This is a genomic window from Streptomyces ruber, from assembly GCF_014648075.1.
GTDB lineage: Bacteria > Actinomycetota > Actinomycetes > Streptomycetales > Streptomycetaceae > Streptomyces > Streptomyces ruber.
Window position 1 is genome coordinate 1 of record NZ_BMQK01000028.1, and the last position, 53,040, is coordinate 53,040.

46 protein-coding genes are annotated in these 53,040 nt (G+C 73.0%); 17 read left to right on the top strand and 29 right to left on the bottom strand.

Features of this window, described 5'->3' with window-relative positions:
• Positions 1-536: 536 nt before the first annotated feature.
• The gene (trpS, locus tag IEZ04_RS32820) at positions 537-1,535 is read left to right on the top strand and encodes a tryptophan--tRNA ligase (protein ID WP_189220646.1); all 999 of its coding nucleotides are present in this window, start codon (positions 537-539) and stop codon (positions 1,533-1,535) included.
• A 100-nt stretch (positions 1,536-1,635) separates the two neighbouring features.
• On the opposite strand, the gene proC is transcribed toward trpS, so the two are convergent.
• From proC to IEZ04_RS32835, 3 genes are all read right to left on the bottom strand, one after another.
• Positions 1,636-2,448 (bottom strand): pyrroline-5-carboxylate reductase, encoded by an 813-nt coding sequence (gene proC / locus IEZ04_RS32825; RefSeq protein WP_189220647.1) that lies wholly within the window; start codon positions 2,446-2,448, stop codon positions 1,636-1,638.
• Between the two features lie 115 nt (positions 2,449-2,563).
• Positions 2,564-3,112 (bottom strand): EamA/RhaT family transporter, encoded by a 549-nt coding sequence (locus IEZ04_RS32830; protein ID WP_189220648.1) that lies wholly within the window; start codon positions 3,110-3,112, stop codon positions 2,564-2,566.
• 48 nt (positions 3,113-3,160) lie between these two features.
• Positions 3,161-3,460, bottom strand: a complete 300-nt coding sequence (locus IEZ04_RS32835) for an SH3 domain-containing protein (protein WP_189220649.1) — start codon at positions 3,458-3,460, stop codon at positions 3,161-3,163.
• 176 nt (positions 3,461-3,636) lie between these two features.
• On the opposite strand from IEZ04_RS32835, the gene IEZ04_RS32840 reads away from it, so the two are divergent.
• Positions 3,637-5,934, top strand: coding sequence for a serine/threonine-protein kinase (locus tag IEZ04_RS32840; protein ID WP_189220650.1), 2,298 nt, complete (start codon positions 3,637-3,639; stop codon positions 5,932-5,934).
• Positions 5,935-6,011: 77 nt separating this feature from the next.
• On the opposite strand, the gene ilvD is transcribed toward IEZ04_RS32840, so the two are convergent.
• The 4 genes from ilvD to IEZ04_RS32860 all read right to left on the bottom strand — a co-directional run bounded on the left by ilvD (position 6,012) and on the right by IEZ04_RS32860 (position 11,050).
• Positions 6,012-7,865: a dihydroxy-acid dehydratase gene (ilvD, locus tag IEZ04_RS32845; protein WP_189220651.1), complete on the bottom strand. Its 1,854-nt coding sequence runs from the start codon at positions 7,863-7,865 to the stop codon at positions 6,012-6,014.
• Between the two features lie 381 nt (positions 7,866-8,246).
• Positions 8,247-8,408 carry a hypothetical protein gene (locus IEZ04_RS32850; RefSeq protein ID WP_189220652.1) on the bottom strand — a complete coding sequence of 54 codons (162 nt, stop codon included), beginning with the start codon at positions 8,406-8,408 and terminating at the stop codon, positions 8,247-8,249.
• A gap of 165 nt (positions 8,409-8,573) precedes the next feature.
• On the bottom strand, positions 8,574-9,431 hold the full coding sequence (locus tag IEZ04_RS32855; protein ID WP_189220653.1) for a sugar phosphate isomerase/epimerase family protein: 858 nt from the start codon (positions 9,429-9,431) through the stop codon (positions 8,574-8,576).
• 653 nt (positions 9,432-10,084) lie between these two features.
• Positions 10,085-11,050, bottom strand: coding sequence for a Ppx/GppA family phosphatase (locus IEZ04_RS32860; RefSeq protein ID WP_189220654.1), 966 nt, complete (start codon positions 11,048-11,050; stop codon positions 10,085-10,087).
• Between the two features lie 71 nt (positions 11,051-11,121).
• On the opposite strand from IEZ04_RS32860, the gene IEZ04_RS32865 reads away from it, so the two are divergent.
• Positions 11,122-12,015: a DUF3109 family protein gene (locus IEZ04_RS32865; protein ID WP_189220655.1), complete on the top strand. Its 894-nt coding sequence runs from the start codon at positions 11,122-11,124 to the stop codon at positions 12,013-12,015.
• A gap of 130 nt (positions 12,016-12,145) precedes the next feature.
• Here the strand turns inward: IEZ04_RS32865 and IEZ04_RS32870 are convergent, their stop codons facing one another.
• Positions 12,146-13,831, bottom strand: a complete 1,686-nt coding sequence (locus IEZ04_RS32870) for a BACON domain-containing protein (protein ID WP_229821443.1) — start codon at positions 13,829-13,831, stop codon at positions 12,146-12,148.
• Positions 13,832-14,078: 247 nt separating this feature from the next.
• On the opposite strand from IEZ04_RS32870, the gene radA reads away from it, so the two are divergent.
• Together radA and disA are read left to right on the top strand one after the other, a co-directional pair.
• Positions 14,079-15,488 carry a DNA repair protein RadA gene (radA, locus tag IEZ04_RS32875; RefSeq protein WP_189220657.1) on the top strand — a complete coding sequence of 470 codons (1,410 nt, stop codon included), beginning with the start codon at positions 14,079-14,081 and terminating at the stop codon, positions 15,486-15,488.
• A gap of 82 nt (positions 15,489-15,570) precedes the next feature.
• Positions 15,571-16,695, top strand: a complete 1,125-nt coding sequence (gene disA, locus IEZ04_RS32880) for a DNA integrity scanning diadenylate cyclase DisA (protein ID WP_189220658.1) — start codon at positions 15,571-15,573, stop codon at positions 16,693-16,695.
• A 77-nt stretch (positions 16,696-16,772) separates the two neighbouring features.
• Here the strand turns inward: disA and IEZ04_RS32885 are convergent, their stop codons facing one another.
• Positions 16,773-17,633 (bottom strand): hypothetical protein, encoded by an 861-nt coding sequence (locus tag IEZ04_RS32885; RefSeq protein WP_189220659.1) that lies wholly within the window; start codon positions 17,631-17,633, stop codon positions 16,773-16,775.
• Positions 17,634-17,828: 195 nt separating this feature from the next.
• Here IEZ04_RS32885 and IEZ04_RS32890 point away from each other — a divergent pair, with 195 nt between their 5' ends.
• The 5 genes from IEZ04_RS32890 (at position 17,829) to cseC (ending at position 22,632) form a co-directional block, all read left to right on the top strand.
• On the top strand, positions 17,829-18,821 hold the full coding sequence (locus IEZ04_RS32890) for an HhH-GPD family protein (RefSeq protein WP_229821439.1): 993 nt from the start codon (positions 17,829-17,831) through the stop codon (positions 18,819-18,821).
• Positions 18,822-19,051: 230 nt separating this feature from the next.
• Positions 19,052-19,684 (top strand): SigE family RNA polymerase sigma factor, encoded by a 633-nt coding sequence (locus IEZ04_RS32895; protein ID WP_229821440.1) that lies wholly within the window; start codon positions 19,052-19,054, stop codon positions 19,682-19,684.
• On the top strand, positions 19,672-20,319 hold the full coding sequence (locus tag IEZ04_RS32900; RefSeq protein ID WP_189220660.1) for a hypothetical protein: 648 nt from the start codon (positions 19,672-19,674) through the stop codon (positions 20,317-20,319). Before IEZ04_RS32895 ends, IEZ04_RS32900 begins: the two co-directional genes overlap by 13 nt.
• Before the next feature lie 110 nt (positions 20,320-20,429).
• Positions 20,430-21,146, top strand: coding sequence for a two-component system response regulator CseB (gene cseB / locus IEZ04_RS32905; protein WP_189220661.1), 717 nt, complete (start codon positions 20,430-20,432; stop codon positions 21,144-21,146).
• Positions 21,147-21,153: 7 nt separating this feature from the next.
• The gene (cseC, locus tag IEZ04_RS32910) at positions 21,154-22,632 is read left to right on the top strand and encodes a two-component system sensor histidine kinase CseC (RefSeq protein ID WP_189220662.1); all 1,479 of its coding nucleotides are present in this window, start codon (positions 21,154-21,156) and stop codon (positions 22,630-22,632) included.
• 81 nt (positions 22,633-22,713) lie between these two features.
• Here the strand turns inward: cseC and IEZ04_RS32915 are convergent, their stop codons facing one another.
• Positions 22,714-23,313 carry a M23 family metallopeptidase gene (locus IEZ04_RS32915; RefSeq protein ID WP_189220688.1) on the bottom strand — a complete coding sequence of 200 codons (600 nt, stop codon included), beginning with the start codon at positions 23,311-23,313 and terminating at the stop codon, positions 22,714-22,716.
• A 505-nt stretch (positions 23,314-23,818) separates the two neighbouring features.
• Between IEZ04_RS32915 and IEZ04_RS32920 the strand changes: the two genes are divergently transcribed.
• Positions 23,819-26,872 carry an NACHT domain-containing protein gene (locus IEZ04_RS32920; protein WP_189220663.1) on the top strand — a complete coding sequence of 1,018 codons (3,054 nt, stop codon included), beginning with the start codon at positions 23,819-23,821 and terminating at the stop codon, positions 26,870-26,872.
• 166 nt (positions 26,873-27,038) lie between these two features.
• Here IEZ04_RS32920 and IEZ04_RS32925 read toward each other — a convergent pair whose 3' ends face one another.
• Positions 27,039-29,561 (bottom strand): ATP-dependent Clp protease ATP-binding subunit, encoded by a 2,523-nt coding sequence (locus tag IEZ04_RS32925; protein WP_189220664.1) that lies wholly within the window; start codon positions 29,559-29,561, stop codon positions 27,039-27,041.
• A gap of 430 nt (positions 29,562-29,991) precedes the next feature.
• Between IEZ04_RS32925 and IEZ04_RS32930 the strand changes: the two genes are divergently transcribed.
• Positions 29,992-30,621 carry an SCO3374 family protein gene (locus tag IEZ04_RS32930; RefSeq protein WP_189220665.1) on the top strand — a complete coding sequence of 210 codons (630 nt, stop codon included), beginning with the start codon at positions 29,992-29,994 and terminating at the stop codon, positions 30,619-30,621.
• Here the strand turns inward: IEZ04_RS32930 and IEZ04_RS32935 are convergent.
• The 10 genes from IEZ04_RS32935 to IEZ04_RS32980 form a co-directional block, all read right to left on the bottom strand.
• Positions 30,600-30,935 carry a histone-like nucleoid-structuring protein Lsr2 gene (locus IEZ04_RS32935; RefSeq protein ID WP_189220666.1) on the bottom strand — a complete coding sequence of 112 codons (336 nt, stop codon included), beginning with the start codon at positions 30,933-30,935 and terminating at the stop codon, positions 30,600-30,602. The two genes, IEZ04_RS32930 and IEZ04_RS32935, sit on opposite strands and share 22 nt — an antisense overlap.
• A 258-nt stretch (positions 30,936-31,193) precedes the next feature.
• A complete protein-coding gene (locus IEZ04_RS32940; protein ID WP_189220667.1) occupies positions 31,194-31,727 on the bottom strand; it encodes an amino-acid N-acetyltransferase in 534 nt (177 codons plus the stop codon).
• 10 nt (positions 31,728-31,737) lie between these two features.
• Positions 31,738-32,199 (bottom strand): BlaI/MecI/CopY family transcriptional regulator, encoded by a 462-nt coding sequence (locus IEZ04_RS32945; RefSeq protein ID WP_189220668.1) that lies wholly within the window; start codon positions 32,197-32,199, stop codon positions 31,738-31,740.
• A gap of 115 nt (positions 32,200-32,314) precedes the next feature.
• Positions 32,315-32,497: a hypothetical protein gene (locus IEZ04_RS32950; protein WP_189220669.1), complete on the bottom strand. Its 183-nt coding sequence runs from the start codon at positions 32,495-32,497 to the stop codon at positions 32,315-32,317.
• Positions 32,498-32,608: 111 nt separating this feature from the next.
• Positions 32,609-33,328, bottom strand: a complete 720-nt coding sequence (locus tag IEZ04_RS32955) for a hypothetical protein (RefSeq protein ID WP_229821441.1) — start codon at positions 33,326-33,328, stop codon at positions 32,609-32,611.
• A 162-nt stretch (positions 33,329-33,490) separates the two neighbouring features.
• Positions 33,491-34,288: a type III pantothenate kinase gene (locus tag IEZ04_RS32960; RefSeq protein ID WP_189220670.1), complete on the bottom strand. Its 798-nt coding sequence runs from the start codon at positions 34,286-34,288 to the stop codon at positions 33,491-33,493.
• A gap of 17 nt (positions 34,289-34,305) precedes the next feature.
• A complete protein-coding gene (gene nadC / locus IEZ04_RS32965) occupies positions 34,306-35,295 on the bottom strand; it encodes a carboxylating nicotinate-nucleotide diphosphorylase (protein ID WP_189220671.1) in 990 nt (329 codons plus the stop codon).
• The gene (locus IEZ04_RS32970; RefSeq protein WP_189220672.1) at positions 35,292-37,076 is read right to left on the bottom strand and encodes an L-aspartate oxidase; all 1,785 of its coding nucleotides are present in this window, start codon (positions 37,074-37,076) and stop codon (positions 35,292-35,294) included. Before IEZ04_RS32970 ends, nadC begins: the two co-directional genes overlap by 4 nt.
• Positions 37,073-38,095 carry a pantoate--beta-alanine ligase gene (panC, locus tag IEZ04_RS32975; RefSeq protein ID WP_189220673.1) on the bottom strand — a complete coding sequence of 341 codons (1,023 nt, stop codon included), beginning with the start codon at positions 38,093-38,095 and terminating at the stop codon, positions 37,073-37,075. The genes IEZ04_RS32970 and panC overlap by 4 nt, the downstream gene beginning before the upstream one ends.
• Entirely contained in the window at positions 38,092-39,033 is a 942-nt protein-coding gene (locus IEZ04_RS32980; protein WP_189220674.1) for a Rossmann-like and DUF2520 domain-containing protein, read from the bottom strand. The genes panC and IEZ04_RS32980 overlap by 4 nt, the downstream gene beginning before the upstream one ends.
• A gap of 218 nt (positions 39,034-39,251) precedes the next feature.
• Here IEZ04_RS32980 and IEZ04_RS32985 point away from each other — a divergent pair, with 218 nt between their 5' ends.
• Positions 39,252-40,457: a threonine aldolase family protein gene (locus IEZ04_RS32985; RefSeq protein ID WP_229821445.1), complete on the top strand. Its 1,206-nt coding sequence runs from the start codon at positions 39,252-39,254 to the stop codon at positions 40,455-40,457.
• Between the two features lie 13 nt (positions 40,458-40,470).
• Here the strand turns inward: IEZ04_RS32985 and IEZ04_RS32990 are convergent, their stop codons facing one another.
• The 3 genes from IEZ04_RS32990 to IEZ04_RS33000 all read right to left on the bottom strand — a co-directional run bounded on the left by IEZ04_RS32990 (position 40,471) and on the right by IEZ04_RS33000 (position 43,038).
• Entirely contained in the window at positions 40,471-40,974 is a 504-nt protein-coding gene (locus IEZ04_RS32990) for an ATP-binding protein (RefSeq protein WP_373296396.1), read from the bottom strand.
• 100 nt (positions 40,975-41,074) lie between these two features.
• Positions 41,075-41,749 (bottom strand): response regulator transcription factor, encoded by a 675-nt coding sequence (locus IEZ04_RS32995; protein ID WP_189220676.1) that lies wholly within the window; start codon positions 41,747-41,749, stop codon positions 41,075-41,077.
• Between the two features lie 86 nt (positions 41,750-41,835).
• Positions 41,836-43,038 carry a sensor histidine kinase gene (locus tag IEZ04_RS33000; protein WP_189220677.1) on the bottom strand — a complete coding sequence of 401 codons (1,203 nt, stop codon included), beginning with the start codon at positions 43,036-43,038 and terminating at the stop codon, positions 41,836-41,838.
• Positions 43,039-43,156: 118 nt separating this feature from the next.
• Between IEZ04_RS33000 and IEZ04_RS33005 the strand changes: the two genes are divergently transcribed.
• Positions 43,157-44,167, top strand: coding sequence for an SAM-dependent methyltransferase (locus IEZ04_RS33005; RefSeq protein WP_189220678.1), 1,011 nt, complete (start codon positions 43,157-43,159; stop codon positions 44,165-44,167).
• Positions 44,168-44,253: 86 nt separating this feature from the next.
• Here IEZ04_RS33005 and IEZ04_RS33010 read toward each other — a convergent pair whose 3' ends face one another.
• The gene (locus IEZ04_RS33010; protein WP_189220679.1) at positions 44,254-45,405 is read right to left on the bottom strand and encodes an NADH-quinone oxidoreductase subunit D; all 1,152 of its coding nucleotides are present in this window, start codon (positions 45,403-45,405) and stop codon (positions 44,254-44,256) included.
• A gap of 31 nt (positions 45,406-45,436) precedes the next feature.
• Here IEZ04_RS33010 and IEZ04_RS33015 point away from each other — a divergent pair, with 31 nt between their 5' ends.
• Both IEZ04_RS33015 and IEZ04_RS33020 read left to right on the top strand, forming a co-directional pair.
• Positions 45,437-46,024, top strand: a complete 588-nt coding sequence (locus IEZ04_RS33015; protein WP_189220680.1) for a PH domain-containing protein — start codon at positions 45,437-45,439, stop codon at positions 46,022-46,024.
• On the top strand, positions 46,009-47,379 hold the full coding sequence (locus IEZ04_RS33020) for a PH domain-containing protein (protein WP_506004867.1): 1,371 nt from the start codon (positions 46,009-46,011) through the stop codon (positions 47,377-47,379). The genes IEZ04_RS33015 and IEZ04_RS33020 overlap by 16 nt, the downstream gene beginning before the upstream one ends.
• Positions 47,380-47,449: 70 nt before the next feature.
• Here the strand turns inward: IEZ04_RS33020 and IEZ04_RS33025 are convergent, their stop codons facing one another.
• From IEZ04_RS33025 to IEZ04_RS33040, 4 genes are all read right to left on the bottom strand, one after another.
• The gene (locus IEZ04_RS33025) at positions 47,450-48,874 is read right to left on the bottom strand and encodes a hypothetical protein (RefSeq protein ID WP_189220682.1); all 1,425 of its coding nucleotides are present in this window, start codon (positions 48,872-48,874) and stop codon (positions 47,450-47,452) included.
• Between the two features lie 179 nt (positions 48,875-49,053).
• Positions 49,054-50,061, bottom strand: coding sequence for an ABC transporter substrate-binding protein (locus IEZ04_RS33030; RefSeq protein WP_189220683.1), 1,008 nt, complete (start codon positions 50,059-50,061; stop codon positions 49,054-49,056).
• Between the two features lie 66 nt (positions 50,062-50,127).
• Positions 50,128-50,856 (bottom strand): ABC transporter permease, encoded by a 729-nt coding sequence (locus tag IEZ04_RS33035; protein WP_189220684.1) that lies wholly within the window; start codon positions 50,854-50,856, stop codon positions 50,128-50,130.
• Positions 50,853-51,578, bottom strand: a complete 726-nt coding sequence (locus IEZ04_RS33040) for an ABC transporter permease (protein WP_229821442.1) — start codon at positions 51,576-51,578, stop codon at positions 50,853-50,855. Before IEZ04_RS33040 ends, IEZ04_RS33035 begins: the two co-directional genes overlap by 4 nt.
• Positions 51,579-51,750: 172 nt before the next feature.
• On the opposite strand from IEZ04_RS33040, the gene IEZ04_RS33045 reads away from it, so the two are divergent.
• The gene (locus IEZ04_RS33045; protein WP_189220686.1) at positions 51,751-52,899 is read left to right on the top strand and encodes an ABC transporter ATP-binding protein; all 1,149 of its coding nucleotides are present in this window, start codon (positions 51,751-51,753) and stop codon (positions 52,897-52,899) included.
• Positions 52,900-53,040 lie beyond the last annotated feature (141 nt).

Genomic DNA, 53,040 nt, shown 5'->3' on the forward strand with positions numbered 1-53,040 from the left:
CCGCGTTTCCCTTTCCGGCGCTTCCGACTCTATCAGATCCTTTCGGGCCTGATTCCCAGTCAGCGGGAGCTGCCTTCCCGGCCGTTGGGCCGTTCCGGCTCGTGAGACTTTAGCGGATTCCCGGCTCCCGAGCTAATCGGGGTCCGCGTCCTTTCGAACGTGGATTCCTCATTTCGCAAATGCCCACGCCAATGGCACGACAGCAGATCGACTGCGCGTCGAGTGTGGGTGGTACCTGCGGAATGGCTGTCCGGGGACCGATCGGAATCGGTGCTCACGTCGGACAACTCGGAGAACAGTACGCATCGGGTCGGGTCGTGTCAACCCGCTGCTGCGGTGCATCCCGGAGGCGTAGTGTGGGCCTCATGATGACGCGTATGTGCACCCAGCTGTGGTGGGCCGCCTGACGGCGGCCACTGTCACGTACGCACTCGACGGCCGCCGACTGGCGGCCGTTCTCGTATCTCCCTCCCGGAGGAGCCGGCCGGCTGGCACGGCGGCCCCGTACCGGAACACCGGAGAGGTGGAGAGACGGGATGACGCGGGTCTTCAGTGGGATCAAGCCGACCGGGCATCTGACGCTGGGGAACTATCTGGGAGCCATGCGGCGCTGGGCGGCGGTGGACCAGCACCGGGCGGACGGGCTGTTCTGCATCGTCGATCTGCACGCGCTGACCGTGGACCACGACCCGGCGCGGGTGCGCCGGCTCAGCAGGCAGGCGGCGACGCTGCTGCTGGCCTCCGGGCTGGACCCGGAGCTGTGCACCCTGTTCGTGCAGAGTCATGTGGACGAGCACACGCGGCTGTCGTACGTGCTGGAGTGCGTGGCCACGGACGGGGAGATGCGGCGCATGATCCAGTACAAGGAGAAGGCCGCGCGTGAGCAGGGGCGTGGGGGAAGTGTGCGGCTGTCGCTGCTGACGTACCCCGTGCTCATGGCGGCGGACATCCTCGCGTACGGGACCGACGAGGTGCCGGTGGGGGACGACCAGGCGCAGCACGTGGAGCTGACGCGGGACCTGGCCGTGCGGTTCAACCAGCGGTACGGGCAGACGTTCGTGGTGCCCCGCGCGACGCACCCCGGGGTGGCCGCCCGGGTCATGAACCTGCAGGAGCCCACCTCGAAGATGGGGAAGAGCGACGACGCCGGGCCGGGGATCGTCTATCTGCTCGACGAGCCCGACGTGGTGCGCAAGAAGGTTTTGCGGGCCGTGACCGACAGCGGGCGGGAGGTCGTGTACGACCGGGAGGAGCGGCCGGGCGTCGCAAATCTGCTGGAGATACTCGCGGCCTGCGAGGGCGGGGACCCCGGGGAGCTCAGCGGTGCGTACGCGTCGTACGGGGCTCTGAAGAAGGCCGTCGCCGAGGCCGTGGTCGAGGTTCTCCGGCCCGTGCGGGAGAGGCACAGGGAGCTGTGCTCCGATCCCGCGTACGTGGAGGGGGTGCTGCGGAAGGGTGCCGAGCGGGCCCGGGAGATGGCGCGGCCGCGGGTGGACGCCGCCTTCCGGGCGATCGGGCTGCTGCCGCCCGTGTGAACGGCGGGAGCGGGTGAGCGGAGCGGGTGGGGCGAGCGGGACGTCACCGGGGGACCGGACCGGGCCGGGTGCCGGGCCCCCGGTGACAGCCCGGCGGCGTTCAGCTGTTGTTGCCGGAGGCGAGCTCGCGGCTGCGGTCGCGGGCCGCCTCCAGGGCGGCGATGAGCGCGGCCCGTACGCCGTGGTTCTCCAGCTCGCGGATGGCGCTGATGGTGGTGCCCGCGGGGGACGTGACGTTCTCGCGGAGCTTGACGGGGTGCTCGCCGCTGTCACGGAGCATGGTGGCCGCGCCGATGGCGGACTGGACGATGAGGTCGTGGGCCTTGTCGCGGGGCAGGCCGAGGAGTATGCCCGCGTCGGTCATCGCCTCGACCAGGTAGAAGAAGTACGCCGGGCCCGAGCCGGACAGGGCGGTGCACGCGTCCTGCTGGGTCTCGGGGACGCGCAGCGTCTTTCCGACGGCGCCGAAGATCTCCTCGGCATGGGCCAGGTGCTCGGAAGTGGCGTGGGTACCGGCGGAGATGACGGACATGGCCTCGTCGACGAGAGCGGGGGTGTTCGTCATGACCCGTACGACGGGGGTGCCCGGGGCGAGGCGCTCCTCGAAGAAGGAGGTGGGGATGCCCGCGGCGCCGCTGACGATCAGTCGGTCGGCGGGGGTGTGCGGGGCCAGTTCGTCGAGGAGGGCGGCCATGTCCTGGGGCTTGACCGTGAGGATGAGGGTGTCGGCCGTCTTGGCCGCCTCGTCGTTGCCGACCGGGGTGACCCCGTAGCGGGTGCGGAGTTCCTCGGCCCGTTCGGGGCGGCGGGCCGTGACCAGGAGGCTGCCGGGCGCCCAGCCGGCTCGGATCATGCCGCTGAGCAGGGCCTCGCCGATCTTCCCGGTGCCGAGGACTGCGACTTTCTGGGTCATGGTGCGGGTGCCCTCCGAGGTTGCGTCGTCCTACGGGCATCCTCGCACCCGGAGCGCCGCCGGGGACGGGATGTCCGGTGGGCGGGACGTGGGGCGGGCCGGGGAGACGCCCGCGCTACGGACGGCGGCGGCGCGAGGGGTTGCCCGTGCGGCGGGCCGTACGGCGTTCGTACTGGGCGCGGGCCTTCTCGTACTCCTCGCGGTGCAGTCCCTCGCCCGGGGCCTCGGTGAGGGAGCGGAAGAAGTAGGCCAGGAGGGAGCCGAGGAAGCCGATGGCGAGCAGTCCGCGCAGCGAGGCGTGGCGGTCGGGGTCGGGCCGCTTGAGGTAGCCGCCCCAGGTGTGGCCGAAGGCCAGCGCGGTGCACACCGCGAACATCACCACGACGAGGACGGGGACGAAGCCGCCCATGGCCGCGAGCCGCAGGCCCTCGTAGGCGAAGCCGAGGACCAGGCAGGTGACGACGACCAGGGCCAGCGAACCGGCGGAGACGGCCGCGCGGCGGCCCCGGTAGCCGTCGTCGTGGTGCACCCACGTCGTCCCGAAGAAGCGGATGGGTTCGGGACGGGGACCCGCGGGTGCGGCCGGAGGGCCGGTACCGGTGCCGGTGCCGGTGTCCGTACCGGTGCCGGTGTCCGTACCGGTGCGGTGTCGCTCGTCGCTCACCCGGCGATTATCGCTCCGGACCGGCCGGCCCCCACGGTCGCCCCCGCGTCATGCGCAGTTGGGGGCCACGTAACCGTCGCTGCCCGTGTAGACGTACGCGTCCGAGACGTATTGCCCGCTCGCGATCGAGTCCCAGATGTTCGACGTGCCGTACGGACCGCTGACCGTCGTGCCCGTGCGCTGACAGCGGATCGACACCTGTGCGCCCGCGGGCAGCGTGCCCACGATGCCGTACTGCGTGCCCGGGCCGCTGCGGACGTTCAGGCGAACGCCCGGTGCGACCGGATATGTGCGGTCTGCCACCGAAATGTTCTGCGCAGCCGAGAGCTGGATCTCCTGCGTGGCCATGTAGGCCCTCCCCCGTGAACCTCGTTACCCCGTTACCCCGTCGCCACGTCGCCTTGTTGAGCGGTTCACGCCAAGGGCGCGTGGTGCGCCGAGGCTAGCAAGCCGCCGGGGTCTCGCACGAGGCATCGACTAGGCTCTGCGTTTCGCGCACGCGACCGGACACGCGGGGGTGAGGGATGCCGCCACAGCGCAGCGCCGGTACCGATCCGGAAGCGGAACCTCCGCGGTATGCCGGGCAGTACCTGCTGGAGGGGAAGCTCGGCTCCGGTGGCATGGGAGTCGTGCATCTCGCGCGGTCGGATTCCGGACTGCGACTGGCGATCAAGGTCGTGCACGCGGCCCATGCCCAGGACCCGGAGTTCAGGGGACGGTTCCGGCAGGAGGTGACGGCCGCGCGACGGGTCAGCGGCGCGTTCACCGCACCGGTGGTCGACGCCGACCCCGAGGCCTACCGCCCCTGGATGGCCACCCTCTTCATCCCCGGCCCGACCCTCGCCGAGCATGTGAAACGGAACGGCGCGCTGCCTGCCGCGAGGCTGCGGCAGCTGATGGCGGGGCTCGCGGAGGCGTTGCGCGACATCCACCGGGCCGGTGTGGTGCACCGCGATCTCAAGCCCAGCAACGTGCTGCTGGCCGAGGACGGTCCCAAGGTCATCGACTTCGGGATCTCCCGGCCCGCCGACAGCGAACTGCGCACCGAGACCGGGAAGCTGATCGGCACGCCCCCGTTCATGGCTCCGGAGCAGTTCCGCAGCCCGCGGGAGGTGGGTCCGGCCGCCGACGTCTTCGCCCTCGGGTCGGTCATCGTGCACGCGGCGACCGGCAGCGGGCCCTTCGACTCCGACAGCCCGTACCTGGTGGCGTATCAGGTCGTGCACGACGCGCCGGACCTGACGGGTGTGCCGCAGGAGCTGTCCGGGATCGTCGCGCGCTGCCTGGCGAAGGAGCCCGGCGACCGGCCCACCCCGGACGAGCTGATGACGGAGCTGCGATCGGCACGGGCCTCGTACGACACCCAGGCGTTCGTACCCGAGCGGCGGGGGGCCGGCGGGGCGGGGCGGAGGACGGCTGCCGCCGGGGGTGAGGGTTTCTCCGTCACCGGCGACCGGGCCGTCACCGGCGACCGGGCCGTCACCGGCGACCGGTCCATCACCGGCGACCGGTCCATCACCGGTGGAGAGCCCGTAGCCGGTGACGTCGGTGAGGCGTCCCGTACCGGTGAGAGGGCCGCCGTCGGCGAACACCCCCGCCTCCCCGCGGCGGTCCGCGCCCGCCGCCGGCGGCTGTGGTGGGTTCCCGCCGTCGCGCTCGCCGTGCTCGCCGTCGGGGTCTTCGCGCTCCGTCCGGGCACCGAGAGCCCCGTGGCTTCGGCGCCCGGGCCGACGACGGAGCCGTCGGGGAGCGCCTTCCGGCCCTGGGACGTCACCGTGGGCGCGCGAGGCGCCGCCGAGGCGACCGGTGTGCCGCGGTGTGCGTACACGCCCCGCGCGCTCTACTGCGCCCGTTCCGGTGTCCTGGCCACGGCCGTCGACCCGGACGGCGGGAAGGTGCTGTGGTCGCGCGGCGCGCCCCCGGGGGACGAGGCGCCGGCCGGGGCGCCCGTGCTGTCGGGCGGGCTCGTGCACGTCGTCGGCGACGCGGGGGACGGGCGCCGGCTCACCGCGCTCGACCCGGCGACCGGCCGGACCCGCTGGAGCCGCGACCTCCCGGCGCCCGCCCTTCCCGTCAGCCAGGCCGGCGGGGTTCTCCTGATCACCGGCACCGACTCGATGGTCACCGCGCTGGACGCGGCCACCGGCGAGGAGAAGTGGCGGCGCGCGGTCCCGATCCCGGAACAGCCCTCGCCGAGCTTCCAGTCGTACGGCGACGGACTCGCGTACGCGGTCAGCGCGGCCGGAGCGGGGACGCGGGTCACCGTGGTGGACCCGAAGACGGGGGACGTCCGCCGGCAGCGGCGGCTGGACGGGGCGCTGGGCCTGGTGGACGTCCGCGACGGCACCCTGTGGTTCACCTCGTCGGACCTGTACTCGTACACGGACGCCGTCGTGCGGTACGACGTCGCGAGCGACACCGTACGGCGGGTCGCCCTGCGCTTCGGTCTGCCCGGGGCGCAGGTCGCCGTCCGTGACGACATGGTCTACCTGCTCGCCGACGGGGGTGCGCTGGTCGCCGTCGACACCCGAGAGGGAGCGCGGGAGCGGGAGGTGTGGCGGTTGGAGACGTCCGTCAGTTTCGCCTCGGCTCCCGTCGTGGCCGGACACCGGCTGTACTTCACGGCCGCCGACGGGCGGCTCCTCGCCGTCGACACCGCCCGGGGCAGGCTGCTCGGTCAGACCGGGCCGCGTCTCGCCGAGGACGCGGGGAAGCTGGTCGCCTCGCTGCCGACGCCGGTCGTGGCCGAGGGAAGGGTGTACGCCGGGGCTCCGGACGGGTCGCTGTTCGCGGTGGACGCGTCGGACCCGGCGGGCTGGTAGGGGGACGGCAGGGGACGAACCGGCCGGGGCCGGCACCCGGTACTCCCGGGTGCCGGCCCCGGCCGGTTCGTCCCGCGTCAGCCCAGCTTCGTCACGTCCCGCACCGCGCCCTTGTCGGCGCTGGTCGCCATCGCGGCGTAGGCGCGCAGCGCGGCGGAGACCTTGCGGTCACGGTTCTTCGGGGCGTACACGCCGTTCAGGGCCTGCTCGCGGCGGGCCAGCTCGGCGTCGTCCACCAACAGCTCGATCGAACGGTTCGGGATGTCGATGCGGATCCGGTCGCCGTCCTCGACCAGGGCGATCGTGCCGCCGGAGGCCGCCTCCGGGGAGGCGTGGCCGATGGACAGGCCCGAGGTGCCGCCGGAGAAGCGGCCGTCCGTGACCAGCGCGCAGGTCTTGCCCAGGCCACGGCCCTTGAGGAAGGACGTCGGGTACAGCATCTCCTGCATACCGGGGCCGCCCTTGGGACCCTCGTAGCGGATGACGACGACGTCGCCGTCGGTGACCTGCTTGTTCAGGATCTTCTCGACGGCCTCCTCCTGTGACTCGCAGACCACCGCCGGGCCCTCGAAGGTCCAGATCGACTCGTCGACTCCGGCCGTCTTCACCACGCAGCCGTCCACGGCCAGGTTGCCCTTGAGGACCGCGAGGCCGCCGTCTTCGGAGTACGCGTGCTCGGCGGAGCGGATGCAGCCGTTCTCGGCGTCCGTGTCGAGGGCCTCCCAGCGCTCGGACTGGGAGAACGCCTCGGCGGAGCGGACGCAGCCGGGGGCCGCGTGCCAGAGCTCGACCGCCTCGGGGGACGGCGAGCCGCCACGCACGTCCCAGGTCTTCAGCCAGTCCGCGAGGGAGGCGCTGTGGACGGACGTCACGTCCTCGTTGAGCAGGCCGGCCCGGTGCAGCTCGCCGAGGAGGGCGGGGATGCCGCCGGCGCGGTGCACGTCCTCCATGTAGTACGTGCGCGTCTTGGCGACGTTGGGGGCGACCTTGGCCAGGCAGGGCACGCGCCGCGAGACCGCGTCGATCTCCGCGAGGCCGAAGGGGACGCCCGCCTCCTGGGCGGCGGCCAGCAGGTGCAGGATCGTGTTGGTGGAGCCGCCCATCGCGATGTCCAGCGCCATCGCGTTCTCGAAGGCCGGGACGGAGGCGACGGAGCGGGGCAGGACCGTCTCGTCGTCCTCCTCGTAGTAGCGGCGGGTGATGTCCATGACCGTGCGCGCGGCGTTCTCGTAGAGGGCCTTGCGGGCGGTGTGCGTGGCGAGCACCGACCCGTTGCCGGGGAGGGAGAGGCCGATCGCCTCGGTCAGGCAGTTCATCGAGTTGGCGGTGAACATGCCGGAACAGCTGCCGCAGGTCGGGCAGGCGTTCTCCTCGATACGGAGGATGTCCTCGTCCGAGATCTTGTCGTTCACGGCGTCGGAGATCGCGTCGACCAGGTCGAGGGTGCGGACCGTGCCGTCGACGAGGGTGGCGCGGCCGGACTCCATCGGGCCGCCGGAGACGAAGACCGTGGGGATGTTCAGGCGGAGCGCCGCCATCAGCATGCCCGGGGTGATCTTGTCGCAGTTGGAGATGCAGATCAGGGCGTCCGCGCAGTGGGCCTCGACCATGTACTCGACGCTGTCGGCGATCAGGTCGCGGGAGGGCAGCGAGTAGAGCATGCCGCCGTGGCCCATCGCGATGCCGTCGTCGACCGCGATGGTGTTGAACTCGCGCGGGATGCCCCCGGCCTCCCTGATCGCCTCGCTGACGATCCGGCCGACCGGCTGGAGGTGGGTGTGGCCCGGCACGAACTCCGTGAAGGAGTTGGCGACCGCGATGATCGGCTTGCGGCCGATGTCCGCGCCCGGTACACCGGAGGCGCGCATAAGGGCGCGGGCGCCCGCCATGTTGCGGCCGTGGGTGACTGTGCGGGACCTCAGCTCGGGCATCGTCGCTCGCTCCTTCGGGGCGGATACCGGCTTCCGGTGGTCGGTGGGAGCCGGTGGATCGGACGGTATCGAGCGTACGCCCGTCATCCAGTGGGCGGACAGATGGTCCGGAATGCGGGATGCAGGTCTCGGCCGACGCGTTCGGTACGGGCGGGGCACGGGCTGGGTACGGACGGGTACGCACGGGTACGCACGGGTACGGACGGGTGCAGGCGGGTGGTGCAGGCGGGTACGGATCGCCCGGGAAAGCCGGGGCCGGCGGCTCCAGGATGCGGCCCGAGACGGTGGCCGAGGTCTCGTTGTGCGGGGCGGCGCGGACGACGGTGAGCAGCGGCGTACGAGGCACCACCGGGTCCTCCCGGACGCCGGGGACGAAGCGGGTCAGGCGGGTGCCGACCCCGTCGAGGGGCTCTCCTCGACCGCCTTCGGAGCGTCCATGACCGGGGCGGATGCGGCCGCTGTGGCGGCCTCGACGGCCTGCTCCTTCGTATCGGAGCAGTGGTGCACGAGCGCCGGGGCGGCGCCGACGGTGTCGGCGATCACGCGGACGGACGGACGTCCGGTCGTGGCCGCGCCGGGAGGACGCCTCGCGGGCGGCGTCAGGATGCGGTCGCGGGCGGCGTCAGGATGCGGTCGCGGGCGGTCGGCAGGTCGGCCGACCCTGCGCGGGGCGGCCGTCTCCTGCGGGGCGGGGGCCGGCCGCCGGGGTCACGGCCGGGGCACCTTCGAGGCTGAGGAGATTGAGGAGACGGAGGAGGCAGAGGAGGCGGCGAGGTGCAGCCGGGTGAAGGCCAGGGCCTCGGCGAGGTCGGCCTCGCGCTCGGCGCTGGACATGGCGCGGCGGGTGTTGACCTCGATGACCACGTGACCGTCGAAGCCGCTGAGCGCGAGGCGCTCCAGCACCTCGGCGCAGGGCTGGGTGCCACGGCCCGGGACCAGGTGCTCGTCCTTGTTGGAGCCGTTGCCGTCGGCGAGGTGGACGTGGCCGAGGCGGTCACCCATGCGGTCGACCATCTGCAGGGCATCCGTGCGGGCCGTCGCGGTGTGGCTGAGATCGACCGTGAAGTGGCGGTAGTCGTCCTTGGTGACGTCCCAGTCGGGGGCGTAGGCGAGCATCTCGCGATCGCGGTAGCGCCAGGGGTACATGTTCTCGACGGCGAACCGCACATCCGTCTCGTCCGCCATCCGCCAGATGCCGGAGACGAAGTCGCGCGCGTACTGGCGCTGCCACCGGAAGGGAGGATGGACCACGACGGCGTCGGCGCCCAGCTTCTCGGCGGCGGCCCTGGCCCGCTGGAGCTTGGTCCAGGGGTCCGTGGACCACACGCGCTGGGTGATCAGCAGACAGGGGGCGTGGACGGCCAGCACGGGGATCTGGTGGTAGTCGGAGAGTCTGCGCAGCGCCTCGATGTCCTGGCTGACCGGGTCGGTCCACACCATGACCTCGACCCCGTCGTACCCGAGGCGCGCGGCGATTTCGAAGGCCGTCGCCGTCGACTCCGGATAGACGGAAGCCGTCGACAGGGCGACCTTCGCATCCGGGATGCGCACCGCTGGTTCTGCCACGAAGGACAGGGTACGGGGCCGCGCTGCGCACCGGGAGCCGGTTCCTGTGGCACCGCTGCGGGGTACGGCAACCGGCCATCGGCTGACCCGCGCATACGGGCCCGACGGGTGGCGGAACCACCCCTTCCGGGGTGGCGGATGTCACGCCGGAAGGGGTGGTATCGGGCGGCGAGGGGCGGGGCGGGGACAGTGCGGTCTGTACGGGGCGGCGCACCGTCGGGCCGGGACAGCGCGCGGCCGGATGGGACGGCGCACGGTCGCACGAAGACGGCTCGCGACTGATACGAGACGACGACGGCCGGGGCCTGGACAGTGCGCGCCGGTACTCGGCGACGCACGATCGGCGACAGAGACGTAGAGGGCACGCGGCCGGAGACGGCATACCGTCGGTGCGGCGCGGGGCCGGGGCGACGCGGGGCCTGGGCTGCGCGGGTCCGATGCGACGCGGGGCCGGTGCGGCATGCGGCCGGGGCGGTGAGCGGCCGGTGCGGCATGCGACCGGGGCGGTGAGCAGCCGGGGCCGCGCGGACCAGTACGGCACGCGGCCGGCACCACGGCACGCGGCCGGCACCGCCCGGGACCGGTGCGGCATGCGGCCCTGGCCGCCCACGAGGCCGGTGCGGCATGCGACCGGGGTCGCGTGCCGCGTGTCGTCACGTCATCGGTACGTGCTTCGGGCCCGGGGCCCGGGTCGTCGGCATGTGGTCCAGGCTGCGGAGGATGACGCCCTCGCGCAGGGCCCAGGGGCAGATCTCCAGGGCCTCCACGCCGAGCAGTTCCATGGCGGCCTCGGCGACCAGCGCGCCCGCGAGGAGCTGGCCCGCGCGGGCCACGGAGACGCCGGGCAGCTCGGCGCGCTCGGCGACGGTCATCCCGGCGAGTCTGGGCACCCAGCTCTCCAGCGACTGGAGCTTGAGCTCGCGCTGGACGTACAGGCCGTCGGCGGAGCGCGCGGCGCCCGTGAGACGGGCCAGTTGCTTGAACGTCTTCGAGGTGGCGACCACGTGGTCGGGGGTGCCGAACCGGCTGAACTCCCCCACGGACCGGGCGATCCCGGTGCGCACGTGCCGGCGGAGCGCCTTCACGTCGGCCGGGTCCGGCGGGTCCCCCGGCAGCCAGGCCGCCGTCAGCCGGCCCGCGCCGAGCGGCAGCGACACCGCGGTGTCCGGCTCCTCGTCCATCCCGTACGCGATCTCCAGGGAGCCGCCGCCGATGTCGAGCACGAGCAGCTTGCCGGCCGACCAGCCGAACCAGCGGCGCACGGCCAGGAAGGTGAGCCGTGCCTCCTCCTCGCCGCTGAGGACCTGGAGCTCGACGCCGGTCTCGGTGCGCACGCGCGCGAGGACCTCGTCGGCGTTGCCCGCCTCCCGCACGGCGGAGGTGGCGAACGGCAGCAGGTCCTCGACGCCCTTGTCCTCGGCGGCCACCAGCGCCTCGCGGACGACGCCGACGAGCCGCTCGACGCCCTGGTCGGTTATGGACCCCTCCTCGTCGAGGAGCTGGGCCAGTTTCAGCTCGACCTTGTAGGAGTACGCGGGCAACGGACGGGCGCCCGGGTGCGCGTCCACCACCAGCAGGTGCACCGTGTTCGAACCCACGTCGAGGACACCGAGTCTCATGTACAAAACGCTACTGCCTGACGGCGGGCCGCCGGTCACCGCAGCGACGCCGGGCGTCCTACCCTGGACGGGTGCCAAAGACGAAAAAGGCGAAGGACGGAAAGACGGCCAAGAAGGCGAAGGTGGCCAAGGACGCCAAATACGTCGTGCGTTCTTCGCAGGCGGCGCAGGCGGAGGTGCCGGAGCCCGCGGTGCCGGCGCTGCGCCCTCAGGAGCCCGACGAGAAGGGGCTCGACTTCGCGCGCGCGTGGGTGGAGTTCCCTGATCCGGCGGACGAGGAGCAGGTCTTCCGCTGCGATCTGACATGGCTGACCTCCCGCTGGAACTGCGTCTTCGGCAGCGGCTGCCAGGGCATCAAGGCGGGCCGTGCGGAGGACGGCTGCTGCACCTTGGGTGCCCACTTCTCGGACGAGGACGACGAGAAGCGCGTCGCCGGACATGTGGCGCGGCTCACGCCGGACATCTGGCAGTACCACGATGTGGGCACCCGGTCCGGCTGGGTCTCGGAGGACGAGGACGGCGAGCGCCAGACCCGCCCGTACAAGGGTTCGTGCATCTTCCAGAACCGGCCCGGGTTCGCCGGGGGCGTGGGCTGCTCGCTGCACATCCTGGCGCTCAAGGAGGGCCGTGAGCCCCTGGAGACCAAGCCGGACGTGTGCTGGCAGCTGCCGGTCCGGCGGACGTACGAGTGGATCGACCGTCCCGACGACACGCGGGTGCTGCAGGTCTCCATCGGCGAGTACGACCGGCGCGGCTGGGGTCCGGGCGGCCACGACCTGCACTGGTGGTGCACGTCGGCGACCTCGGCGCACGGCGCGGGCGAGCCGGTGTACGTCTCGTACCGGCCCGAGCTGATCGAGCTGATGGGCAAGGCCGGGTACGACCGGCTGGTCGAGCTGTGCGAGGAGCGCCTGAGGTCGCAGCTCCCGCTGCTGGCACCGCATCCGGCGGACCCGGTGCGCTGAGGGTCGGGTCCTCGGCCCGAAGCCCGGAGGGCCCGGAGCCCGGGGACCAGGGCCCGGAGCCGCACGTCGGCTGTCGCGGTTGTCGCGGCCGTCGGACGGGCCGGACGGGCCGGACGGGCCGGAGCGGGTCCTAATCGCCGGCGGGCGCACTCGGGGTTCCGTCGTCGCCGGGGCTCGGGGCCGGCCCGGCGGGGTCCGTGGGGGTTGGAGGCCCGGGCGTCGGGGTGGAGGAGGCCGGGGCGCTCGGCGTGGGCTCCGGGCCCGAGGTGGGCGTGGGTGGCGGAGCGCTCGGTGCCGTCGGGCCGGGCGGGGCGGGCCGTGGGGAGCTCGGCCGGGAGTCGGGGCCGTACCCCTCGACCGGGACGACGGCGCCGGCCGGTGCGATCGACACCCGGGCGCTCCAGTGCCCCGCGGGCTCGCGCAGACGGTCGACGTGCACGTCGACCGTGTCCGACGCGCCGGGCGCGAGGGTTCCCCGGGAGCGGCCGAAGTAGAGCCATCCGGCGTCGGTGTGCGCGGACCAGGCGACCGGCGCGCTCCCGGTCGCGGTCAGAGTGATGACCATGGTGTCGCCGTCACCGATCGCCCGCACGGTGAGCGCACCGGCGCCGGGGTCCGCGTCGCCGTGGACCTCCATGCCGATGCCGGAGGCTCCCTCGCCGGGGCGGCCGGGCCCGGAGCCGGCGTCGCCGGCGTTCCGGTAGTCCCCCGTGCCGTCGTCGGGCCCGTCGGGCCGGTCGGGCTCGTGTGCCTCGCGTGCGGTGGCGGCCGCGGGGCCCTCGGTCGCCTCGCCGCCGGCCGGCTGCCCACTCCGGAAGGCGGCCCAGACGGCGAGGACGGGCGCGGCGACGACCGTGGCCACGACGGTCGTCGTGACGGCACGCGCGCGCAGCCGGTCACGACGGGCCGCGCGGCCCTTGAGGTCCAGGGGGAAGCCGCGCCGGTCGAAGCGCGGAGAGCCGCCCCGCGCGCGCGTGAGGTGCGTCATCGCCGTGCGCAGGTCCGCGCGCGGGGCCTCGACGAGGGGCAGCGCGGCGGGCGTGACGCTGGTACCGGGCCACCGTCCGGGGGCGGCGCGTTCGGCGGTGCGGCGGCAGCGGGGGCAGTCGTCCACGTGCCGGACCAGTTCGCGGCGGAGGGTGGTGCCGAGGACGAGCCGGTGGTCGTGGGAGAGCCGGGCGACACCGGGGCAGGTGCCGGCCTCCACGACGGCGAGGGCCGCACGGGTGCGCTCCACCTCGCAGGCGGCGGAGGCGAGCAGCTCGCGCGCGGAGGCGGGGGCCGAACCGAGGACGGCGGCGATCTCGTGGGCGGTGAGCCGGTGGCGTACGGCCAGTTCGAGCGCCTCGCGCTGTGCGGGCGTCGTACCGGCGGCCTCGGGCCAGGCGAGCCGGGCGATGTCGTGCTGCCGCCGCGCCCGCTCCCGCGGCGGGACGGGTGGCCCGGAGTCCGGTTCGCGCCGCTCGTCGGTGCCGGGGCGGCCGGAGGCGTGCGCGCCCTGGCGTTTCTCCCGCGCGCCGGCCAGCTCGCGCAGGCACGCCCAGCGGGCGAGCGCGTACAGCCAGGCGCGGTGGTCGTCCGGAGTGGCCGGGCCGCGGCGGCGCTCGGCGACACGGAGCGCGTCGGCCAGCGCCGCGGTCGCCGCGTCGTGGTCGCACAGCACGGACAGGCAGTAGGTGAACAGGCCGTCCAGCTGGGCCTCGTGGCGGCCGGGCGGGGCTTGCGCCGGTGAGCGCGCGGCCGCCCGGTCGCCCTTCTCCTCATGCGCTCGTTGTGCGCCGGTGGTGCGGGTCGGGGTCTCCGGACTGGTCGTCATCACCCATGCGACCGTAGGCGGCGGGCGACAGGCCCTTCCTCACCGTTGCCGACATTTAATTCCTACGGGTGAAACGACCCCTCATAAGGGGACGGGAAGCAGGGATTCCGCAGTCGATCCGATGGAACGATGTCCGGTTCGTTCAAGACCGGAGCGGAACAGACGGGGATCGGTCGCGCAGCCTGGCCGGCGGGCGGCGTCGAGGGCCGGGGCCGCGCTGTCAGTGGGGGCGGCTACGGTTTCGTGCATGGCTGCCCGTACGAAGACCTCCAAGGACCGGCCGTCCTACCGCTGCACCGAGTGCGGCTGGCAGACGGCCAAGTGGCTCGGCCGCTGCCCCGAGTGCCAGGCGTGGGGGACGGTCGAGGAGTACGGCGCGCCCGCCGTCCGTACGACGGCGCCCGGCCGCGTCACCTCGTCCGCGCTGCCGATCGGCCAGGTCGACGGGCGCCAGGCCACCGCGCGCTCCACCGGCGTGCCCGAGCTGGACCGGGTCCTCGGCGGCGGCCTCGTGCCCGGGGCGGTCGTGCTCCTCGCGGGCGAGCCCGGCGTCGGCAAGTCCACGCTGCTCCTCGACGTGGCGGCCAAGGCGGCCAGCTCCGAGCACCGCACGCTGTACGTGACCGGCGAGGAGTCGGCGAGCCAGGTGCGCCTGCGCGCCGACCGCATCAACGCCATCGACGACCACCTGTACCTGGCGGCGGAGACCGATCTGGCCGCCGTCCTCGGCCACTTGGACGCGGTGAAGCCCTCCCTGCTGATCCTCGACTCGGTGCAGACCGTCGCCTCCCCCGAGATCGACGGCGCCCCGGGCGGCATGGCCCAGGTCCGCGAGGTGGCCGGCGCCCTGATCCGCGCCTCCAAGGAGCGCGGGATGGCCACCCTGCTCGTGGGCCACGTCACCAAGGACGGCGCGATCGCCGGACCGCGCCTGCTCGAACACCTCGTGGACGTCGTGCTGCACTTCGAGGGCGACCGTCACGCGCGCCTCCGGCTCGTGCGCGGTGTCAAGAACCGGTACGGGGCGACGGACGAGGTCGGCTGCTTCGAGCTGCACGACGAGGGCATCACGGGGCTGGCCGACCCGAGCGGCCTGTTCCTGACCCGCCGCGACGAGCCGGTGCCGGGCACCTGCCTGACGGTCACCCTGGAGGGCCGCCGCCCGCTGGTGGCCGAGGTGCAGGCGCTCACCGTCGACTCCCAGATCCCCTCCCCGCGCCGGACCACCTCGGGCCTGGAGACCTCCCGCGTCTCGATGATGCTGGCGGTGCTGGAGCAGCGCGGGCGGATCAGCGCGCTCGGCAAGCGGGACATCTACTCGGCGACCGTCGGCGGCGTACGGCTGTCGGAGCCGGCCGCGGACCTCGCGGTCGCCCTCGCGCTGGCGTCGGCCGCGAGCGACACCCCCCTGCCCAAGAACCTCGTCGCGATCGGCGAGGTGGGTCTCGCCGGTGAGGTCCGCCGGGTCACGGGCGTGCAGCGGCGGCTCGCGGAGGCCCACCGGCTCGGCTTCACGCACGCCCTCGTCCCGGGCGATCCGGGGAAGGTCCCGGCCGGGATGAAGGTCCTGGAAGTGGCCGACATGGGCGAGGCGCTGAGGGTCCTGCCGCGCTCCCGTCGCCGAGAGGCCCCACGGGAGCAGGAGGACCGCCGGTAGACTTTGCCCAGGTCTCGCCCGTCCGTACGAACCGAGTGTGCGAAAGCGGGAGCGCCCCAGAACCTGCGACCGGAGGAGTGCAGTGGCAGCCAACGACCGGGCAGCAGCTCCCGGAAAGTCCGGTGGGAGTGCCGGTGCCGATGGCCTGATGCGCGCCTCACTGAGCGCGGTGGCGCCGGGCACGGCCCTGCGCGACGGCCTCGAGCGCGTGCTCCGCGGCAACACCGGCGGACTCATCGTGCTCGGCTCCGACAAGACCGTCGAGGCCCTGTGCACGGGCGGATTCGTGCTCGACGTGGAGTTCACCGCGACCCGGCTGCGCGAGCTGTGCAAGCTCGACGGCGGCATCGTCGTCTCCTCCGACCTGTCCAAGATCCTCCGGGCCGGCGTGCAGCTGGTGCCCGACCCGACGATCCCCACCGAGGAGACCGGCACCCGGCACCGCACGGCGGACCGCGTCAGCAAACAGGTGCGCTTCCCGGTGGTCTCCGTCTCCCAGTCGATGCGCCTGATCGCGCTGTACGTCGGCGGCCAGCGGCGCGTCCTGGAGGACTCGGCGGCGATCCTGTCCCGCGCCAACCAGGCGCTCGCGACGCTGGAGCGGTACAAGCTCCGCCTGGACGAGGTGGCCGGCACGCTCTCCGCGCTGGAGATCGAGGACCTGGTGACCGTCCGCGACGTCTCGGCGGTGGCGCAGCGCCTGGAGATGGTGCGCCGCATCGCCACCGAGATCGCCGAGTACGTGGTCGAGCTGGGCACGGACGGCCGGCTGCTGGCCCTGCAGCTCGACGAGTTGATCGCCGGGGTGGAGCCGGAGCGCGAGCTGGTCGTCCGGGACTACGTGCCGGAGCCGACGGCCAAGCGGTCCCGCACGGTCGACGAGGCGCTCGCGGAGCTGGACAAGCTCAGCCACGCCGAGCTGCTCGAACTGTCCACCGTGGCGCGGGCGCTGGGGTACACCGGTTCGCCCGAGGCGCTCGACTCCGCGGTGTCGCCGCGCGGTTTCCGGCTGCTGGCGAAGGTGCCGCGGCTGCCGGGCGCGATCATCGACCGGCTGGTGGAGCACTTCGGCGGCCTGCAGAAGCTGCTCGCGGCGAGCGTCGACGACCTGCAGACCGTGGACGGCGTGGGCGAGGCCCGGGCCCGCAGCGTGCGCGAGGGGCTGTCGCGGCTGGCGGAGTCGTCGATCCTGGAGCGGTACGTCTAGCCTCCGGCGGTTCGGGAGCTTCGGCGTCAGCCCCGCGCCCCTTGCAGGGCGCTGCCCCCCGAGTGCAGCCCTGCCGTTCAGTCCTTCTCCAGGACGAACGACGTCTGGGCCTTGGCCAGGTTCGGGGCCTCGGCCTCCACCAGGTAGGTGCCCGCTCCCGCCGAACCCGCGGAGGGAGTCGCGCAGTTGGGCTCGCTGGGCTTGCGGTCCCAGGTGACGGTGTGGGTGATGCGGCTGTCGGCCGGTACGCGGAAGAGACGGCTGCCGGCGTTCTCGGGGCAGTCCGCCGAGGACCACAGGGTGTCGTCGCCGTCGGCCTGGGCGATCGTCAGCACGGTCTTCTTCGGACCGAGGTCGACCTTGCAGTCGTTGCCGGAGGTGTTCGTCACGGCCAGCTCGAAGGTGGGCCTGTCGCCGGGCTCGTACGCGTTCTTGAGGCTGCGGACGCCCAACTTGACGGCGCCACCGGTGCAGTCGGGCAGTTTCGACCCGGCCGGGAGCCGCTGTCCGGTACCGGTACCGCCCCCCTCGCCGTCCGCGATCGCGCCGCCGCCCGAGGAACCGCTGCCGCCGGACCCGGAGCCGGACCCGGAACCCGAACCGGCGGAGTCCCCGGAACCGCCGTCGCCGGAGCCCGCGGCGGAGCCGTCGTCGCCCGAGCCGCTCCCCGCGCCGGAGGTTTCACCGTCGCCCGACTCGTCGCGCCCGCCGGGCGCCTGGCTGATCGCGGGGCCCGAACCGGACGGTCCCGCGGTGATCGAGGGGAGGGGATTCTTGCCGTTGGACCCGTTCGCGTCGCCGCCGCCGTTCCCGCCCCCGCGGGTGAGCACCCAGGTGGCCAGGAGCGCCAACAGGGCGACGATGGACAGCATGACGGCCCTCCGTCGCCAGTAGATGGAGGAGGGAAGCGGCCCGACCGGATTGCGCAGAGATCCCACGGCGCAAACTGTACGAGAGAACGGCGCGTTCACCCGTCTCACCCGCCGCCCTGGTCCCGAACTTTCTCCGGATCATCATCCCGGCGGCACTCCGTACGGTCCCGGCGAACACCCGGCCGTGCCCGGGGCCGGTCCGACCCGCCACCTGCCGGTAACCGCGCGTGCCCACCCCCGCATGGCAGGATCGAGAGTGCCATGACTGCAACCCCGCACATCCCGCAGCCCCCGAGCACCGCCGTCCCCGTCACACCGGCCGCCTCGGCCACGCCGGTCACGCCGTCCGCTCCCGGCCCCGCCGCCGCTCCGGACCCCACCGGGGGCGCCCTGCACGAACCCGTCATCACCTGGTTCGACGAGCATGCCCGCGATCTGCCGTGGCGGCGGCCCGAGGCGGGCCCGTGGGGGGTGATGGTCAGCGAGTTCATGTTGCAGCAGACCCCGGTCAACCGCGTCCTGCCCGTGTACGAACAGTGGGTGGCCCGCTGGCCCCGCCCCGCCGACCTGGCCAAGGAGCCCCCGGGTGAGGCGGTGCGCGCCTGGGGCCGGCTCGGTTACCCGCGCCGCGCGCTGCGCCTGCACGGTGCCGCGGTCGCCATAACGGAACGGCACGGCGGCGACGTACCGACCGACCACGCGCAGCTCCTCGCGCTGCCCGGCATCGGCGAGTACACGGCCGCGGCGGTCGCCTCCTTCGCGTACGGGCAGCGGCACGCCGTCCTCGACACCAACGTGCGCCGGGTCCTCGCCCGCGCCGTCACCGGCGTGCAGTATCCGCCGAACGCCACCACCGCCGCCGAGCGCAGGCTCGCCCGTGCCCTGCTGCCCGACGACGAGCGCACCGCCTCGCGGTGGGCCGCCGCCTCCATGGAGCTCGGCGCGCTGGTCTGCACGGCGAAGAACGAGACGTGCCACCGCTGTCCGATCGCCGCGCAGTGCGCCTGGCGCCTCGCGGGGAAGCCCGCCCACGACGGGCCGGCCCGCCGCGGGCAGACGTACGCGGGCACGGACCGCCAGGTCCGCGGCAAGCTCCTCGCCGTTCTGCGCGAGGCCGTCGCCCCGGTGCCGCAGGCGGTGCTCGACCGGGTCTGGGACGAGCCGGTGCAGCGCGCCCGCGCCCTGGACGGCCTGGTCTCCGACGGACTGGTCGAGCCCCTCCCGGGCGGCCTGTACCGACTGCCGCTGACCTGATCGGTCCGTACGTCACGACAGGCGGCCACGGGCCGGGCGGCAGCCGGGGCGACTCCGGCCCGGCAGATCACCCCATAACCACCCCGACCGGCAGCCTCCCTTATCCCGTCCTTACTTCCGTTACACAACCGACGGACAGCCGAGGGCTGCCCGCAGGCTGCCGCGCACAGCGCCGTGACAACGCGTCCGTAGCTTCGGTGCCGTACCGACGGGGAACGGAGGCGGTTGGAATGACGCAGGGCGAGGTGCTCGGATTCGAGGAGTACGTCCGTACCCGGCAGGACGCCCTGCTGCGCAGTGCGCGCCGGCTGGTCCCCAACCCGGTCGACGCCCAGGACCTGCTGCAGACCGCGCTGGCCCGGACGTACGGCCGCTGGGAGGCCATCTCGGACAAGCGGCTCGCGGACGCCTACCTGCGCCGCGTCATGATCAACACCCGGACCGAGTGGTGGCGCGCCCGGAAGCTGGAGGAGGTGCCGACCGAGCAGCTGCCGGACGCGGCCGTCGACGACGCGACCGAGCAGCACGCCGACCGCGCCCTGCTGCTGGACGTCCTGAAAGTGCTCGCTCCCAAGCAGCGCAGTGTGGTGGTGCTGCGACACTGGGAGCAGATGTCCACACAGGAGACGGCCGCCGCCCTCGGCATGTCGGCCGGAACGGTCAAGAGCACGCTGCACCGGGCACTGGCCCGGCTCCGCGAGGAGCTGGAGCGCCGGGAGCGCGAGGACCACGGAGACCTCGGGAGCCACGAGGACCTCGCAGACCTCGGAGACCTCGGAGACGTCAGGGGCCTCGGGGATCACGAGGAACACCGCGTCCGCGTGCTGGAACCGGGTGAGGAGCGGGAGCGTTGCGCGGCCTGAGTAACCGGCCCGGACGAGCCTGCAAGGCGGTGATCACGGCGGTGGCCGGGAGCGCCGCCCTCGGGCTTTTCGTCGCCGCCTGCGCCACCGGCGGCACCGGCACCCGCGACGAGGGACCGGCGGGCAGCGCGCGGCGGGCGGGCGGCGGCGCCACCCCCTCGGCGTCGCCCACCGGTGGCCGGCCCAGCGTGGCCGAGGTGGTCGCGCTGGTGAAGGCGGACGCGAAGGTCAGCAAGGCGGTCAAACGGGACCTCGAACCGTGCGTCGCCGACGAGTACCCGGTCGACGTGTCGTACGGGAACCTGACCGGGGGGACCGGCAACGACATCGTGGTCAACGTCATGACGTGCGGTGACGCCGTCGGCATGGGCACGTACGTGTACCGCGAGCGCGGCGGCGAGTACCGGAACGTCTTCCGGGCCGAGGAGCCCCCGGTGTACGCGGAGATCGACCGCGGCGACCTGGTCGTCACCCAGCAGCTGTACGAGAAGGACGACCCGGTGTCGTACCCCTCCAGCGAAGAAGTGATCACCTACCGCTGGACGGCGGAGCGTTTCGCCGAGCAGTCGCGCACGCACAACGACTACAGCAACGCGGTGGGCACCGCGGACAGTCCGGCCCCCGCCGCGGACTGACAGGGCCGGCGCGCGCACCCAGCAACAGCAAGCACCAGCACCAGCACCAGCACCAGCACCAGCACCAGCACCAGCACCAGCACCAGGATCGAGAGAGCACGAGAACACGGATGGCAGAGCAGAGGACCCACGTCCTGTTCGTCGAGGACGACGACGTCATCCGCGAGGCCACCCAGCTCGCGCTGGAACGGAACGGCTTCGTGGTCACCGCCGTGCCCGACGGGCTGTCGGGCCTCACGTCCTTCCGCGCGCACCGCCCCGACATCGCGCTCCTCGACGTGATGGTGCCGGGCCTGGACGGGGTGAGCCTCTGCCGCCGCATCCGCGACGAGTCGACCGTGCCCGTGATCATGCTGTCGGCCCGCGCCGACTCCATCGACGTCGTCCTCGGCCTGGAGGCCGGGGCGGACGACTACGTGACCAAGCCGTTCGACGGTGCCGTGCTGGTGGCGCGCATCCGTGCGGTGCTGCGGCGGTTCGGGCACGCGAGCGGCGGTGCCGGCCGTGCGGCGGGCCCGGCGCCCGGCGCCTCGGGCGGGCTGCTGGTGTTCGGCGACGGCGACCTGGAGATCGACACGGAGGGCATGGAGGTACGGCGGTCCGGGCGGCCGGTGGCGCTGACGCCGACCGAGATGCGGCTGCTGCTGGAGTTCTCCTCGGCGCCGGGCACGGTGCTGTCCCGCGACAAGCTGCTGGAGCGCGTGTGGGACTACGGCTGGGGCGGGGACACCCGGGTCGTGGACGTCCATGTCCAGCGGCTGCGTACGAAGATCGGCCAGGACCGGATCGAGACGGTCCGCGGCTTCGGTTACAAGCTGAGGGCCTGAGCGCGGGATGAGCCGGGACACGAGGGACGGAGCCGGTCTGCGCGACAGTCCGCGTACTGGGCTGCGCGCCAGTCTGCGGACCAGGCTGCACACCGGGTTGCGCACCAGGCTGCACACCGGGTTGCACACCGGGTTGCGCACCAGGCTGCACACCGGGTTGCGCTGGAAGCTCAGCGCGGCGATCGCCCTGGTCGGCGCGCTGGTGGCGCTGGCGCTGAGCCTGGTGGTGCACAACGCGGCGCGCGTCTCGATGCTCGACAACTCGCGCGACCTGGCCGACGAGCGCATCCAGGTCGCCCAGCGCATGTACGAGTCGGGCCGGCAGCAGTCGCCGGGGGCGTTCGGCGTCGAGGTCGACGACCCGTCCCTCCCGGAGGACCTGGTGGAGAAGGTCCGGCAGGGCCGGCGCGCCACCTACGTCGCCGAGGGCGCCCACGGTGTGCCGGACATCTGGGCCGCGGTGCCGCTCAAGGACGGGCGGGTGCTGTCCCTGCACACGCGGTTCACGGACCGCAGCGCGGACATCATGAAGGACCTGGACCAGGCGCTGGTCATCGGCTCGATCACCGTCGTCCTCGGCGGCTGCGCGCTCGGCGTCCTGATCGGCGGCCGGATGTCGCGGCGGCTGCGCAAGGCCGCGACGGCCGCGAACCGGGTCGCCAAGGGTGAGACGGACGTACGGGTCGGGGACGCGATCGGCGGCGTCGTGCACGACGAGACCGACGACCTCGCGCGGGCCGTGGACGCCATGGCGGACGCGCTGCAGCAGCGCATCGAGGCCGAGCGCAGGGTGACGGCGGACATCGCGCACGAGCTGCGCACCCCCGTGACCGGACTGCTGACGGCGGCGGAACTGCTGCCGCCCGGCCGACCCACGGAGCTGGTCCGCGACCGCGCCCAGGCGATGCGCACGCTGGTCGAGGACGTCCTGGAGGTGGCCCGGCTCGACGGCGCCTCCGAGCGGGCCGAACTGCAGGACATCCTGCTCGGTGAGTTCGTGGCCCGGCGCGTGGCCGCGAAGGACGCGGACATCACGGTGCGGGTGATCCACGAGTCGGAGGTGACGACGGACCCGCGGCGGCTGGAGCGGATCCTGTTCAATCTGCTGGCCAATGCCGCGCGGCACGGCAGGCCGCCGATCGAGGTCACGGTCGAGGGCCGGGTGGTCCGGGTGCGCGACCACGGCCCCGGCTTCCCCGAGGCCCTCCTCGCCGACGGCCCGAGCCGTTTCCGTACCGGCTCCGCCGACCGCGCGGGCCAGGGGCACGGGCTGGGCCTGACCATCGCGGCCGGTCAGGCGCGTGTGCTCGGCGCCCGGCTGACCTTCCGCAACGTACGCCCCGCCGGTGTCCCGCAGGACGCGCCCGCGACGGACGGGCCCGCGGAGGGCGCGGTGGCGGTCCTGTGGCTGCCGGAGCACGCGCCGACGAGCACGGGGAGCATTCCGGTGGTGCGCCTGCCCGGGAGCACGGGTACGGGCGCCTGACGCGCCCCCACCCGCATCAGCCGGGATCCGCCGGCGTCCGGCTTCCTCTGGATTCGTGCGGCTTCGTGCGGCTTCGTGCGCTCAGAGCGTGATGCCCACACCCCGCAGGAAGGCGACCGGGTCGACGGCCGAGCCGTAGTTGGCGGTCGTACGGATCTCGAAGTGCAGGTGCGGACCGCTGGAGTTGCCGGTGTTGCCGGAGAGGGCGATGCGCTGACCGGTGCCGACGACCTGGCCCGCCTTCACGTCGATGCGCGACAGGTGGGCGTACTGGGAGTACGTGCCGTTGCTGTGCTTGATCACGACGGCGTTGCCGTACGCGGGGCCGTCACCGGCGCCGTTGCCGCCGGCCTTGACGACGGTGCCGCCGTGCGCGGCGAGGACCGGCGTGCCGCTCGGGACGGCGAAGTCCTGGCCGCTGTGGGTGGAGGTCCACATGCTGCCCGCCTGGGCGTAGCCCGCGGAGAGCGTGTAGTCCTCGACCGGGGTGACCCAGGAGACCGCCTTCTCGGTGGCGGCGGCCGGGACGGCCTTGGCTGCGGCGGCCGGGACAGCGGTGCCGGCCACGGCCACCCCGCCGCCGACGCCCACGACCGAGGCGCCCACACCCACGGCCACGGCGGCCGTGCGCAGACGGAGCAGGGACGTACGGGGCAGGCGGGAGCGGACACGCTTCGACAACGACATCAAGGGACCTCACGGGAGTGGGGAGCGGACGCACCGACGTCCGGAGGCGGCGCCTCCGACGGACACGGCGTCCGGGGACTGGATCGCCCGGCGGCGCGGGGACGGCCGCCGAACGGACTCGTCCTTGGTACCCCGGGCCCACATCCCTGACAAGAACTGTGATGTACGAAGGAAGGCCGTAATCACGTCGAAATCCGGCACTCTTCCGGCGCGCGATCCGGCCACCTCCGGGCCCCGCACACGCCCCGCGCACGGCCCCGGAATACGGGCGGACAGCACACCGCCCGCCCCTTCCACCCGACTCCCCCCACCACTATTCCGCCTAGTGGTGCGGGAATCCCCTGTGCGGCATGTCACCGGGGCCGGGCTTCCGGGACCTCGCCTCCGCCCCGGAAAGTGACGTGCGCCACTCCGGCCGCGGAGGACGCCCCTCCCCGCCGGACGCCGGCGAAACGTACGCTGAGCCCGCGAAGTCGGCCATGCTTTCGGGGGGAGCGACATGGAACCAGCGGCCGCAGGTGTCAGGCTGGCGTCGAGCGTGATGGGCCCGCTGCTGAAGAAGCTGTTCGTGGCGGACGGCCCGGGGGCGGGACTGGTCGACAAGCCGGTGCGACTGAGGAACCTGGTGTCCTTCCACGGCGAACGGCGCGCCGTCGGCGAACGGGAGGTGCGCCGGCTGACCCGGCGCCTGGTCGAGGAGGCGGTGTCCTCCCCCGGTGAGCGTCCGTTCCCGGCCGAGGAACGGACGGCCGTCGCCGAGGCCCTGGCCCACCGCCTGCTCGCCCTGGGCGACCTGGAGATGGACGACGTCCAGGCCGTACGGCTGGGCCACAAGGACCTGGCCGGCCGGCTGCGCGCGGCGGACTCCCCGACCGGCCTCTCCTCGGACGCCGTCCTCTTCCTCGACTCGGCGACCGAAGGGGCCTGCCTGCAGATCCTGGAGTTCTTCACACGGCGGTCGACTTTCGTACCCCGCACTCTGGTCGAGCAGACCCGCGTCCAGGCCGAGCTGACGGCCAAGACCGACGAGTTGATCACCCGCACGCCACGCCGTGACGCCCACGACACGGCGTTCGAGCGGCGCTACCTCTCGTATGTCGCCGAGCACCACAACCACATCACCATCTACGGCATCGACCTGCGCGACTCCCCGGACCGCTGGCCCCTCGAGGTCGCCTACCTGAGCCTGGAGGCGACGACCACCGACGAGCCCGACGGTGAGCGGGACGCCGACCGCCGCACGCCCGTCACGCTCCAGCTGTCCGCCGAAGAGGCCATGCGCGGCCACGACCGGGTGCTGCTGCGCGGTGACGCGGGCTCCGGAAAGACCACGCTGGTCCAGTGGCTCGCGGTCACGACCGCGCGGGCCGGCGACCGCATCCCGTACGTCCTCCCCCTGCGCACCTTGATCCGCGCGGGCGCACTGCCCGCGCCGGCCGGCTTCCTGACCGCGGTCGGCTGCCCTCTCACACCGCCGGAGGGCTGGGCGGAACGCGTCCTGGCGGCGGGCCGGGGACTGGTCCTGGTGGACGGCCTGGACGAGATCCCGTCGGCCGACCGCCACCGCACCCGCGACTGGCTCCGCGCGTTGATCCAGGCGTTCCCGAGCAACAACTTCCTCCTGAGCTCCCGCCCGACGGCGGTACGCGCCGACTGGATGGCCCAGGAATCCTTCCGGGAGCTGTCCCTGGCCCCCATGCGCCGCCCGGACGTGGCGACCTTCGTCCGCCGCTGGCACACGGCCGCCCGCGCCCCGGAGTTCGAGGGGCCGCTCCTGGACTCCCTGCGCACCAAACGCGACCTGGCCCGCCTCGCCACCAACCCCCTGATGTGCGGACTGATCTGTGCCCTGCACCGGGAACGGCGCGGCTATCTCCCCACGGGCCGCAAGGAGTTGTACGACGCCGCCCTCGCGATGCTGCTCGCCCGCCGGGACCGGGAACGGGGCCTGGGGCCGGTGGACGAGGTGGAGCTGAGCGAGGAGGCGCAGCTGGAGCTGTTGCAGCGCCTCGCCTACGCCCTGGTGCTGAGCGGCCGCACGGTGATGGACGTGGAGACGGCCGAGGGCATCGTGGAGCGCTGTCTGCCGTCGCTCACACTGCCGGGCGGCCGGTGCGACGCGGCGACCGTGCTGCGCACCCTGCTTCTGCGCAGCGGCCTGGTCCGCCGGCCGGCCGACGGTGTCCTGGACTTCGTCCACCGCACGTTCCAGGACTATCTGGCCGCGCGGTACGCGGTGGAGGAGGGGCATCTGGACGTCCTCGCGAGCCACGCGGGTGACACCCAGTGGGAGGACGTGATCCGCATGGCGATGGCCCACGCCAGACCACGCGAACGGGCCTGGCTCCTGCGGCAGCTGCTGGCCGGGGAGAAGCCGCGGCTGACCCTGCTGGCGCTGGCCTGTCTGGAACACGCGACGGCACTGGACCCGGAGGTGCGGGCGGAGGTGCAGGCACGGGCCGGGGCGCTGATCCCACCCCGTACGAAGGAGGACGCGAAGCTGCTGGCAGAGGCCGGTCCCCTGGTACTGGAGCTGCTGCCGGGGCCGGAGGGACTGAGCGACGAGGCGGCCCTGGGGGTCACGGTGACGGCATCGGTGCTGGGGGCGGAGGAGCCGGCGGGGGCGCTGGGGATGCTGCGGCGGTTCCGGGAACATCGGGACCTGGACGTGCGGCGGCAACTGGTCGGCACCTGGAGCCGGTTCGACAGTGCGGAGTACGCGGCGGAGGTCCTGGACCACCTCGACCGCACGGACCTCCACCTCAGCATCACGTCGGCCGGGGAACTGGCGGCACTGGCCGGCATGCGTCCCTGGTCCGAACTCTCCGTCGCGGGCCCGCACCGGCCGGAGGACATCCTTGCCGCGGTGCCCGCACCCGAGGCGGTGACATCGCTCAACCTGTCGGACAACCCTCGTCTCTCGGGTCTGGACGTGCTGTCGTCCTTCGGCTCGCTCCGCGAGCTGTGGGTCAACGACTGCCCGTCGGCCACCGGCTGGGAGCGCCTGGCCGAACTGCCGCTCACGCTGCTCGCCTGCGGCGGCGTCGCCGACCTGACGGGAGTGCGGTACCTGCGGTCCCTGACCAGGATCTCCCTGATCCAGCGGCTGCCGGGCGCCGATCTGCGGGAGACCCTGCCGCCGGAGGCGCCCCTGGAGTTCCTCTTCCTGGGTGCGCGCAGCACGGACAGCACGGGGCTGCGCGGGCTCCAGCACTGGACCACGCTGCGGACGCTCAGCCTGGGACCACTGACCACGGAACTTACGGTCGGCGACTGGCGGGCGGTCACCGAACTGCCGGAGCTGAGCCACCTGTACCTGAACGCGAGGATCATCCGGGACTTCCCGCAGTGCATCGAGCTGATGCCCGAGCTACCAGGTGTGGAGGAGCTGCACATCCCGTCGATGCACGGCGCCGAGGACCTCGCCCCGTTGGTCCCCCGCCTTCCGGGACTGCGCTCGCTGGTCCTGGTCAACCGGCCGGGGCACACCTTCCCGGTCTCCCGCTTCACCGGACTCTTCCCCGGAGTGGAGACGATCCTGCAACCGCGATGACGGCCGAGCGAACCCGCGATGTCGGCCGCGAGGACCCGCGATGACGGCCGCGAGGACCGCGATGACGGCCGCGAGGACCGCGATGACGGCCGGGGGGACCGCGATGACGGCCGAAGGGGCCGGTGCTCCGAGAAGCACCGGCCCCTTCGAGGCATCACCCCGAGGCTTACGCGTCCTTGCTCAGGTTCGGACCGCCACCCGCAGCGCTCTCGATCGGCGGAGCGTCGGGCAGCGCCGACTTCTCCTCGCCGCGGAAGGTGAAGGTCTTGGCCTCGCCCTCGCCCTCGGTGTCCACGACCACGATGTGGCCCGGACGCAGCTCGCCGAAGAGGATCTTCTCCGAGAGGGTGTCCTCGACCTCGCGCTGGATGGTGCGGCGCAGCGGCCGGGCGCCCAGCACCGGGTCGTAGCCCTTCTTGGAGAGCAGCTCCTTGGCGGACTGGGAGAGCTCGATGCCCATGTCCCGGTCCTTCAGGCGCTCGTCCACCTTGCTGATCATCAGGTCGACGATCCGGAGGATGTCGTCCTGGGTCAGCTGCGGGAAGACGACCACGTCGTCGACGCGGTTGAGGAACTCGGGCCGGAAGTGCTGCTTGAGCTCGTCCGAGACCTTGTTCTTCATGCGCTCGTAGTTGGTCTTCTTGTCGCCCGAGGCCGCGAAGCCCAGGTTGAAGCCCTTGGAGATGTCCCGGGTGCCGAGGTTGGTCGTCATGATGATGACCGTGTTCTTGAAGTCCACGACCCGGCCCTGGGAGTCGGTCAGTCGACCGTCCTCCAGGATCTGCAGCAGCGAGTTGAAGATGTCCGGGTGGGCCTTCTCGACCTCGTCGAAGAGGACGACCGAGAACGGCTTGCGGCGCACCTTCTCCGTGAGCTGGCCGCCCTCCTCGTAGCCCACGTAGCCGGGGGGCGATCCGAAGAGGCGGGAGACCGTGTGCTTCTCGCTGAACTCCGACATGTCGAGGGAGATCAGCGCGTCCTCGTCACCGAAGAGGAACTCGGCGAGGGCCTTGGACAGCTCGGTCTTACCGACACCGGACGGGCCGGCGAAGATGAACGAGCCACCGGGACGCTTCGGGTCCTTCAGACCGGCGCGGGTACGGCGGATCGCCTTCGACAGCGCCTTGACGGCGTCGGTCTGGCCGATGACCCGCTTGTGCAGCTCCTCCTCCATGCGGAGCAGGCGGCTGGACTCCTCCTCGGTCAGCTTGAAGACCGGGATGCCGGTCGCCGTGGCGAGGACCTCGGCGATCAGCTCGCCGTCGACCTCGGCGACGACGTCCATGTCGCCGGCCTTCCACTCCTTCTCCCGCTTGGCCTTGGCGGCCAGGAGCTGCTTCTCCTTGTCGCGGAGGGAGGCGGCCTTCTCGAAGTCCTGCGAGTCGATCGCGGACTCCTTGTCCCGGCGGACACCGGCGATCTTCTCGTCGAACTCGCGGAGGTCCGGCGGCGCGGTCATCCGGCGGATGCGCATCCGGGAGCCGGCCTCGTCGATCAGGTCGATCGCCTTGTCGGGAAGGAAGCGGTCCGAGATGTAGCGGTCGGCGAGCGTCGCCGCCTGCACGAGGGCCTCGTCCGTGATGGAGACACGGTGGTGGGCCTCGTACCGGTCGCGCAGACCCTTGAGGATCTCGATGGTGTGCGGGAGCGAGGGCTCGGCGACCTGGATGGGCTGGAAGCGGCGCTCCAGGGCCGCGTCCTTCTCCAGGTGCTTGCGGTACTCGTCCAGCGTGGTGGCACCGATGGTCTGGAGCTCACCGCGGGCCAGCATCGGCTTGAGGATGCTCGCCGCGTCGATGGCGCCCTCGGCGGCACCCGCACCGACCAGCGTGTGCAGCTCGTCGATGAACAGGATGATGTCGCCGCGGGTGCGGATCTCCTTGAGGACCTTCTTCAGGCGCTCCTCGAAGTCACCGCGGTAGCGGGAGCCGGCGACCAGGGCACCGAGGTCGAGGGTGTAAAGGTGCTTGTCCTTGAGGGTCTCGGGCACCTCGCCCTTGACGATGGCCTGGGCGAGGCCCTCGACGACGGCGGTCTTGCCGACGCCGGGCTCACCGATCAGCACCGGGTTGTTCTTGGTACGGCGGGACAGCACCTGCATGACCCGCTCGATCTCCTTCTCGCGCCCGATGACCGGGTCGAGCTTGGACTCGCGGGCCGCCTGCGTGAGGTTCCGGCCGAACTGGTCGAGGACCAGGGACGTGGAGGGCGTGCCCTCGGCAGGACCGCCGGCGGTGGCGGTCTCCTTGCCCTGGTAGCCGGAGAGCAGCTGGATGACCTGCTGCCGCACCCGGTTGAGATCGGCGCCCAGCTTGACCAGGACCTGGGCGGCGACGCCCTCGCCCTCGCGGATCAGGCCGAGCAGGATGTGCTCCGTGCCGATGTAGTTGTGACCCAGCTGAAGGGCCTCGCGGAGCGACAGCTCCAGGACCTTCTTGGCACGGGGGGTGAAGGGGATGTGGCCCGAGGGCGCCTGCTGGCCCTGGCCGATGATCTCCTCCACCTGCTGGCGGACAGCCTCAAGCGAGATCCCGAGGCTCTCCAGGGCCTTAGCGGCGACACCCTCACCCTCGTGGATCAGGCCCAGGAGGATGTGCTCGGTGCCGATGTAGTTGTGGTTGAGCATCCGGGCTTCTTCCTGAGCCAGGACGACAACCCGCCGCGCGCGGTCGGTGAACCTCTCGAACATCGTTAATCGCTCCTCAGAGCGGTCAGGCAGTGAGGGGACGCTCCCCTCGCTGTCCTTCCGCAGCTTAGTCCCGCAAGCGGGGACCGCTCATTCCAACTGCCGACACCGTCCTTGGCCTCCTGACCCCGAACGCCGACATCTGCTCCAACCCGATGGTGCGAGACGATGTTCCCGCAGGCCAGGCACTTACCCTCGCCACCAGTACGCCGATGGCGAACGTAGGACGGCCTCACCTGCGTGTCGCCCCCTCCCACTAGGGATGTCTTACCCGTACGTACTGACACTCCATGCAGCGCGCCCCGGTTCCCTCAGCTACGGGCGAACAACCTTGCGCCGGTACCCTCCGCCGGACGCCCCCCTTTTCGCCACGCAGCGCGCACGCGGCCGTACGGGACGTAACCAGGGGGTGCGGGTCGCGGTTGTGCCGTGCATGGCACCCGTCGCGCCCCTCCCCCGCCGTGCGTCCGGCCCCGGCGGCGGGCTGCGGCGGTGGTACGAGGACGAGCTCGGCTGGGCCACGGTGCCCGGATCGCCGGTGCGGCTGGTGACCGGAGTGCGCTTCGACGTGCTCGACGTGCCCGCGGAGGCCGGCGTGGCGGCGCTGCGGCTCCCGGCCGCGCGCTCTCCGGTGGCCCTGCACGGAGGGCGGATGCGGTTCCTGGTCGCCGCGGGCAGCGCGGACGAGCTGCCCGGCCTGCTGGAGTGGCTGGAGTGGGGAGGTCTCGAACTGGACCTCGCCGCCGTCGGCACGGGCGGCCGCATGGAGGCTCCGCCGCCGTGGCGGGGCGGAGGCGGACGGGAGGCCGCACCGCCCGGCCACGCCGGTGTTCCGGGGCCGTTCCGGCCGTCGCCCGCGGGCCGGGCCGGTCCGCGGGAGGCCGCCGTGTGGCTGCGGCCCCCCGAGCCGGGGGGCGAGGTGGAGGTGTCGCTGCCGGCCCTGTCGGCGCCGACGGGCGGCAGGGGCGCTCCCGACCTCGTACGACTGGTGGACACGGTGGCGGGCGAGTGCCACCGGGTCCGGCTGCTGCGGGCGTGCGCTCAGCCGTTGGCCTTCTCGTAGGCCTCGCGGATGGACGCGGGCACGCGGCCGCGGTCGTTGACCTCGTAGCCGTTCTCCTTCGCCCAGGCGCGGATCTGCGCCGTGTCCTGGTTGCCGCCGGAGGCCGCGCGCGCCTTTCCGCGCCCGCCCGAAGCACGGCCACCGGTACGGCGACCGCCCTTCACATAGGGGTCGAGAAGGCCGCGGAGCTTGTCCGCGTTGGCGGTCGTGAGGTCGATCTCGTACGTCTTGCCGTCCAGCGCGAACGTCACGGTCTCGTCCGCCTCGCCACCGTCGAGGTCGTCGACAAGAAGGACCTGAACCTTCTGTGCCACCGGATTTCCTTTCATCGATAACGTGAGGGCCGAGGGTCTGCGGCCGGAGCCGCTGTTTCACGTCCCCTGTTATATGCAGTACAGCAGTACGTCGGAAAGCAAACCGCTTTTGCTGGAAAAACACAAACCCCCGGGAGAGACCGCACACCGAGGAAGACCGGAAACGTGCGCGTTTCGGACATAGGGAACCTGGGCAGCGCGGACTCACCTGAATACTCCGCACCGATCCGCCCCGATGGCGGCGGCGATCCCCGGCGATCACAGATGCAGAAGCATCCGGCTGTTGCCCAAGGTGTTCGGTTTCACTCGTTCGAGACCGAGGAACTCGGCCACGCCCTCGTCATAGGAACGCAGCAGCTCCGCGTAGACATCGGTGTCGACCGGTGTCTCGCCGATCTCCACGAAGCCGTGCTTGGCGAAGAAGTCCACTTCGAAGGTCAGACAGAAAACGCGGCGAACACCCAGCCAACGGGCGGTGTGCAGCAACTTCTCCAGCAACTGGTGGCCCACCCCCAGGCCCCTGGCCTCGGGATCCACCGCGAGGGTACGGACTTCCGCGAGGTCTTCCCACATCACGTGCAGGGCTCCGCAGCCCACCACCTGCGCGTTGTCGTCGCGTTCGGCGACCCAGAACTCCTGGATGTCCTCGTAAAGCGTCACGGTCGCTTTGTCGAGCAGGATGCGTCGGCGGACGTAGCCGTCAAGCAGACGCCGCACGTCCGCGACATCGCTGGTCCTGGCCCGCCTGACCGTGACGGCTTTTGCGGTGACTTCGGGACTCGTCGCTGGCATGAACCGGACGCTATCGCCCGGCTCCGTCCTGCGGGGAGGCGGGGTTCTCATCGCGGGCGCCGGCGGGCGCCGATGATTCGTCAGGTGATTCGACGGCGGTTTCAGCAGCGGTTTCGGCGGCACCGGGGCCCTGCACGATACGGACGGCATCACTCAGCGCCTGTCGCTGTTCCTCGCTCATCATGCCGAAGAAGGCGACGAGCGCGGCCGCGGGGTTGTCACTCTGCGACCAGGCGTCGTTCATGAGAGCGGCCGCGTAGGCGGGGCGGGTGGAGACCGCCTCATATCGATAGGCCCGGCCTTCCGCCTCGCGGCGCACCCAGCCCTTCTGATGGAGATTGTCCAGAACGGTCATCACGGTGGTGTATGCGATGGACCGTTCCCGGCGAAGGTCTTCCAGGACTTCTCGAACGGTCACCGGGCGGTTCCACTTCCACACCCGCGTCATGACCGCGTCTTCGAGTTCTCCCAATGGGCGAGGCACAACTCAACACCTTAGCGGGAGAGAAGGAGCAAGCGGAACAAAAAGGGCGTACGACTCGAAAAGCAGATGAGTCGTACGCCTGTGAGGGTGCAGGGCTTATCGGTCAGCCCTTGGCTTCGCCGCCGGGAGTCCGCGAGCCGTTCTCCGCGCGCGCGAGAGCGGCGTCGACGATCGCGTCCTCCTTGGCCTTGTTGGCACCCCCCTGGGTCTTCACGATGACCCTGATGAGGCCCACGAAGAACACGGCCATCACGGCCGGCGGCAGGAGCGCGGAGACGTAGTCCATGGATCCAGGGTAGCCACGGGTGCCCGGCGGGCCCGTGCCGGGTGGCGCCGGGCGCGGCGGCCCGGACCGCCGCGCCCGCTTCCGCTCCCGCTCCCGCGTCCGGTGCGCATCTCAGCCCACGACCAGCTGCCGAGGCGGATCCGCCGGTGGGACCGGCTTGCGTCGGGGCGGGAACACCTCGCCCGGGGTCGGGACGGGGCGGCGCTCCGGGCCCGGGGCCGCGGGCTTGGGCGGGACGCCCGGCCCCCTGGCCGGGCGCGCGGGTCCGGCGGGTCCGGCGGGCTCGGCCGACTGCTCCGGGGGACGCGCGCCGGGTGCGCCGGAGGCGGCACGCGCGTGCGTACGGGCGGACAGGCCGCCCGAGAGGGCCGTGAGCCGCGTTCGGGTCATCGGGACGGTCGGGGCGGTCGGGACGATCGGTGCGGGAGCGGTTCCGGTGGCGCGATCGGCGTGGGCGTGCTGCCGTGCGGGCGCGCAGCGCTCCAGGAGAGCGGCCGCGGCGGAGGCCCCCCGCAGGGCGCGCAGGGCCGCGAGATCGTCCGGGGCGGGGCGGTGGCCGGCGTCCAGTGCCTCCTCCAGGAGGGCCAGGTAGCCCGTGGCGGCGCCGGGGAGGGCGGCACGGTACCGGGCGAGGTCGGCCAGCAGGAAGGCCCTCAGCCGGGCGCTCTCGCGGGCCGTCTCCTCGACGGACTCGGCGAGCCGCAGGCAGGCGTGGACGTCCTCGGGCGAGGCGGAGCGGGCGTTGAGGGCGAGGGCGAGGGCACGGCGGAGCACACGCAGCTCCTCCGCACCGAACGCCATGGCGCCGCGGGATCCGTAGGGCGTGGGCATGCGGGCGACAGTACGCGCTAATCGGACAAAAGCGGCGCGAAGCCCGCACGGCACGCGGCCACGCCACCCGGGCGGACGCCGGAGGTGCGACGCCGGGACCACCGGGGACACCGAGGGTGCTCCGTCCGCCGGGTGCCGTGCGCGGCAGGGGTCAGGCAGGGGTCACATGCGGGAGACGTTGCGCTCGTAGACCAGGCGGAGGCCGATCAGCGTGAGCCACGGTTCGTGTTCGTCGATGGCCGACGCCTCGCCCAGGACCATGGGGGCCAGGCCGCCCGTGGCGATGACCGTGACGTCGTCGGGGTCGTCCGCGAGCTCCCGGGCCATGCGGCCGACCACACCGTCCACCTGGCCCGCGAAGCCGTACACGATGCCGGCCTGCATGGCCTCCACGGTGTTCTTGCCGATCACCGCGCGCGGGCGGGCCAGCTCGATCTTGCGGAGCTGCGCGCCGCGCACGCCGAGGGCCTCGACCGAGATCTCGATGCCCGGCGCGATCACCCCGCCCGTGTACTCCCCGCGCGCGGACACCGCGTCGAATGTCGTCGCCGTACCGAAGTCCACGACGATCGCCGGGCCGCCGTACAGCTCGACGGCCGCGACCGCGTTGATGATCCGGTCGGCGCCGACCTCCTTGGGGTTGTCCATGAGGATGGGCACGCCCGTCTTGATGCCGGGCTCGACCAGGACCGCGGGAACGTCGCCGTAGTAGCGGCGCGTCACCTCGCGCAGCTCGTGCAGGACGGACGGCACCGTCGAGCAGATCGCGATGCCGTCGATGCCGTCGCCGAGCTCCTCCCCGAGGAGCGGGTGCATCCCCATCAGGCCCTGGAGCAGGACCGCCAGCTCGTCGGCCGTGCGGCGCGCGTCCGTGGAGATGCGCCAGTGTTCGACGATGTCCTCGCCGTCGAAGAGGCCCAGCACGGTGTGGGTGTTGCCCACGTCGATCGTCAGCAGCATGGCCCGTACCCCGCTCCCTACTCCGCCGCTCGCAGGTCCAGGCCGATGTCCAGGATCGGCGAGGAGTGGGTCAGGGCGCCCACGGCCAGGAAGTCCACGCCCGTGTCCGCGTACGCCCGGGCGTTGTCCAGGGTGAGGCGGCCGGAGGCCTCCAGCAGGGCCCGGCCGTCGACCAGGGCCACCGCCTCCGCGCACTCGGCCGGCGTGAAGTTGTCCAGCAGGATCAGGTCGGCGCCCGCGTCGAGGACCTCGCGGAGCTGGTGCAGGGTGTCGACCTCCACCTCGATCGGCACGTCCGGGAACTGCTCCCGCACGGCCTCGAAGGCCTGGGCGACGCCGCCCGCGGCGACCACGTGGTTGTCCTTGACGAGGGCCGCGTCCGACAGGGACATGCGGTGGTTGACCCCGCCGCCGCAGCGGACGGCGTACTTCTCCAGGGAACGCAGCCCCGGGGTCGTCTTCCGGGTGTCGCGGACCTTCGTCTTCGTGTCCTGGAGCACGTCCGCCCACGCGCGCGTGGCCGTCGCGATGCCGGAGAGGCGGCACAGCAGGTTCAGCGCGCTGCGCTCGGCGGTGAGGAGGTCGCGGGTGCGGGTCGTGACGCTCAGCAGCGCCTGGCCGGCCTCGACCCGGTCGCCGTCCTCCACCAGGCGCTCGACCTCGAACTCGTCCGCGCAGACGACGGAGATGACCGCCTCGGCGATTCTGAGGCCCGCCACGACCCCCGCCTCGCGCGCGGTGAGGTCGCCGGTGGCGCGGGCGTCCTCAGGGACGGTGGCGACCGTGGTGACGTCGACGCCGTTGGCCAGGTCCTCCTGGACGGCCACGTTGGCGATGTCCTCGATCTCCACCGGGTCGAGCCCGGCGTCGGCGAGGAGCTGGGCGAGCGCGGGGTCGAGACCGCACTCCATGTACGCCTCCAGGGCGTCCGCGTCCGGATCTGCGCCGCAGGCACAGCCGTCGCCGCAGCCGCCGCTCTGGGCCAGGGGAAGGTCGGGGGTGGTCACGTGAAGTCACTGCTCCTGGAGGGGGTGCTGGGGCCGGTGCGTGGGGTGCCCGCCGCCCGGGCGGAGCCCGGAACGCGAGGGAGGGTCGCTGGGAAGTCTGGGGTGTCCGTGGTGCGGACGGCCAGTGCACGGTCGGTATTCAGCCGTACGACGACATGCCGCCGCCAGGCCGCGTCGTCGCGCTCGGCGTGGTCCTCGCGCCAGTGGCAGCCCCGGGTCTCCTCGCGCAGCCGTGCGGCGGCGACCAGGACACGGGCCACGAGCAGGAGGTTGGTGGCCTCCCAGCTGTCGACGCCGGGCTCGGCCGTCTTGCCGTGCTGGTGCAGGGCGTCGCGCGCCTCGGCGTCCAGCCGGTCGAGGGCGGCCGCCGCGGCGTCCAGGGAGGCGGCCGAGCGCAGGACGCCCGCGCCGCCCGTCATGATCCGCTGGATCGCGAGGCGCGTCTCCGGCGCGAGCAGCGGGTGCTCGGGCTCCTGGGGGCTCGGGACGGGCCGCGGCACACGCGCGTGGTACTCGCCGCCGGCCCGGTCCGCCGCGGCGGCGATGTCGGCGGCGATGCGCTCGGCGTAGACGAGCCCCTCCAGGAGGGAGTTCGAGGCGAGCCGGTTGGCGCCGTGGACACCGGTGCAGGCGACCTCCCCGCACGCGTACAGGCCCGGTACGGTCGTCCGGCCGTGCTCGTCCGTGCGCACGCCGCCGGAGGCGTAGTGGGCCGCCGGCGCCACCGGGACCGGCTCGGTGACCGGATCGATGCCGTGGGCGCGGCAGGCGGCGAGGATCGTCGGGAAGCGGCGCTCCCACATCTCGGCGCCGAAGTGCCGGGCGTCCAGGTACATGTGCTCGGCGCCCTGTTCCCGCATACGGCGCATGATGCCCTTGGCGACGATGTCGCGGGGGGCCAGCTCGCCCAGTTCGTGCTGGCCGGTCATGAAGCGCACGCCGTCCGCGTCGACCAGATGGGCGCCCTCGCCGCGGACGGCCTCGGAGACGAGCGGCTGCTGGCCCTCCGCGTCCGGGCCGAGGAAGAGCACCGTCGGGTGGAACTGCACGAACTCCAGGTCGCTGACCTCGGCGCCCGCGCGCAGTGCGAGGGCCACGCCGTCGCCGGTGGAGACGGCGGGGTTGGTGGTGGCCGAGAAGACCTGGCCCATGCCGCCGGTGGCGAGGACCACCGAGGGCGCGTGGACGGCACCGACGCCGTCGTGCTGGCCCTCGCCCATGACGTGCAGGGTGACGCCCGCGGCGCGGCCCTCGGCGTCGGTGAGGAGGTCCAGGACGAGGGCGTTCTCGACGGTGCGGACCCTCCGCGCGCGGACGGCGTCGACGAGCGCCCGGGATATCTCGGCGCCGGTCGCGTCGCCGCCCGCGTGGGCGATGCGGCGGCGGTGGTGGCCGCCCTCCCGGGTGAGCTGGAGTTCCCCCGCGGCGGACTCGTCGAAGCGCGCGCCCGTGTCGATCAGGCGGCGTACCGCGTCGGGGCCCTCGGTGACCAGGAGGCGCACGGCCTCCTCGTCGCACAGGCCCGCGCCCGCCACCAGGGTGTCGTCGCGGTGCTGCTCCGGGGTGTCGCCCTCGCCGAGGGCCGCGGCGATGCCGCCCTGGGCCCAGCGGGTGGAGCCGTCGTCCAGGCGGGCCTTGGTGACGACGACGGTGTCCAGTCCGGCGGCCTCGCACCGGAGGGCGGCGGTCAGGCCGGCGACGCCGGAGCCGACGACCACGACGTCCGCGGTGAGGGACCAGCCGGGGGCCGGGGCGTGCAGTCGTATGCCTGTGCCGGTCACTCGGCGGCTCCGAAGGTGAGGGGGATGTTGTCGATCAGCCGGGTGGTGCCGACCCGGGCGGCGACGGCGAGGACGGCCTCCCCGGTGTGGTCGTCCGCGATCTCGGTGAAGTCGGCGGGGTCGACCAGGGCCAGGTAGTCCAGTCTCAGCGGCGGCGTCAGCCGCGCGGCCTCGTCGAGGACCAGGCGGGCGGCGGCGCGGACCGCCGCGGGGCCGGACGGCGCGGGCGGGGCGACCTTGGCGACGGCGTGGGCGTCGGCCGCCGCGCGGGACTCGCCGATCGCGCTGAGCGCCTCGGCACGCGCGCGCGTGGCGGGCACCTCGCGGGCCCGCGCGCGCAGCGCCTCCTCGGCCGCGTGCCGGTCGCGGCCCGCGAACAGGGCCTGCGACAGCGCCAGGGCCGTACGCCGCTCGGCGGTGGACAGGTAGCGGTTGCGGCTGGACAGGGCCAGGCCGTCGGGTTCGCGGACGGTCGGCACGCCGACGATCTCGATGTCGAAGTTCAGGTCGCGGACCATGCGGCGCACCAGGGCGAGCTGCTGGGCGTCCTTCTGCCCGAACATGGCCGCGTCGGGCCGGGTGAGGTGCAGCAGCTTGGCGACGACGGTGAGCATGCCGTCGAAGTGGCCGGGCCGCGAGGCGCCCTCCAGCCGCTCCCCCATGGGACCCGCGGCGAGGCGGACCTGGGGGTCGCCGCCCGGGTAGACCTCGTCCGCGGAGGGCGCGAACACCACGTCGGCGCCCGCCTGCTCGGCGATCTTCAGGTCGGCGTCGAGGGTGCGCGGGTAGCGGTCGAGGTCCTCGCCCGCCCCGAACTGCAGGGGGTTCACGAAGACGGTGACGACGACGAACCCCTCGGGACCGACGTGTTCCCGCGCCGCCCGGATCAGGGTGGCGTGGCCCTCGTGCAGGGCGCCCATGGTCATGGCGACGGCGGTGCGCCCCGGCACCGCGCAGCGGTCCTGCGCGCGCCTCAGGTCGTCGACCGTGGGAACGAGTTCGAAAGTGCGGCGGGTCATCGGTCTTCCCCGTTCTCAGGGTTCTCGGGCCGTTCCGTGCCGTCTGCGAGTACCCCCAGGAGGTCCTCCGCGAGTTCCGGCTTGAGCATGCCGTTCGCGAGCGCCCGGTCGGCGGTCGCGCGGGCCATCGCCAGATAGCCGGCGACGGCCTGCGGGGCGTGCTCGCGCAGCTGGGCGACGTGCTCGGCGACCGTGCCCGCGTCCCCGCGCGCGACGGGGCCGGTCAGGGCCGCGTCGCCCGAGCGGAGCGCGTTGTCCAGGGCGGCGCCGAGCAGCGGGCCGAGCATGCGGTCGGGGGCCTGCACGCCCGCCGTGCGCAGCAGCTCCATGGCCTGGGCCACCAGGGTGACCAGGTGGTTCGCGCCCAGGGCGAGGGCCGCGTGGTACAGCGGCCGGGCGGACTCGGCGATCCACTCCGGCTCGCCGCCCATCTCGATCACCAGCGCCTCGGCGGCCAGCCGCAGCTCCTCGGGCGCGGTGACCCCGAAGGGGCACCCGGCGAGCCGCTGCACGTCCACGGCGGTCCCGGTGAACGTCATCGCGGGGTGCAGCGCCAGCGGCAGCGCCCCGGCCCGCAGCGCGGGGTCCAGCACCTTCGCGCCGTACCGCCCGGAGGTGTGCACGATCAGCTGGCCCGGCCGTACGGCGCCGGTCTCGGCGAGCCCCTCCACGAGGCCCGGCAGGGCGTCGTCGGGCACGGTCAGCAGCACCAGCTCGGCGCGCCGGAGCACGTCGGCCGGGGGGACCAGCGGGACGTCGGGCAGCAGGTCGGCGGCGCGCCGCCGGGAGGCGTCGGAGACCCCGGAGACGGCCACGGGGCGGTGCCCCGCGAGCCGCAACGACGCCGCCAGCGCCGGACCCACCCGTCCGGCGCCGACGACGCCCACGGTGAGCCGCGCGGGGCGGTCCTTGGCCTCTGATGACTGAGAGGTACTCACTCGCTGGTGACCTTCCGTTCCAGTCCGCTCGGGGTACCGGACGATTTCTCGTCATGTTAACGCGATCGCCCGGCGGGCCCTGCGGGTTGTCCACAGGCTGTGGGTATCCGCGGGTCGCGGCGCCTTCCGCGTCGGCTCCCGGGCGAAGCCGGATGCCGCGCGCGTGGGACGCACGGCATCATCCCGGGGTGAGCGATACGACGAAACAGTCCGCCGGCATGGCGGAGGAGACCGGGGACGACGCCGCGTCGGTCCGCAGACGGCGGCTCGCACGGCGGAAGGCGGCCCACCGCGCGGCACGGCGGGTCCTGGCGCGCCCCGGCCACATGGCGACGATCGGCGACCGGCTGGCGCTGCTGCACGGGACGGCGCCGCGCCTGTACGACCTGGACGAACCGGTGGACGTCTACGGCGCCGGGGTCGTTACGGCCCTGGAGGAGCGCGTCGCCGGGCTGCTCGGCAAGGAGGCCGCCGCGTTCTTCCCGACGGGGACGATGGCCCAGCAGGTCGCCCTGCGCTGCTGGGCGGGCCGTACCGGCAACCCGGCCGTGGCCCTGCACGCGCTGGCCCACCCCGAGGTGCACGAACGGCACGCGTTCAGCACGGTGAGCGGGTTGCGCACGGTCCGTGTCACGAGCGAGCCGAGGCCGCCGACCGCCGACGAGGTGCGCGGCCTGGAGGAGCCCTTCGGGGCGCTGATGCTGGAGCTGCCCCTCAGAGAGGCCGGTTTCGTCCTGCCCTCCTGGGAGGAGCTCCGCGAGGTCGTCGGCGCCGCGCGGGAACGGGACGCGGTGGTGCACTTCGACGGTGCCCGCCTGTGGGAGACCACCACCCACTTCGGGCGTCCCCTGGACGAGATCGCGGACCTCGCGGACAGCGTCTACGTGTCGTTCTACAAGTCCCTCGACGGCTTCGGCGGAGCCGCGCTCGCCGGTCCCCGGGCCCTGGTCGAGGAGGCGAAGGTCTGGCGGCACCGGTACGGCGGCCAGGTCTTCCAGCAGTTCCCGACCGCGCTGTCGGCCCTCGCCGGCCTGGAGAACGAACTGCCCCGGCTGCCGGAGTACGTGGCCCACGCGCGCGTGGTGGCCGCCGCGCTGCAGGAGGGGTTCGAGGCGGCCGGGCTGCCGTGGGCGCGCGTCCACCCGCGCCGGCCGCACACCCACGAGTTCCAGGTCTGGCTGCCGTACGACGTCGACGTGCTCACGGAGGCCGCGGTCCGGCAGGGCGAGGAGACGGGGACCCTCCTGTTCGCGGACACCTGGGACCGTGGCGGCCCGCACGTGTCCGTCACCGAGATCGGCGTACGGGCGGCCGGGCTGGAGTGGACGGCCGACGACGTGCGGGCCGCCGTCGCGGACTTCGCCGGCTTCCTGCGGGAGGAGGTTGCCCGGAGGGAGGCGGCGGAGGACGAGGACGCCCCGTAGGGGCAGCGCCGGGTCAGTCGGACCGGATGTGCTTCAGGCCCACCCGGGCCTGTCGCAGCCGGGTCCGCAGCGCGCCCTCCCGGTCCGGGGTGAGCGTCAGGCCGGCCAGGACGGCGATCCGGCCCGCCGTCCTCGGCACGGTCGGGTCGGTCCACAGGTGCCCGGCGAACTCCGGTTCGCGCAGCCGTGTGAGGCCGCGGTCGAGCTGGGCGACGGCCCAGCTCCCCCCGGGGGCGGCCCCGCGTCCGCCTTGCCACCTGCCGACGCTGATCGCTCTGACCGGTCCCGGAGAGCGGCCGAGGCCCCGTTCACGCAGCCGGCCGACGGTCTCCGGGAAGTGGCCGGGGCCGATGACCGTCATGGGGGCGATCACCACGCCGTCGTGCCGGGTGAGGGTCGGGCCGAGCACCTCGACCACGCCCTGCCGCCACGACGCGAGGTCGTGGAATGCGCCCAGCGGTTCCCGCGGCAGCGTGCGGTGCAGCCCGAAGCCGACGCGCCCGGGAGCGCAGATCACCCTGCCGGGCAGCCGGCGCCGGATCTCGTGTGCGGGCTGCGTCCTGGCGGCTCACCACCTCCGAGAGGATCATTGATCCACGGAAGCACACATCAGGCGTTCAGCCCCGTCCCCCCGCCCGCACCAGCCCCGTCTCGTACGCGAGGACGACCACCTGCACCCGGTCGCGCAGGCCGAGCTTGGTGAGGATGCGGCCGACGTGCGTCTTCACCGTCGCCTCGGAGAGGACCAGGCGGGCCGCGATCTCGCCGTTCGACAGCCCCTGCGCCACCAGCACCGTCACCTCGCGCTCCCGGTCGGTGAGCCGCTCCAGCGCCGTGTGCCGGAGCTCCTCGCCGCGGCCCGGCAGCAGGGGCGCGAACCGGTCGAGCAGGCGCCGGGTGGTGGACGGTGCGACGACCGCGTCGCCGCTGTGCACGGAGCGGATGGCGGCGAGGAGCTCGCCGGGCGGCACGTCCTTGAGCATGAAGCCGGAGGCGCCCGCCTTGAGCCCGGAGAAGGCGTACTCGTCGAGGTCGAAGGTGGTCAGGATCAGCACCTTCGGCGGCTCGGGCTCCGCGCAGATGCGGCGGGTGGCCTCCACGCCGTCCAGCTTCGGCATGCGGACGTCCATCAGGACCACGTCGACCGGGGTGGACCGTACCGTCTGCAGGGCCTCGACGCCGTCGCCCGCCTCCGCCACGACCTCCATGTCCGGCTGGGCGGCGAGCACCATCCGGAACCCGGTGCGCAGCAGCACCTGGTCGTCGACGAGCATCACGCGGATCGCCGCCATCGGGACCTCTTTCCTCGGGTGGTCCGGACGCGTGTCCGAACGGGTCTTACAGGTGTCAGTACGAGCCGTGCGTCATCGCCGGTACGTCAGGGGGCGGGCTTGAGCGGCAGCAGGGCGCTGATGCGGAAGCCGCCGCCGGGCCGCGGCCCCGCGTCCAGGGTGCCGCCGACCATGCCGACACGCTCCCGCATGCCGATCAGGCCGTGTCCCTGACCGTCGAAGCCGCCCTCCTCGTACAGCTCGTGCGGGGCGCCCTTGCCGTCGTCCTCGACCAGCAGCCCGAGGCCGTCGTCGAAGTAGACCAGGCGCACGCTCGCGCCGGCGTTGGGACCGCCGTGCTTGCGGGTGTTGGTGAGGGCCTCCTGCACGATGCGGTACGCGGTCAGCTCGACGCCGCTGGGCAGGGGGCGCGGGGTGCCCTCGATCCGGTAGTCGACGGGGAGCCCGGAGCTGCGGCACTCCTCGATGAGCTCGCCGAGCTGTTCGACGTCGGGCTGCGGAACGTACTCGCCGCCCTCCTCGTGCTCGCCGGTGCGCAGCACGCCCAGCAGACGACGCATCTCGGCGAGCGCCTGGCGTCCGGTGGACGAGATGGTCTCCAGGGCGTTCTTCGCCTGGTCGGGCGCGGCGTCGAGGACGTACGCGGCGCCGTCGGCCTGGACCACCATCACGGAGACGTTGTGGGCGACGACGTCGTGCAGTTCGCGGGCGATGCGGGCGCGTTCGGCGGCGACGGCGACCTTGGACTGCGCCTCGCGCTCCTTCTCCAGCCGGGCGGCGCGCTCCTCCAGCTGTGCGAAGTAGGCGCGGCGGGTGCGCAGCGAGTCGCCCATCACCCAGGCGAGGGCGAAGGGCACCGACTGGAAGACCGCCAGCGCGATGTTGCCCAGCGGGCCCGTCACCTCCGTGGGCCAGCGCAGCACCGACAGCGGCCCCGCGCACAGGCCTCCCACCAGGGCGAACCGGGAGGCCCAGCGGGCTCCGGTCGCCGCCACCGTGCCGATGATCACCAGCATGGCGAGGTCGGCGGCCGACGGCGCCGCGTCGAGGACCAGCTGCGCCACGCCCACCGCGGCGGCCAGCAGCAGCATCTTCTCGGGCATGCGCCGCCGCAGGGCCACCACCAGGCAGAGCAGCACGGTGATCGGGACGACGACGGCCGGCAGGTCGGCCCTCGTGTCCTCCTGGGTGGTGGCCGCCCCCACGACGGAGAAGCCGAACAGGACGAGGGCCCAGAAGCCGTCCACCCCGGTCGGGTGCCTGCGGATGAAGTCGTAGAGGCGCTGCACGTGACAAAGCGTAGGGAAGCGTGGTGTGTGCAGAAGTCAACCGGAGGGCCGATCCCCGACCGGCGTGTGTACTCCCCAAGGTGGAGGCCCGCCCGTCCGCGGCGCTTAGCCTGGCCCGGTGAGCGGTGCGGTTGCGGACAGGTGGCGGGGGTGGCGGGAGGCCACGGAAGAGGCGTTGTACGGGCCCTGCGGCTTCTACCGGCGCCCCGGGGGCCCCGGTCCCGCCGGGCACTTCCGTACCTCGGTGCACGCCTCGCCGCTGTTCGCCGCGGCCGTGGCCCGGCTGCTGTGCCGGGTGGACGCGGCCCTCGGGCACCCGGCCGACCTCGCGTTCGTGGACATGGCGGCAGGCCGGGGCGAACTGGTGACCGGGGTGCTGGAGGCCCTGCCCGCGGACGTGGCCGCCCGCGCGCGCGGGTACGCCGTCGAGCGCGCCGACCGCCCCGATGAGCTCGACCCCCGGATCGCGTGGCTGCCGTCACCCCCCGAGGGCGTCGCCGGTCTGCTGTTCGCCAACGAGTGGCTCGACAACGTCCCCGTCGACGTCGCCGAGGTGGACGCCGAGGGCGTACCGCGCCGGGTCCTCGTCCACCGGGACGGCACCGAACGTCTCGGGGAGCCCGTGGCGGGTGCCGAGGCCGAGTGGCTCGCGCGCTGGTGGCCGCTGCCGGCGGAGGAGGGGCTGCGCGCCGAGATCGGACTGCCCCGGGACCGGGCCTGGGCCGCCGCCGTGGGTTGCGTCGACCACGGACTCGCCGTCGCCGTGGACTACGCGCACACGGCGGGAACCCGCCCGCCCTTCGGCACGCTCACCGGGTTCCGGCAGGGGCGCGAGACGGCGCCGGTCCCCGACGGCTCCCGCGACATCACGGCCCATGTCGCCCTGGACGCCTGCGCGCTGCCCGGCGCGAGCGTCGTCACCCAGCGCGCGGCCCTGCGCGCCCTCGGCGTCTCCGCGGGCCGCCCCCCGCTGGCCCTGGCGGCCACGGACCCCACGGCGTACGTACGGGCGCTGGCGGGCGCGGGCGAGGCGGCCGAACTCACCGCGCCCGGGGGCCTCGGCGACTTCGGCTGGCTGCTGCAGCCGGTGGGCGTCCCGCGGGACGCGCTCGGCCTGCCGGACGCCTAGCGGAGAGTCGGCCGGACCTGCCTGGCCGGTGGACCTACCTGGCCGGTGGACCTGCCTGGCCGGCGGACCTGCCTGGCCGGCCGGACCTACTTGTCGATGTCGCCGACCACGAAGAACAGCGATCCCAGGATCGCCACCATGTCCGACACGAGCGTCCCCGGCAGCAGTTCCGTGAGTGCCTGGATGTTGTTGTACGAGGCCGAGCGCAGCTTCAGCCGGTACGGGGTCTTCTCGCCCTTGCTGACCAGGTAGTAGCCGTTGATGCCGAGCGGGTTCTCGGTCCAGGCGTAGGTGTGGCCCTCGGGCGCCTTGAGGACCTTGGGCAGCCGCTGGTTGACCGGCCCGGGCGGCAGTTCGGCGAGCCGGTCGAGGCAGGCGTCCGCGAGGTCGAGCGCGTTGTGGGTCTGCTCCAGCAGGCACTCGAAGCGGGCCAGGCAGTCGCCCTCCTGACGGGTGACGACCTTCAGGGTGTCCGTCAGCTCCGGGTACGCGAGGTACGGCTCGTCGCGCCGCAGGTCGAAGTCGACCCCGGAGGCGCGGGCGATCGGCCCGCTCACCCCGTACGCGTGCACCGCCTCCGCGGAGAGGACGCCGACGCCCCGCGTACGCCCCCGGAAGATCTCGTTGCCGAGCACCAGGTCGTCGAAGACGCCCATCCGCGAACGCACCGCGGCGACCACCCCGCGCGCGCGGGAGGGCCATCCGGCCGGAAGGTCCTCCTTGAGGCCGCCCACGCGGTTGAACATGTAGTGGATACGGCCGCCGGAGACCTCCTCCATGACGTTCTGGAGGTCCTCGCGCTCGCGGAACGCGTAGAACATCGGGGTGATGCCGCCGAGCTCCAGCGGGTACGACCCGAGGAACATCAGGTGGTTCAGCACCCGGTTGAGCTCGGCGAGCAGCGTGCGCAGCCACACGGCGCGCTGCGGCACCTCCATGCCGAGCATGCGCTCGACGGCGAGGACCACGCCCAGCTCGTTCGAGAACGCGGAGAGCCAGTCGTGACGGTTGGCGAGCATGATGATCTGGCGGTAGTCGCGCGCCTCGAAGAGCTTCTCGGCGCCGCGGTGCATGTAGCCGATCACCGGTTCCGCGCGCAGGATGCGCTCGCCGTCGAGCACGAGCTTCAGCCGCAGCACTCCGTGCGTGGACGGATGCTGGGGTCCGATGTTGAGCACCATGTCCGTGCTCTCGGCGGCACCGCCGATCCCGACCGTGGTCTCCGTCGTAGGAGTCATGGGAACAGTCTGTCGTACGTAGGCTGGCCGAATGGAGACGGGGACCATGGACGACGCGGGACACGCCCCCGGGGGCGGGACGGACTCGGACGACAGTACGAGTACGGATGCAGGTGCGGGTACCGGTACGGGTACGGACTCGGCGGACCCGCGTGGTGGGCCGGTCTGGAGCGGGCTGCCCCGTGGGCTGCTGCGCATGCGACGGCTGCTGCTGGTGGTGTGGCTGGGGCCGCTGACCGTCGCCGCGGCCGTGGTGCCGGGCCTGCTGGCCGGGCCGGTGTGGGGAGTGTTCGCGCTGCTGCCCCTGGCCCTGCTGCTGTGCGGCTGGCCGATGCTCGGCCGCAACTGGCGTTCCTGGCGCTACGCCGAACGCGCGGACGACCTGCTGATCAGCCGGGGCGTGCTGTGGCGCCAGGAGACGGTCGTGCCGTACGGGCGGATGCAGCTGGTCGAGGTGACGTCCGGGCCGGTGGAGCGGCACTTCGGGCTGGCCGGTGTGCAGCTCCACACGGCCGCGGCCGCCACGGACGCGCGCATCCCGGGGCTCGACCCGGCGGAGGCGGAACGTTTGCGCGACCGGCTCACCGAGCTGGGCGAGGCCCGATCGGCGGGCCTGTGAACACGCCGCCGGGCACGTCGTCGGCCGTTCCCGCGGAGAGCAACGGGGACATCCCGAGCGCGGACGAATCCGTCATCGAGCACCGGCTGCACCCCGTGACCCCGCTGCGGCGCGCGTGGGCACCGCTCGCCGCGCTCATCGGCTGGGCGGTGCACGACCTCGACCAGGCCCAGCGGCAGCTCGCGAAGCTGACCACGACCTCGCTGCTCCTGGGACTGGCCGTGCTCGTGCCCGCCGCCGCCCTGTACGGCTTCCTGACCTGGTGGTTCACTCACTTCGCGGTGACCCCGACGGAACTGCGCATCCGTACCGGCCTGTTCTTCCGGCGGACGGCCCACATCCGGCTGGAGCGGATTCAGGCCATCGACGTGACCCAGCCGCTGCTGGCCCGGGTCGCGGGCGTCGCCAAGCTCAGGCTCGACGTCATCGGCACGGACAAGAAGGACGAACTCGCCTATCTGGGGGAGGCGCACGCCCGCGCCCTGCGGGCCGAACTGCTCGCCCGCGCGGCCGGTCTCGCGCCGGAGACCGCGCACGAGGCGGGCGAGGCACCGGTGCACCGGTTGCTGCACGTCCCGGCGGGCGCCCTGGTCGCGTCGATCCTCCTCAGCGGCGCCGCCTGGGGCACGCTGATCGCCGCCGCCGTCGTGCCGACGGTGCTGTGGTTCGTCACGCACAACCTGTGGACGGTCCTGGCGGCGGCGGTGCCGCTGGTCGGCGCGGCGGGCGCGAGCAGTGTGGGGCGCTTCGTCGGGGAGTACGACTGGGCGGTCGGCGAGTCGCCGGACGGGCTGCGGATCGACCACGGACTGCTGGACCGCACGCACGAGACGGTGCCGCCCGGCCGGGTGCAGACCGTACGGATCGTCGAACCCCTGTTGTGGCGGCGCCGGGACTGGGTGCGGGTCGAACTGGACGTGGCGGGCTCGTCGAACTCGCTGCTGGTGCCGGTGGCGCCGCGGAAGATGGCCGAGTCGGTGGTCGCGCGCGTGCTGCCCGGGGTGACCGTGCCGACCGCACCGGTACGGCCGCCGCGGCGCGCCGCGTGGTGCGTGCCGATCTGGTGGCGCGGGTACGGCCTGGCCGTCACCGACGACGTGTTCGCGTCCCGGCAGGGACTGCTGCGGCGCAGCATCGCGCTGGTGCCGCACGCGAAGGTGCAGAGCGTACGGCTGGCGCAGGGGCCCTGGAAGCGGTTCAGGGGCCTCGCCGACGTGCATGTGGACACCGGCGCCAACAAGACGGTGACCGCCCGGCTGCGGGACGCGGACGAGGCGGCGGAGCTGCTGCAGGCCCAGGCCGACCGGTCGCGGACGGGGCACGGGAAGGCACGGCCGGACCGCTGGATGGCGTGAGGCCACGCACGGAGGGGCGGCCGCCCCTCCGTGGTGGTCCCGTGGTGGTCCCGTCGTGGTCCCGCTGTCGTCAGGAGACGGCGCTGCGCAGCCCCTGCAGGCTGATCGGCTCGGTCTCGTCGTGCGCGGTCAGGTCGATGACCTGGCCGGCACCCTGCACGTTCTCGTCCGCCGGCTTGAACTCGGAGTCGGCCTCGGCCTTGTGCGGCGCGTGCGCCTCCTCGCCGGCCACGTCCGCGAGGTCCTGGCTCCGCAGGTCGTTCGGCACGTCGTTCCGCACGTCGTCCCGCGCCTCGTCCGGGACGTCGCGCTGCCCTTCCTCGACGGCCGAGGACTTCTGCGTACCGAAGAAGTCGAAGCCGCCCTCGCCGGCCGGGCGCCGACGGGGGGCCGCCGGTACGACGGCCACGGCGGTCGGCACCGTGAAGTGACCGGAGGCACGCCCCGGCAGGGCGGGCGCCGACGCGGAGGGGACCGTGGTGGCCGTCTCGGGGGTCAAGAAGCCGTCGCCGGACGCGGCGGCCGTGGGTCCGGCGGGCTGCTCGGCCGGCTGGGACGTCCCGGCCTGCTGGGGCTGCTCGGCCGGCCGGAGCGGCGAGGCCGACAGGAGCGGCTCGGTGGCGGCGGTGAGGTCGTCGGCGGCTTCGGAGCTCTCCGGCTTCTCCAGCCCCTGACCGTCGGCCGTCTCCGGGCCGTCGGCCGCGGCCGTGGGCGTCTCCGGGCCGTCGGCCGTCTCCGGGCCGTCGGCCGCGGCCGTGGGCGTCTCGGGCCAGCCGCCGCCCGCGCCGTCGTCCTCGGCGAAGGCGCCCGCTGTCTTGCCGGCGCCGCCCTTGCCGATTCGGTTCAGCGCGGCGTCGGCGTGCAGGAAGAGCGAGAGGCCGGCCGGGGAGAAGACCGCGCGCCCGGTCGTGCCCGCCCCACCGGTACCGCCCGTTCGGGTGACGGGCTCCTCGCCGCCGTCCTTGACCGCCCGCTCGACCACCTGCTCGGCGGCGCCCTCCGCGGGAGCCGTCGGCGCGGAAACCGTGGCCGGGGCGGAGGACGCCTCTATGGCCAGCAGCCGACGGCCCTCCAGGGCCGACGCGCGCTCCGACTCCGCGGTGGCGTACCGGCGCAGCAGGGCCGCGTGCTCGTTGCGCAGGCCCGCCAGCTCGGCCCGCTTGGCGCGCAGCTTCTCCTCCAGGCGCCGGCGCAGCTCGCGGGCCTCCTCCAGGTCGGACTCCAGCTCGGCGACCTGCTCCTCGAAGCGCCACTCGTCGCCGGCCCGCGCGCGGGTGAGTTCCGCGACGCGCCTCCCCGCCTGCGCGTCCCAGCGGCGCATGACGATCGCGCCCGTGACCGCCGTCAGCGCGGCGACCACGGCCAGCGACCGGAGCACGTACGGCTCCGAGAACAGCCAGGGCCCCAGGGCGCAGACGACCGAGACGCCGGCGATCGCCGAAAGAGGCAGCAGCCTGTGCAGGGGCGGTGAATGGCGATGACGTCCACGTGGCATGGCCAGAAACTTACCGCGCGTAGGCGAATCATGGTGCTCCGCGAGGTAAAAACACAGCCACCTCGAAGGTGTTGCCCTGTCACAAGTGCCGACAACCACGCCGGACCCCGTGGATCAGGTCCCGTAAGCGTTTGCGAAGACTATGGGCCACTCTGCCGATCGGCCACCCGCTCGACGGCCTACTTTTCGATCAATCCCTTCGACTCCAGGTACTCCGCGGCGACGTCGGCCTCCTTCTGGCGCTCCTCGTCGACCTTCCGGTTCAGTTCCGCAAGATCATTCGTGGTGAGCGTGTCCGTCAACTTGCCGAGTACGTCGGCGATCTCCTGGTCGCCCGCATCCTTGGCATTCACCACGGGGAGCACGTTGTCCGCGTTCTGCAGCCTCTTGTCGTCCTCCAGCAGCACGAGGTCGAAGTTGTCGAGCGTGGCGTCCGTGGTGGTGGTCAGCACCAGCTGGTCGGTGCCGTTCTTCACGGCCTGCTTGGCCTGCGTCGTCCCGACGCCCTTCGGGTCGATCCCGGCGACGTCGATGCCGTACGTCTTCTCCAGCCCCGGTGCGCAGAACGGCCGCGTCTCGCACTCGTCACCGGCCGCGATCCTGACCTCGACACCCGATTCGCCGAGATCGGAGAGCGTCTTCAGGTTGTGCTCCTCGGCGAATTCCCGGCTCACCGCGAACGCGTTCTGGTCGACGGCCTCTCCGGGCGGCAGCACCTTCAGGCCCCGGGGCTCGGCGAGTTTCCTCAGCGCGGCGACCGTGGCGTCGACATCGCTGGACGCGACCGGCTCCGCGTCCGGACCGTTCTCGTCGAGGTTGAGGAATTCCGCGAGGGTCGCCGCGTATTCGGGAACGACGTCGATCGCGCCCTTCTCCAGTTGAGGCGCGTAGATCTCGCGGTTCTCGACGGTCCGCACCGTCGCGTCGTAACCGGCGTCGGACAGCAGCTGTTTGTAGAGCTCGCCCATGACCTTGGCCTCGGTGAACCCGGCCGCTCCCACGACGAGTTCGCCCTTGCCGCCGCCGGACGCGCTGCCCGAACCCTGTTCCTCCAGGCTGTCCCCGCCGCACGCCGCGAGCATTCCGGTGAGCGCGCCGACGGCCACCGCCGCTACCGCGGTCCGGCGGATTCCGCGTGCGCCCCGGCGTCCGCTCGCCCGGCCCGTGCCGCCGATTCTGCTGTTCATCAACACCCTGCTCATCGACACCCCAAAAATTCCGGCCCGTCCACGGGGCCGTCGGCAATTACGCAATTACTTCGTGGCGCCGGACGCGGCGCGGCCCGGCCGGCCCGTCCGTATCCGGCCCACCTTGACCCGGGTCACCGGCGACGGATCGCATACCCGCCCCGCCAGCACGAGCACCCCTTCGACCAGCAGCGCGAGCAACGCCACCAGGAAGGCGCCCGCCACCACCTGGGGCGTGTTCTGCAGGTTGAACCCGGCGGTGATGATCCGCCCCAGTCCCCCCTCACCGGCCATCGCGGCGAGCGTGGCCGTGGCGACCACCTGCACCGCCGCCGACCGCAGCCCCGTCATGACCAGCGGGTACGCGAGCGGCAGCTCGACCCGGAGGAAGACCTGCCCGCCGCTCATGCCCATGCCGCGCGCCGCCTCCACCACCGACCGGTCCACCTCGCGCATGCCGATGTAGGCGTTGGTCAGCAGCGGCGGCACCGCGAACAGCACCAGCGCGATCAGCGTCGGCAGGTCCCCGTGCTCCCCGAGCGGGGTGAGCGTCAGCAGCACCAGCACCGCCAGCGTGGGCACCGCCCGCCCGACGTTGGAGAGGTTCACCGCGAGCGCGCCGCCCTTGCCGAGGTGCCCGAGCCACAGGGCGAGCGGCAGCGCGAGCAGACAGGCGACCACGAGGGTGACGCCCACGAAGTACAGGTGCTCGCCCAGCCGGTGGTACACGCCCGACTCGCCCTGCCAGTTGCTGTCCGTGGTGAGCCAGTCGAGGGCCCCCGAGATCGCGTTCACGCCGGCTCCGCCACCTTCTCCGCTCGGGCGCGTGTTCGACTGCGCTGCGGCCGCCGCGCCCGCGTCCACGGTGTGAGCAGTCGCTGCACCCACAGGAGCAGCAGGTCGGCCGCCAGGGCGAGCAGCACGCACAGGACGGACGCGGTGAGCACCTGCGCCTTGAAGGTGCTGTCGAGGCCGCCGAGGATCAGCGTGCCGAGGCCGCCGTAGTCGACGATCGCGCCCACCGTCGTCAGCGCCACCGTGGAGACCGTGGCGATCCGTATGCCCGCGAGCACCGCCGGCAGCGCGAGCGGCAGCTCGACCTCCCACAGCAGCCGCAGCGGCCCGTACCCCATCCCGCGCGCGGCCTCCACGGCCTCCTCGGGGACGGCCTGGAGGCCCGCGAGGATGTTGCGCACGAGGATCGTCAGCGAGTACAGCACCAGGCCGGTGACGACCAGCGCGGCGGACAGCCCGAACAGCGGCAGCAGCAGCGAGAACATCGCCAGCGACGGGATGGTGTACAGCACGGTCGTCAGCCCCAGCACCGCACCGGCGACGGAACGCCTGCGGCGGGCCAGCAGCGCCAGCGGGAAGGACACGAGCACGCCGAGCGCGACCGAGACGGCCGTGATGCCCACGTGCTGCACCGTCGCGTCGAACAGCTCCTGGCCGCGGGTGCGGACGTACTCCCCGCAGATCCAGGCGTTCTCCACGAGACAGTTCTGCCGAGTGCTCACCCGCCGCACCTCCCCCCGAATCGTCGAACGCATGCGGCTGGACCGAACAGTTCTTGTGTTCTTGACTTGCCGGTGACCTTAGCCGCTGCCACCGACAATCGCCGAGAGACACCGCGCGCCCGCAACACCGCCGTCACACAGTTACGGCCGCCCACGGCCACAATGGGGAGTCATGATCCGGTTCGAGCACGTCACCAAGCAGTACGCGGACGGCACCACGGCCGTCGACGACCTGTCCTTCGAGGTCGCCGAGGGCGAGCTGATCACGTTGGTCGGCCCGTCCGGCTGCGGCAAGACCACCACGATGAAGATGGTCAACCGGCTCATCGAACCCACGAGCGGCCGCATCCTGCTCGACGGCGACGACATCGCCGGCGTCGACCCGGTGGAGCTGCGGCGCCGGATCGGCTACGTCATCCAGCAGGTCGGCCTGTTTCCGCACCGCACGGTCCTCGACAACACCGCGACCGTGCCGCACCTGCTGGGCGTCAAGCGCGCGAAGGCCCGGGCGCGCGCCGCCGAACTCCTGGACCTGGTCGGCCTCGACCCGTCCGTCTACGGCGACCGCTACCCCGACCAGCTCTCCGGCGGCCAGCGCCAGCGGGTCGGCGTGGCCCGGGCGCTCGCCGCGGACCCGCCCGTACTCCTCATGGACGAGCCGTTCGGCGCGGTCGACCCGGTCGTGCGCGAGCGGCTGCAGAGCGAGTTCCTCAGGCTTCAGCAGTCCGTGCGCAAGACGGTGCTGTTCGTGACCCACGACATCGAGGAGGCCGTACGGCTCGGCGACCGGATCGCCGTGTACGGGGCCGGCCGCATCGAGCAGCTCGACACCCCGTCGGCGGTGCTGGGCGCGCCCGCGAACGAGTACGTGGCCGACTTCGTCGGCGCGGACCGGGGCCTCAAGCGGCTGTCCGTGACGCCGATCGAGGAGGGCGACCTGGAGCAGCCGCCCGTGGTGCACCTCGACGACCCGCTGCCCAGGGACCTGGGCGCGCGCTGGGCCGTGGTGCTGGACCGGGACGACAACCTGCACGGCTGGATCTCCGCGGAGCACGCGCGCGTGCGGACCGGCACCGTGCGGGAGCACGCCCGCCGCATGGAGGCCTGGCTGCCCGTCGGCGCGCCGCTCAAGCAGGCGTTCGCGACCATGCTCCAGCACGACGCCGGCTGGATAGCGGTCATCGACGACGCGGGCGAGGGCCGTTTCCTCGGCGTCCTCACCCCGTCCCGCCTGCACGAGGCGCTGCGCCGCTCCACGGCGGCGGACGCGCGGGACATCGCGCGCGCGGACGTGCGCCTGGAGACGGTCAGCAACCACTGACCGCGACCACTGACCGCGACCACTGAGCGCGCGGCCCGACGCCCGGGGGGGTGCCTCTATGTCTTTGGTCAAGCGGGGCGTGGGGTTCTGGGTTCGTAGAAGGTGCCGTCGCGGAGCATCGCGAACAGCACGTTGATCCGT

Coding starts and splice junctions, on each gene's coding strand:
- IEZ04_RS32860 (WP_189220654.1), bottom strand. CDS start 11,050: ATGAGACTCGGTGTCCTCGACGTGGGTTCGAACACGGTGCACCTGCTG.
- IEZ04_RS32995 (WP_189220676.1), bottom strand. CDS start 41,749: ATGGCGGCGATCCGCGTGATGCTCGTCGACGACCAGGTGCTGCTGCGC.
- IEZ04_RS33045 (WP_189220686.1), top strand. CDS start 51,751: ATGATCCGGTTCGAGCACGTCACCAAGCAGTACGCGGACGGCACCACG.
- cseB (WP_189220661.1), top strand. CDS start 20,430: ATGGCAGAGCAGAGGACCCACGTCCTGTTCGTCGAGGACGACGACGTC.
- IEZ04_RS32840 (WP_189220650.1), top strand. CDS start 3,637: ATGCCGCCACAGCGCAGCGCCGGTACCGATCCGGAAGCGGAACCTCCG.
- IEZ04_RS32950 (WP_189220669.1), bottom strand. CDS start 32,497: ATGGACTACGTCTCCGCGCTCCTGCCGCCGGCCGTGATGGCCGTGTTC.
- IEZ04_RS32890 (WP_229821439.1), top strand. CDS start 17,829: ATGACTGCAACCCCGCACATCCCGCAGCCCCCGAGCACCGCCGTCCCC.
- IEZ04_RS32895 (WP_229821440.1), top strand. CDS start 19,052: ATGACGCAGGGCGAGGTGCTCGGATTCGAGGAGTACGTCCGTACCCGG.
- IEZ04_RS32985 (WP_229821445.1), top strand. CDS start 39,252: ATGGCGGAGGAGACCGGGGACGACGCCGCGTCGGTCCGCAGACGGCGG.
- cseC (WP_189220662.1), top strand. CDS start 21,154: ATGAGCCGGGACACGAGGGACGGAGCCGGTCTGCGCGACAGTCCGCGT.
- proC (WP_189220647.1), bottom strand. CDS start 2,448: ATGACCCAGAAAGTCGCAGTCCTCGGCACCGGGAAGATCGGCGAGGCC.
- radA (WP_189220657.1), top strand. CDS start 14,079: ATGGCTGCCCGTACGAAGACCTCCAAGGACCGGCCGTCCTACCGCTGC.
- panC (WP_189220673.1), bottom strand. CDS start 38,095: ATGACCCGCCGCACTTTCGAACTCGTTCCCACGGTCGACGACCTGAGG.
- IEZ04_RS32960 (WP_189220670.1), bottom strand. CDS start 34,288: ATGCTGCTGACGATCGACGTGGGCAACACCCACACCGTGCTGGGCCTC.
- IEZ04_RS32940 (WP_189220667.1), bottom strand. CDS start 31,727: ATGCCAGCGACGAGTCCCGAAGTCACCGCAAAAGCCGTCACGGTCAGG.
- trpS (WP_189220646.1), top strand. CDS start 537: ATGACGCGGGTCTTCAGTGGGATCAAGCCGACCGGGCATCTGACGCTG.
- IEZ04_RS32930 (WP_189220665.1), top strand. CDS start 29,992: ATGGCACCCGTCGCGCCCCTCCCCCGCCGTGCGTCCGGCCCCGGCGGC.
- IEZ04_RS32925 (WP_189220664.1), bottom strand. CDS start 29,561: ATGTTCGAGAGGTTCACCGACCGCGCGCGGCGGGTTGTCGTCCTGGCT.
- ilvD (WP_189220651.1), bottom strand. CDS start 7,865: ATGCCCGAGCTGAGGTCCCGCACAGTCACCCACGGCCGCAACATGGCG.
- IEZ04_RS33030 (WP_189220683.1), bottom strand. CDS start 50,061: ATGAACAGCAGAATCGGCGGCACGGGCCGGGCGAGCGGACGCCGGGGC.
- IEZ04_RS32920 (WP_189220663.1), top strand. CDS start 23,819: ATGGAACCAGCGGCCGCAGGTGTCAGGCTGGCGTCGAGCGTGATGGGC.
- IEZ04_RS33010 (WP_189220679.1), bottom strand. CDS start 45,405: ATGACTCCTACGACGGAGACCACGGTCGGGATCGGCGGTGCCGCCGAG.
- IEZ04_RS33015 (WP_189220680.1), top strand. CDS start 45,437: ATGGAGACGGGGACCATGGACGACGCGGGACACGCCCCCGGGGGCGGG.
- IEZ04_RS33025 (WP_189220682.1), bottom strand. CDS start 48,874: ATGCCACGTGGACGTCATCGCCATTCACCGCCCCTGCACAGGCTGCTG.
- IEZ04_RS32870 (WP_229821443.1), bottom strand. CDS start 13,831: ATGACGACCAGTCCGGAGACCCCGACCCGCACCACCGGCGCACAACGA.
- IEZ04_RS32955 (WP_229821441.1), bottom strand. CDS start 33,328: ATGCCCACGCCCTACGGATCCCGCGGCGCCATGGCGTTCGGTGCGGAG.
- IEZ04_RS32835 (WP_189220649.1), bottom strand. CDS start 3,460: ATGGCCACGCAGGAGATCCAGCTCTCGGCTGCGCAGAACATTTCGGTG.